Origin of the sequence: Shinella sedimenti (assembly GCF_022601905.1) — a bacterium.
Lineage (GTDB): Bacteria > Pseudomonadota > Alphaproteobacteria > Rhizobiales > Rhizobiaceae > Shinella > Shinella sedimenti.
In genome coordinates this window covers 503,657-561,327 of the sequence record NZ_JAKVIN010000003.1, presented here as the reverse complement: position 1 = coordinate 561,327, position 57,671 = coordinate 503,657, and the positions used below count along the sequence as shown (strand labels likewise).

The 57,671-nt window shown below is 61.2% G+C and carries 49 protein-coding genes and 1 tRNA gene (2 of these 50 running past the window's edge); 14 read left to right on the top strand and 36 right to left on the bottom strand.

All coding sequences use genetic code 11. The annotated features are described in order from the left end of the window. The 4 genes in view from MKI86_RS10095 to MKI86_RS10080 are tightly spaced (at most 27 nt apart) and all read right to left on the bottom strand, a layout consistent with a single transcriptional unit that may run on beyond the window. Positions 1-582: the 5' portion of an abortive infection family protein gene (locus tag MKI86_RS10095; RefSeq protein WP_241600570.1), read on the bottom strand. 108 nt of this gene lie to the left of the window's left edge; only the first 582 of its 690 coding nucleotides appear in the window; it begins with the start codon at positions 580-582; the stop codon falls past the left edge of the window. A gap of 8 nt (positions 583-590) precedes the next feature. Continuing rightward, positions 591-1,862, bottom strand: coding sequence for a restriction endonuclease subunit S (locus MKI86_RS10090; RefSeq protein WP_241600568.1), 1,272 nt, complete (start codon positions 1,860-1,862; stop codon positions 591-593). Next, positions 1,862-3,451, bottom strand: coding sequence for a type I restriction-modification system subunit M (locus MKI86_RS10085; RefSeq protein WP_241600566.1), 1,590 nt, complete (start codon positions 3,449-3,451; stop codon positions 1,862-1,864). Before MKI86_RS10085 ends, MKI86_RS10090 begins: the two co-directional genes overlap by 1 nt. A 27-nt stretch (positions 3,452-3,478) precedes the next feature. Continuing rightward, the gene (locus tag MKI86_RS10080) at positions 3,479-3,973 is read right to left on the bottom strand and encodes a hypothetical protein (RefSeq protein ID WP_241600564.1); all 495 of its coding nucleotides are present in this window, start codon (positions 3,971-3,973) and stop codon (positions 3,479-3,481) included. 63 nt (positions 3,974-4,036) lie between these two features. Here MKI86_RS10080 and MKI86_RS10075 point away from each other — a divergent pair, with 63 nt between their 5' ends. Next, on the top strand, positions 4,037-5,563 hold the full coding sequence (locus tag MKI86_RS10075) for a relaxase/mobilization nuclease domain-containing protein (RefSeq protein WP_241600562.1): 1,527 nt from the start codon (positions 4,037-4,039) through the stop codon (positions 5,561-5,563). 268 nt (positions 5,564-5,831) lie between these two features. Here MKI86_RS10075 and MKI86_RS10070 read toward each other — a convergent pair. Both MKI86_RS10070 and MKI86_RS10065 read right to left on the bottom strand, forming a co-directional pair. Then, positions 5,832-5,908 (bottom strand) — tRNA-His (locus MKI86_RS10070). Between the two features lie 145 nt (positions 5,909-6,053). Further along, positions 6,054-6,503 carry a phasin gene (locus tag MKI86_RS10065; protein ID WP_241600560.1) on the bottom strand — a complete coding sequence of 150 codons (450 nt, stop codon included), beginning with the start codon at positions 6,501-6,503 and terminating at the stop codon, positions 6,054-6,056. Positions 6,504-6,746: 243 nt separating this feature from the next. Between MKI86_RS10065 and MKI86_RS10060 the strand changes: the two genes are divergently transcribed. Further along, positions 6,747-10,259 (top strand): ATP-binding protein, encoded by a 3,513-nt coding sequence (locus MKI86_RS10060; protein ID WP_241600558.1) that lies wholly within the window; start codon positions 6,747-6,749, stop codon positions 10,257-10,259. Between the two features lie 190 nt (positions 10,260-10,449). Then, positions 10,450-12,027 carry an ABC transporter permease gene (locus tag MKI86_RS10055; RefSeq protein WP_241600733.1) on the top strand — a complete coding sequence of 526 codons (1,578 nt, stop codon included), beginning with the start codon at positions 10,450-10,452 and terminating at the stop codon, positions 12,025-12,027. 248 nt (positions 12,028-12,275) lie between these two features. On the opposite strand, the gene MKI86_RS10050 is transcribed toward MKI86_RS10055, so the two are convergent. Next, positions 12,276-14,228: an acetoacetate--CoA ligase gene (locus MKI86_RS10050; protein ID WP_241600557.1), complete on the bottom strand. Its 1,953-nt coding sequence runs from the start codon at positions 14,226-14,228 to the stop codon at positions 12,276-12,278. A gap of 180 nt (positions 14,229-14,408) precedes the next feature. Between MKI86_RS10050 and MKI86_RS10045 the strand changes: the two genes are divergently transcribed. Beyond that, entirely contained in the window at positions 14,409-16,238 is a 1,830-nt protein-coding gene (locus MKI86_RS10045; RefSeq protein WP_241600555.1) for an AsmA family protein, read from the top strand. Positions 16,239-16,254: 16 nt separating this feature from the next. Here the strand turns inward: MKI86_RS10045 and MKI86_RS10040 are convergent, their stop codons facing one another. The 5 genes from MKI86_RS10040 to MKI86_RS10020 all read right to left on the bottom strand — a co-directional run bounded on the left by MKI86_RS10040 (position 16,255) and on the right by MKI86_RS10020 (position 21,905). After that, positions 16,255-17,073 (bottom strand): ABC transporter permease, encoded by an 819-nt coding sequence (locus MKI86_RS10040; RefSeq protein WP_160870011.1) that lies wholly within the window; start codon positions 17,071-17,073, stop codon positions 16,255-16,257. A 3-nt stretch (positions 17,074-17,076) separates the two neighbouring features. Next, positions 17,077-17,988 (bottom strand): ABC transporter permease subunit, encoded by a 912-nt coding sequence (locus tag MKI86_RS10035; protein WP_241600553.1) that lies wholly within the window; start codon positions 17,986-17,988, stop codon positions 17,077-17,079. A gap of 4 nt (positions 17,989-17,992) precedes the next feature. Then, positions 17,993-19,135 (bottom strand): ABC transporter ATP-binding protein, encoded by a 1,143-nt coding sequence (locus MKI86_RS10030; protein ID WP_241600550.1) that lies wholly within the window; start codon positions 19,133-19,135, stop codon positions 17,993-17,995. 77 nt (positions 19,136-19,212) lie between these two features. Beyond that, a complete protein-coding gene (locus MKI86_RS10025) occupies positions 19,213-20,322 on the bottom strand; it encodes a polyamine ABC transporter substrate-binding protein (protein WP_269470864.1) in 1,110 nt (369 codons plus the stop codon). A gap of 167 nt (positions 20,323-20,489) precedes the next feature. Next, positions 20,490-21,905 (bottom strand): helix-turn-helix domain-containing protein, encoded by a 1,416-nt coding sequence (locus MKI86_RS10020; RefSeq protein ID WP_241600546.1) that lies wholly within the window; start codon positions 21,903-21,905, stop codon positions 20,490-20,492. A 219-nt stretch (positions 21,906-22,124) separates the two neighbouring features. Here MKI86_RS10020 and aceA point away from each other — a divergent pair, with 219 nt between their 5' ends. After that, complete coding sequence (aceA, locus tag MKI86_RS10015; RefSeq protein WP_241600545.1) at positions 22,125-23,414, top strand: isocitrate lyase; 1,290 nt, start codon at positions 22,125-22,127, stop codon at positions 23,412-23,414. 49 nt (positions 23,415-23,463) lie between these two features. After that, positions 23,464-23,703 (top strand): SMc00767 family acetate metabolism repressor, encoded by a 240-nt coding sequence (locus tag MKI86_RS10010; protein WP_069059911.1) that lies wholly within the window; start codon positions 23,464-23,466, stop codon positions 23,701-23,703. 123 nt (positions 23,704-23,826) lie between these two features. Here the strand turns inward: MKI86_RS10010 and MKI86_RS10005 are convergent, their stop codons facing one another. From MKI86_RS10005 to MKI86_RS09990, 4 genes are all read right to left on the bottom strand, one after another. Beyond that, positions 23,827-25,674: a methyl-accepting chemotaxis protein gene (locus tag MKI86_RS10005; RefSeq protein ID WP_241600543.1), complete on the bottom strand. Its 1,848-nt coding sequence runs from the start codon at positions 25,672-25,674 to the stop codon at positions 23,827-23,829. Positions 25,675-25,818: 144 nt separating this feature from the next. Beyond that, positions 25,819-28,347 carry a methyl-accepting chemotaxis protein gene (locus tag MKI86_RS10000; RefSeq protein WP_241600540.1) on the bottom strand — a complete coding sequence of 843 codons (2,529 nt, stop codon included), beginning with the start codon at positions 28,345-28,347 and terminating at the stop codon, positions 25,819-25,821. 236 nt (positions 28,348-28,583) lie between these two features. Next, positions 28,584-28,721, bottom strand: coding sequence for a hypothetical protein (locus MKI86_RS09995; protein ID WP_241600538.1), 138 nt, complete (start codon positions 28,719-28,721; stop codon positions 28,584-28,586). Between the two features lie 157 nt (positions 28,722-28,878). Next, entirely contained in the window at positions 28,879-30,060 is a 1,182-nt protein-coding gene (locus tag MKI86_RS09990; protein WP_241600536.1) for a BaiN/RdsA family NAD(P)/FAD-dependent oxidoreductase, read from the bottom strand. Positions 30,061-30,226: 166 nt separating this feature from the next. On the opposite strand from MKI86_RS09990, the gene MKI86_RS09985 reads away from it, so the two are divergent. From MKI86_RS09985 to edd, 5 genes are all read left to right on the top strand, one after another. Next, a complete protein-coding gene (locus MKI86_RS09985) occupies positions 30,227-31,666 on the top strand; it encodes a glutamine synthetase family protein (RefSeq protein ID WP_241600534.1) in 1,440 nt (479 codons plus the stop codon). A 91-nt stretch (positions 31,667-31,757) separates the two neighbouring features. Next, the gene (locus tag MKI86_RS09980; protein ID WP_241600525.1) at positions 31,758-33,044 is read left to right on the top strand and encodes an NAD(P)/FAD-dependent oxidoreductase; all 1,287 of its coding nucleotides are present in this window, start codon (positions 31,758-31,760) and stop codon (positions 33,042-33,044) included. Between the two features lie 94 nt (positions 33,045-33,138). Further along, positions 33,139-34,611 (top strand): glucose-6-phosphate dehydrogenase, encoded by a 1,473-nt coding sequence (gene zwf, locus MKI86_RS09975; protein WP_241600523.1) that lies wholly within the window; start codon positions 33,139-33,141, stop codon positions 34,609-34,611. A 9-nt stretch (positions 34,612-34,620) separates the two neighbouring features. After that, on the top strand, positions 34,621-35,319 hold the full coding sequence (pgl, locus tag MKI86_RS09970) for a 6-phosphogluconolactonase (RefSeq protein ID WP_241600521.1): 699 nt from the start codon (positions 34,621-34,623) through the stop codon (positions 35,317-35,319). A 168-nt stretch (positions 35,320-35,487) separates the two neighbouring features. Further along, complete coding sequence (gene edd / locus MKI86_RS09965) at positions 35,488-37,308, top strand: phosphogluconate dehydratase (RefSeq protein ID WP_241600519.1); 1,821 nt, start codon at positions 35,488-35,490, stop codon at positions 37,306-37,308. A 55-nt stretch (positions 37,309-37,363) separates the two neighbouring features. Here edd and MKI86_RS09960 read toward each other — a convergent pair whose 3' ends face one another. The 6 genes from MKI86_RS09960 to MKI86_RS09935 all read right to left on the bottom strand — a co-directional run bounded on the left by MKI86_RS09960 (position 37,364) and on the right by MKI86_RS09935 (position 44,395). After that, positions 37,364-37,777: a hypothetical protein gene (locus MKI86_RS09960; protein WP_241600517.1), complete on the bottom strand. Its 414-nt coding sequence runs from the start codon at positions 37,775-37,777 to the stop codon at positions 37,364-37,366. 132 nt (positions 37,778-37,909) lie between these two features. Continuing rightward, on the bottom strand, positions 37,910-39,001 hold the full coding sequence (locus tag MKI86_RS09955; RefSeq protein ID WP_241600515.1) for an ABC transporter ATP-binding protein: 1,092 nt from the start codon (positions 38,999-39,001) through the stop codon (positions 37,910-37,912). Between the two features lie 29 nt (positions 39,002-39,030). Next, positions 39,031-40,683, bottom strand: coding sequence for a beta-galactosidase BglA (gene bglA / locus MKI86_RS09950; protein ID WP_241600513.1), 1,653 nt, complete (start codon positions 40,681-40,683; stop codon positions 39,031-39,033). 79 nt (positions 40,684-40,762) lie between these two features. Then, positions 40,763-41,908: a carbohydrate ABC transporter permease gene (locus MKI86_RS09945; protein ID WP_241600512.1), complete on the bottom strand. Its 1,146-nt coding sequence runs from the start codon at positions 41,906-41,908 to the stop codon at positions 40,763-40,765. Between the two features lies 1 nt (position 41,909). Then, positions 41,910-42,917, bottom strand: a complete 1,008-nt coding sequence (locus MKI86_RS09940; RefSeq protein ID WP_241600510.1) for a carbohydrate ABC transporter permease — start codon at positions 42,915-42,917, stop codon at positions 41,910-41,912. Positions 42,918-43,054: 137 nt separating this feature from the next. Continuing rightward, a complete protein-coding gene (locus MKI86_RS09935; protein WP_370879942.1) occupies positions 43,055-44,395 on the bottom strand; it encodes an ABC transporter substrate-binding protein in 1,341 nt (446 codons plus the stop codon). Between the two features lie 320 nt (positions 44,396-44,715). On the opposite strand from MKI86_RS09935, the gene MKI86_RS09930 reads away from it, so the two are divergent. Then, positions 44,716-45,744, top strand: a complete 1,029-nt coding sequence (locus MKI86_RS09930; RefSeq protein WP_241600505.1) for a substrate-binding domain-containing protein — start codon at positions 44,716-44,718, stop codon at positions 45,742-45,744. 50 nt (positions 45,745-45,794) lie between these two features. Here the strand turns inward: MKI86_RS09930 and folD are convergent, their stop codons facing one another. Beyond that, positions 45,795-46,694: a bifunctional methylenetetrahydrofolate dehydrogenase/methenyltetrahydrofolate cyclohydrolase FolD gene (gene folD, locus MKI86_RS09925; RefSeq protein ID WP_241600503.1), complete on the bottom strand. Its 900-nt coding sequence runs from the start codon at positions 46,692-46,694 to the stop codon at positions 45,795-45,797. A gap of 120 nt (positions 46,695-46,814) precedes the next feature. On the opposite strand from folD, the gene MKI86_RS09920 reads away from it, so the two are divergent. Together MKI86_RS09920 and MKI86_RS09915 are read left to right on the top strand one after the other, a co-directional pair. Then, complete coding sequence (locus tag MKI86_RS09920) at positions 46,815-46,973, top strand: hypothetical protein (protein WP_241600500.1); 159 nt, start codon at positions 46,815-46,817, stop codon at positions 46,971-46,973. A 57-nt stretch (positions 46,974-47,030) separates the two neighbouring features. Next, entirely contained in the window at positions 47,031-47,963 is a 933-nt protein-coding gene (locus MKI86_RS09915; RefSeq protein ID WP_241600498.1) for a WecB/TagA/CpsF family glycosyltransferase, read from the top strand. Between the two features lie 36 nt (positions 47,964-47,999). Here the strand turns inward: MKI86_RS09915 and MKI86_RS09910 are convergent, their stop codons facing one another. From MKI86_RS09910 to MKI86_RS09850, 13 genes are all read right to left on the bottom strand, one after another. Continuing rightward, complete coding sequence (locus MKI86_RS09910; protein ID WP_241600496.1) at positions 48,000-48,530, bottom strand: hypothetical protein; 531 nt, start codon at positions 48,528-48,530, stop codon at positions 48,000-48,002. Further along, on the bottom strand, positions 48,527-48,895 hold the full coding sequence (locus MKI86_RS09905) for a hypothetical protein (protein ID WP_241600494.1): 369 nt from the start codon (positions 48,893-48,895) through the stop codon (positions 48,527-48,529). The genes MKI86_RS09910 and MKI86_RS09905 overlap by 4 nt, the downstream gene beginning before the upstream one ends. A gap of 15 nt (positions 48,896-48,910) precedes the next feature. Beyond that, positions 48,911-49,462 (bottom strand): rod-binding protein, encoded by a 552-nt coding sequence (locus MKI86_RS09900; protein ID WP_241600491.1) that lies wholly within the window; start codon positions 49,460-49,462, stop codon positions 48,911-48,913. Between the two features lie 269 nt (positions 49,463-49,731). Then, entirely contained in the window at positions 49,732-50,130 is a 399-nt protein-coding gene (locus tag MKI86_RS09895) for a hypothetical protein (protein ID WP_241600490.1), read from the bottom strand. After that, positions 50,130-50,882, bottom strand: a complete 753-nt coding sequence (gene fliR, locus MKI86_RS09890; protein ID WP_241600488.1) for a flagellar biosynthetic protein FliR — start codon at positions 50,880-50,882, stop codon at positions 50,130-50,132. The genes MKI86_RS09895 and fliR overlap by 1 nt, the downstream gene beginning before the upstream one ends. Next, a complete protein-coding gene (gene flhA, locus MKI86_RS09885; RefSeq protein WP_241600486.1) occupies positions 50,879-52,966 on the bottom strand; it encodes a flagellar biosynthesis protein FlhA in 2,088 nt (695 codons plus the stop codon). The genes fliR and flhA overlap by 4 nt, the downstream gene beginning before the upstream one ends. 146 nt (positions 52,967-53,112) lie before the next feature. Then, positions 53,113-53,379: a flagellar biosynthesis protein FliQ gene (gene fliQ / locus MKI86_RS09880; RefSeq protein ID WP_241600484.1), complete on the bottom strand. Its 267-nt coding sequence runs from the start codon at positions 53,377-53,379 to the stop codon at positions 53,113-53,115. 9 nt (positions 53,380-53,388) lie between these two features. After that, on the bottom strand, positions 53,389-53,805 hold the full coding sequence (gene flgD / locus MKI86_RS09875) for a flagellar hook assembly protein FlgD (RefSeq protein WP_256465730.1): 417 nt from the start codon (positions 53,803-53,805) through the stop codon (positions 53,389-53,391). Beyond that, positions 53,799-54,245 carry a flagellar biosynthesis repressor FlbT gene (gene flbT / locus MKI86_RS09870; RefSeq protein WP_241600482.1) on the bottom strand — a complete coding sequence of 149 codons (447 nt, stop codon included), beginning with the start codon at positions 54,243-54,245 and terminating at the stop codon, positions 53,799-53,801. The genes flgD and flbT overlap by 7 nt, the downstream gene beginning before the upstream one ends. Further along, the gene (gene flaF / locus MKI86_RS09865) at positions 54,242-54,589 is read right to left on the bottom strand and encodes a flagellar biosynthesis regulator FlaF (protein ID WP_241600480.1); all 348 of its coding nucleotides are present in this window, start codon (positions 54,587-54,589) and stop codon (positions 54,242-54,244) included. Before flaF ends, flbT begins: the two co-directional genes overlap by 4 nt. Before the next feature lie 38 nt (positions 54,590-54,627). Beyond that, positions 54,628-55,683: a flagellar hook-associated family protein gene (locus MKI86_RS09860; protein WP_241600478.1), complete on the bottom strand. Its 1,056-nt coding sequence runs from the start codon at positions 55,681-55,683 to the stop codon at positions 54,628-54,630. 3 nt (positions 55,684-55,686) lie between these two features. Beyond that, positions 55,687-57,132 (bottom strand): flagellar hook-associated protein FlgK, encoded by a 1,446-nt coding sequence (flgK, locus tag MKI86_RS09855; RefSeq protein ID WP_241600476.1) that lies wholly within the window; start codon positions 57,130-57,132, stop codon positions 55,687-55,689. Positions 57,133-57,177: 45 nt separating this feature from the next. Next, positions 57,178-57,671, bottom strand: the 3' portion of a protein-coding gene (locus MKI86_RS09850; RefSeq protein WP_241600474.1) for a flagellar hook protein FlgE. The gene runs 802 nt beyond the window's last position; the window shows 494 of its 1,296 coding nt (coding positions 803-1,296); the start codon falls outside the window, past its right edge; it ends in the stop codon at positions 57,178-57,180.

Below are 57,671 nucleotides of genomic sequence, written 5' to 3'. Positions count from 1 at the left end.
AGGATACTTTTCATCCAGCCAATCGTTGAAGTCGCCGTTATCGTCATACGACACGATGGGAAGATCAGGCTCAACCTCAACGGTTTCATCAATCTCCTGGGAGTGTTCTGAAGGCTCTGGCGGTATGCTGTAGAACGCATCAAGCATGTAGCTCAACACATTCTCAGTCATGGAGAGGCAGAGTGCGGACAGCCGATCATTGCTTGAAGCCGTCTTCGGAACCGCTTTCCCGTGGGAAATGTCGCCGCGTTCATTCCGTAGCGTGCCCAAAGCATGCGCTAGCGACGAGCAACGTGTAACGAAATCATCCTCAATTACATTGTCGGCCTTCTTCAGCAGGCGTGCCGCTTGTTTAATCAACGGCCCGACATCCTTTTTGTCTAATTCCTCCCGTTTCGCAGTCGTGTCGAGCCGTTCGATGATCGACTTCGATACACCTTCAAGCAAAGATTTGCATGTCTCTATGCAGATATCGGGCTGATTAGAAAGGTAACTCTCTGCCTTCTTCATGAGGCTGATATAGTAGCGGAATTCGGGATAGCGGCCCGCGTGATGGACGATGAGTTCAACGGCTTGCCTCATATCCAGCCTCACACAAACATCTGTTGAAGCAGACCTTCTCGGAATTTCCCAATCTGGGTAATTTGGTCGTCGATCCCATCAATCCTCCTATCGAGAGCCGCGAGAAAGTCGGCGATCTTGCGCTGCTCATCGGGATGAGGAAGGTGAAAGTTGAGCCTCTCTAGATTGGCTTTTGAAATACCAAGAACCGAAATGCCTTGGGCCATTCGGACTATTTGTTTGCGCACTGAAGCACTTCGTAGGAGATATCCTGAAAATCCAACGGCCAGCTCCCCCGGTTTTGGGCGTGCGACATGTGTATGCAGTCCAGCGACTAGGGATCGATCACGGACCTCAACAATCTCGATAGCCTTTCCGATATCCGCGTAATCCTCAGATGCATCAGCAATTACGACATCGCCAAGCCGACAAAACTCTTCATCACTAAAGCCATTTATCGGGGCGGTTGAGGTGATAAAAGGAACATCCTCCTTAGATTGACGAAAATTAGCCTTAAACTTTGAATGAATATCGCCGTAGTGAATGTTCTGAATTGTCCCATTTGAATTCGATAAATGTTGACGGGACAGGTTGTTCGTTCGCACCCAAGAGAATACACCACTGAACTTCTTTTCTTCCCAATCCGGATATTTACTTCCGTCTTCACGTTTAAATCGAATTCTCTGGGAAAAAAGATGCTGCATAACGCCACGCTTATAGGCCGCGAGAAGTCCGCGCTTTCTCCCCAACTGCCTCAACTTTACATCGACTGCACCGAGAAATGTCGATACTTTCTTTTGCTCTGAGAGTTTGGGAAATCGGTGCTCCAGTTTGAGAAATTCCTGTTTGCTCAACACCCGGTTTCGACCGGCCCCACCCGGCGAAATTAGCTCCAGCTTCCAACGGAACCTCTTGTTTTCGATTATGTAGCGAAAAAACTCGTGGGTGACGGTCGTCTCGTCGAACCTGTAGGTCGGAAAACGGTGAGAAACGAGTCCACCATGATCCTCGGCGCTGACAAGAGCTATTGCTCCTTCCCACGCAAAGGTAATGTTCACGATGAGGTCGTTTTGATGGACGCGGTACAAACTATCCATCGCGATTGCCTTCGGGTCGGCGTCAGGTTTTTGGAACGTGCCACGCCCGTGGCTTCTCACTCCAATGGCTAAATAGCTTTCTGTCGGCTTCGGCACTTCCCGGAGTTCAGGCTTTAGAAATGTGGAAAACCGTATTTCCTTCCAGTCGTCATCAAACTCGGGGAATCGCAACTTCGGGCTGATAGGTTCTTTATCCGTACTCATCAAACCGGTGCCTTTATACCAAGCTCTGCACAAAAGTTGGTGATAGCTTCATCGGTCTTTATCATGGATTCGTCGAGCGCGGCCAACTCCGCAGTCACTGCGCCGAGGTCAACAAGCTCCTCTTCTTCGAACGTATCAACATATCGGGCGATATTCAGATTGTAGCCGTTTTCGACAGAAATTTCCGATGCGATATCGGCTTTATAACTATATTTAATGTCGACCTTCCGGTCTCTATATGTCGCAATGATGCGCTCCACATCGTCTTCGCGAAGATAGTTCTGGTTTTTAGCTTTGCCGTAGTTACCGCTCGCGTCGATAAACAAGATATCGTCTGGATGCTCCCGGCACTTTTTGAAGACCAGCACGCATGTCGGAATCGAGGTACCATAGAAAATATTGGGCGGAAGACCGATCACGGCATCGAGCCAGTTTTTCTCTCGGATAAGAAACTCACGGATATGCGCTTCTGCGCCGCCTCGGAACAATACGCCATGCGGGAGAATGACAGCCATCACCCCGTTGTCGTCGAGGTAGTGCAACATGTGCTGCACAAAAGCGAAGTCCGCCTTTGACCCAGGGGCCAGCCTTCCATACTGCGAAAACCGGTCGTCTGACTCCAGCGTGACGTTGGCGCTCCAGTTCGCGGAAAAAGGAGGATTGGCAACGACGGCTTCAAAGCGCATGTTCAGCGGGTGTTGCGGGTGCTCCAACGTGTCTTCCTGCCGAATATTGAACCGCGTATAATGAACGCCGTGAAGCAGCATATTCATGCGCGCGAGGTTGTACGTCGTGCGATTACGCTCCTGGCCATAGAACTCAACTTCACCGGGATTCTCTGCCTCTCTCGCAACTCGGAGCAGCAAGGAGCCGGAGCCGCATGTCGGGTCGTAAACCGACTTTAAGCGCTGCTTGCCAGTCGTCACGATACGAGCCAACACCGTGGACACCTCACGCGGTGTATAGAACTCACCGGCTTTCTTGCCCGCACCTGCAGCAAACTTCCCGATCAGATATTCGTATGCATCGCCCAACACGTCCGAGTCGGATTTGTAAAGTTCGAAGTCGATCTCATTGAGATGGGTGAGAACCTTTACGATAACTTCGTTCTTAGCCTTTTCTGTTCGTCCAAGTTTTGTTGAAGTCAGGTCGAGGTCTTCGAACAGCTTGTCGAAGTCGTCCTCGCTTTCCGTGCCCATAGTGGACTTTTCGATATTGCTGAGTATCCGCGCAAGGTCGTCAAGAATGAATGTACTTACACCCTCTTTGCCCTTGGCCGCGCCGCGCTCCGCAATCTGGCTGAAAAGTTCGGACGGTCTCAGGAAATATCCGAGATGCGCGACTGTCTCCTCCTTGACGGCTTCAATGATCTCCTCTCCAGCCTCGGTACCTTCAGGGATATCGAGATAGTCGATTTCATCTTCCGAGAGGATTTCGTTTGCGTAGGCAAGAAGCTTTTCGGACAGATATTTGAAGAAGATAAAACCGAGTATGTAGTCTCGGAACTCATCGGCATCCATCCGCCCGCGCAGGGTGTTGGCGATATTCCAAAGCTGTTGCTCAAGCTGTCTCTTTTGTTCTTCTGTCATTCTCACATCTCCGGCTCTCGACCGAATTCATACGGCCTCAACCTTGCACCACGTTCCCCAAAAAAAGCGGGTCCGGGCGTACATCGCTTCGAAGGCTTGATAGCGCAAAGCAGCTTTCACCTCCAGGCTGGCTGGTTGAAATTCCAAATATGAGGAACAGAGCTTTTGGCCGATGAGAAATTGACGCACCATCTTTGTAGAAACGCTTTGTTTCCAGTGTGTTGTTGCCAGCCATGCGCGTGTCGCCACGCGCAACAGGCCAAGGGGGCGACCGCCCCCTGTGGAACCCCGAAAAGGAGCTAATATGAAGACGTCATCAATCAGGATTAGAATCGCGGAGGGCGATAAAGCGAAGATCGAGGCCTTCTCAAGCAGGACGGGCAAGACGGTCTCTGAAATCCTGCGAGAATCCGCCGCCTCAGCCATATTGGGTGATGTGCCTGGCGCAAAGCAACGGATGACGTGCACCACAATTCGGCGTTCAGCAAACCATCTGCTTGCCATTCTTGCGGAAAAACCCATCCAACTCGAAACCTTGCGCTCTGCCCTCGTCGACATCCGCACAGCAGCTCATGACCTGGTGCAATGTCGATGATCATCAAGGGTATTCGTCTGCGTTCGTCATCCGGCATAAGCCGGACTATTCGCCATCTGGAAAACGGAGACGAAAACGATGCCGTTGACTTTATCGCCGGTACACCCGCCGACATCCGAGACATGCACCGTGACGCCTCTTCTATAGGGTCGCGATACGCTGTGCGACACTGGATCATTGCACCTCATGAAAGCACGACGCGGCAGCAGGCAATGAAAATGGTCGGGGCCATCGCGCAGGAGTTCACCTTCGATCCGGCACGCGCCGTCGTCGTCGAACATCGAAAAAGGCGCTCGATGGATGATGCCACAGACGTTCACTGGCACGTATTGGTCGGCGAAGTCGACCCGACAACAGGCCGCATTCTCGCGACATCATTCGACCGTATCAGGCACGAGTTGATCGCAAGGATGGCCGAATTTGCGTTCGGGCATGCGTTCGTTCCCGGCAAACACACGGATTCCGTTATCAAGGGGCTTCGAAAGCGTGGCTTGGACTGCGTCGCTGACCGGATTGAAGAATTTAATGCACCAATTCAGGCCGTTCCGGCGGAAGCTTTCACACATGCGCGACACCAGCAAGCGAAACGCCATGGGCTTGATCTGCCCGCCTTAAAACAAGCTATCAAACGTTCAGTGCTCAGCGCCCATTGCCAAGAGGATATTATTGCAGCGCTGGCCGCTGTAGGGTTGGAGGCAAAAGCAGGTGACAAACCTGGGACATGGATCGTCGTCGATGCCGAGAACGGCGTCTTGCTGGGAGCCTTGCATCGGCTCGCCGGGCTTCAAAAGTCCGCGATCAACGACCTTATGTTGACTAACGCGCCGCGAGAGTCCCGAAAAAAGCAAGATGCAGTCGACGCCGTATCGCCGAGCGAGAATTTACCGTTGGCAGACCAGCAACCGACCGCATCCGTACGGGAGGCAGTGGGGTCAAAAATGCGGATCAGTGAACGCCTTACCGATCTGGAAAACACGGCGTTGAAGGAATTAGAACTGCTTATCCCAAACTTCCAGCCAACAGCGGCAATGCAAACGGCGAGAGAGGTAGCCCGCGTTGCCGCCGATGATCTATCTCAAGCCGTCATGCGACGCACCGAGCTTGATATTCAGCTCGCCAAAATTCCGCGCGTTCGCTGGTGGTCGTACCTTACGGGAGCAGCCGAGCGACAACGAAAGAAGACTGCTGAGTTGGAACTGTCGCTTGAGGACATCGGCGCAGAAATTCGTCGCAAGGAAATGGCGGCAACAATATCCCGTCGAAAGGAAATCCAGGAGGAAAAGGCGGCGAAAGAAAGCCACGCGGCGACCGTCTTTGACATAGCTCAGCGGCAGAAAAATGCACGCAGTCTGCTGGCCGTCCTGGAGCACGCAAAGATCATTTTGGAAAAGAGACCGGAAGCATCCACGGAAGGCCTGAATTTCATTCTGGCGGCTGCGAACGCCAGGCTCCGCCGCAGCAACGCCATAGCCGATCAATTGCATGATCTCGACGCGGGAAGAAAGAACACTCGCTGAAATTATGACCACTTTCCGGTGGTGACCGGCGGCCTCAGCCCCTAACTTTTCACACAACTTCACTAACCGAGTCCCCTAAATCGTAGGGAACTAAGGTAGTGAGCGAGTTCTGGCAGCGGCAAGCAGACACGATTCGATCAAAATCGGCAGCATGGCAATGATCCGCAGCGGTACGCGTTTCTTGCAAGAGGATCGGTATAGGCCCGGTATAGATTGGAGCTTTAGATTATACCGGTGACTTATTCGTGGCTTAAGTCACTGAAATGAATGGTACGGTTGGGGGGTCTCGAACCTCCGACCTCAGGTGCCACAAACCTGCGCTCTAACCAACTGAGCTACAACCGCACACGGCGCGTGTTCCGCGCTTGGTGCGTCACATACGGGCAGCCGCACCTTTTTTCAAGCTCTTTTTACCCGGTATCAAACGAAAATGACCGGGCGATGGCCCGGTCATTCAAACCTTGCGGGCCGAGGCCGCGCGATATGCGGTTCAGACGGCCTTGAAGGACTTCATGGCCTTTTCGGCAGCCGACTTGCCGGGAGCGGAGACTTTTTCGGCAACCTTCTTGGAGGTTTCCTGAAGGGTCTTGGCCTGCTCGACGGCGACTTCGGCCTGCTTGCGAAGGAAGGCGGTCTGCAGTTCGAACAGTTCAGCGACCGACTTCACGCCGAGCAGGGCTTCCATGTGCGAAAGCGAGTTTTCAGCATTGGTGCGCAAAGCTTCGATGGCCTTGAGGCCGAGTTCGACGGAGCCGGCCTGCGCGCTCTCAAGCGTCGATTCGACGGTCTTGGTGGCGTCTTCGGCGGCTTCCTTCATCTTGGCATAGGCTTCCTTGGTCTGCGCGGCGCCCTTTTCGGCGAAATCACGGAAGCTTTCGGAAAACTTGCTCGGGTCGATGGATGCGATGGAGAATACGTCGTCGATCTTCTTGGTCGCCATTGTCTGCGCTCCTTTGGTGTGGCCCTCTTCAGAGGCGCCATGTTTCGAGTGAGCTTGATATAGGCGATTTTCTTTCGCATTGCAACATAATTGTGCAGTGCACAATTATGACCTGAGCCGTTAACCCTTTCGCCCGAAAGCGCGGGGCTGCCGGCCGCCGCCGCTGGACCCTTTGCCGCCTGACCGCTATTAATAAAGCGTTAATGGAAAGCCGGGGCGCCGGATCGAGATTCAGGCCTGAACATGTCCGCAAAACAGTATCCTTTTATCGACGTCGCCGTCCATGAACGGGTGCGCCTGCCGTTTGCGCGGGGTGAAGCCGTCGTGCTGTTTTCGCAGGATCTCGAACGCGTGCTCTGGTCGAACGGCCGCGGCGCCACGCTTTTCGGCCATGACAATGTCTACGACCTTCTGGATGCCGGCCCGGATCGCACCGATGTCGCCTTTCGCCAGCTTCTCGCCGCCGGCCGGCAGGTCCGCACGCCCGGCGAACGGCGCACGCTTCTCATGCGTATCGGCAGCGGCTTCCGCAGCGCGACCCTGACCGCCACCGTCGAAGGCATCACCCTGCGTCCGGGCGAGACCGCCATCCTGTTCAGCGCGCCGGTTTCCGACAACAGGCAGAGCGCGGCGGAAGCCGCCGCGGCGATGATTGCGGGGCTGGACGATCCGGACACCCACATGGCCGTTCTCGACGGTGACGGCGCAGTGATCGCGGCCTCCGAAAAATTCGAAGCGCTGGCGATCAGCCCTGAAACGCGCCGAACCTTGGTAGAGGCCACGGGCCGCAGCGCCGACCATCTCGTCAAGCGTCCCATTGCCACGGGCCGCGGGCATCTTCCCGCCGCCATCGGCCGTATTTCCAGCGACCCGGCACTGCACCTGCTGTTTGCCGTCGAAACGATCCTCGGCCATCTCGATCCCGATGAGGCCGACGCCGAACCGCATGCGGATGCAGCCGAAGGTGCACCTGTTGAACCCGTTCCGGGCGAAGAAGAGCCGGCGACTGATCACCTGATCACCGAGGATGTCCCGGAGCAACCCGTCGCCTCCGAGGATGATCTTCCGTCGGACGCACCTGTTCCCGAAGACACGGCCGTCGAGCTCGAAAATGCCGAAACAGTGACGGCTGAACCCGTGATCGATGAGACATTGGTGGAGACGGCGGACGAAGAACCGACCGCGCCTGAAAGCGATGACACATCGAACTTGGACGTCGTTCCCTCAGGCTTTGTCTTCAATCGGCAGGGGCGTCCAGTCCGCTTCGTCTGGAAGATCGATGCCGAGGGCCGGTTCAGCGAGATTTCAGACGAATTCGCCGCCGCGGTCGGCCCGCGCGCCGCTGGCATTTCCGGCGAGCGCTTCAGTGATGTGGCCGCGCGTTTCGATCTCGACCCGGATGGCAAGATCGGCGATCTTCTGCGCCGGCGCGACACCTGGTCGGGCAAGACGATCCTCTGGCCGGTCGAGGGCACCAACCTTGTTGTGCCGGTCGATCTGGCCGCGCTGCCGACCTATTCACGCAACCGCGAATTCGACGGCTTCCGGGGTTTCGGCATCGTGCGCATTGCCGATGCCGTGGCCGACGTGCATGCGCGCGGCCTGACACTCGGCGCCGTCACCACGCCCACCGAACAGGACACGCTGGTTGAGGAGGTCCTGACGGAAGAAACCGGGGCGCTGCTGGAGAAGGTGGCGGACGAACTCGACACGGAAGGCGATCCGGCGCCGTCGGACGATACGCAGCCCCCTGCTGAAACCCCTCCGGAATCCAGCGAGGACGTCGACGCCGCTCCCACCGCGACACTGGAACCGGCTCCCGAGGGCGAGGATGCGTTTCGCGGCGAACGCCCGGCGCTTCGCCTGGTCGAAACGCCGGCCCGGCGCCATTCCGACAAGGTCGTACAGTTTGAAAGCCGTCGCACGCGCGGCGGCCTTCTCGATGGTCTCTCCACCGGCGAGCAAGCCGCATTCCGCGAGATTGCCCGCCAGCTTGGCGAGACCTTCGGCAAGCGCAAGGCGGAGGACCGCCCGACGGACGACGCTTCGCTCGATGCGCAGGATGGCGAGACCGCGAACGTCGAAGACACGGCTGGCATCGACGAGACAGCTGAGGCCACCGCTCTCGCCGAAAACGAGACGGAAATGCCCGGCCTCGAAGTCGGTCCGCATGCGGATGACATGCTGCATGAGGAGCCGGCAAGCGAGCGCAGCGGATTCGCCCCCTCGCGGCGGCAGATGGACTACGGCCTTACCGCCGCCGTGGTGGATGCCCTTCCCGTTGCCCTGCTGGTGCATGTCGGCGATCGGCTCATTCACGCCAACCCCGAATTCTTCCGCCTGACCGGCTATGCGGATCTCGCCGATCTGGAGGCCTCTGGCGGCATCGACATCCTGCTCGCGGGCCGGGACGAGGATGCCGAACACCATGACGGCGCCATGATGCTGCGGCACGCCGATGGCGAAAGCACTAGCACCGTTCGCGCACGTCTCCAGTCCATCCGCTGGGAGGACGGCACCGCGCTGATGCTGGCACTGACGCCGATCCAGGAAAAGCCGGTGCTCTCGCTCGTCGAGACCGCGCCTGCACCTTCGGACGCAGAAGCCAGGACCGAGGAACAGGCCGCCGCATCGGCCTTGCGAATCGAGGTCAGCGAGCTTCGCTCCATCTTGGAAACCGCGACCGACGGCGTGGTCGTCGTCGGCCAGGACGGCGATATCCGCTCGATGAACCGCTCGGCCAGCGCGCTTTTCAACTATGACGAGGACGAAACGCGTGGACGGCCCTTCGCCATGCTGTTTGCTCACGAGAGCCAGAAGGCGGTGCTCGATTATCTCACCGGTCTTTCCGGGCATGGCGTGGCAAGCGTGCTGAATGACGGGCGCGAGGTCATTGGCCGCGAGGCATCCGGCGGGTTCATTCCACTGTTCATGACCATGGGGCGCCTCTCCTCCTCGGCCGGCTTCTGCGCCGTGATCCGCGACATCACCCAGTGGAAGCGCACGGAAGAGGAGCTGCGCAACGCCAAGCGCGCCGCCGAGACGGCAAATGCCCACAAAAGCGATTTCCTCGCGCGCGTCAGTCACGAGATCCGCACCCCGCTCAATGCCATCATCGGCTTTTCCGACATGATGGCGACGGAGCGGTTCGGACCGATCGGTCATCCGCGCTACATAGAATATGCCAACGACATCGGCCGCTCCGGCCGCCACGTGCTCGATATCGTCAACGACCTGCTCGACATTTCCAAGATCGAGGCGGGCGAGATGGAAATGGAGTTCACCGCCGTCGGCCTCAACGAGACAATCTCGGAGGCCGTGTCGCTCGTCCAGCCGCAGGCCAATGCCCAGCGCGTCATCATTCGTACCTCGCTGTCGACCAACGTGCCGCAGATCGTCGCGGACCTGCGCTCGATCAAGCAGATCGCGCTCAACATCCTGTCGAATGCCATCCGCTTCACCCCGTCCGGTGGACAGATCGTCGTTTCGACGGCCTATGAGGCGAATGGAAGCGTGGTGCTGCGCATTCGCGACACCGGCGTAGGCATGACGCGCAGCGAGCTTGAGCAGGCGATGAAGCCGTTCCGGCAGGTGACGACCGGCGCGCGCAAGCGCGGCGACGGCACCGGGCTCGGCCTGCCGCTGACCAAGGCTATGGTGGATGCCAACCGGGCGAACTTCGCGATCAACTCCACTCCGAACGAGGGCACGCTGGTCGAAGTGATCTTTCCCTCGCCGCGCGTGTTGGCAGACTGACCGGATTGGTCTAGACCGGCGCAAACGCCTTTCGGCTCTCCCGGTTTTTTCGGGCGGGCCGCATCGTCGAGGTAACGCAGTGCAGGTCCTTTCTGAAAATGTACCGGCGCGCAGCCTGCGCCGCCGTTCCGGCGCCGCCCGACATCCGGTTCTTTCCATCTCCGCCGTCCTGGCAGCAGCCATCGTGCTGATGCCGGCCATCGCCATAGTGGTGATCGCCGCGACCGGCGGCACCGACAACTGGCCGCATCTCCTCAGCAACGTCATTCCCCGCGCCACGCTGCGCACCTTCACCCTGCTGGCCGGCGTCGCCACCATCGCGGCAGTCGTGGGCGTGGTCACGGCCTGGCTGGTGGCGAGTTGCGAGTTTCCCGGGCGCCGGATCCTGTCGGGCCTGCTCGTGCTGCCGCTTGCCATTCCCGCCTATCTCGGCGCCTATGCATTTGCAGAGTTCTTCTCCTTCACCGGGCCGATCCAGAGCGCCTATCGCGCGCTGTTCGGCTTCCAGACCAGCCGAGACTACTGGTTCCCGGAAGTGCGCACGACCGGCGGCGCGATGCTGGTGCTGTCGAGCGTGCTCTATCCCTATGTCTATCTCTCGGCCCGCTCGATGTTCTTGATGCAGGGCCGGGCGGCGGCGGATGTTGCGCGCACGCTCGGTGCTGGGCCGCTGAAGGTCTTTGCGCGCATCCAGATTCCCATGGCGCGGCCGGCGATCATGGTCGGGCTGACGCTCGTGGCCATGGAAACGCTGAACGATATCGGCGCGGTCGAATATCTGGGTGTCCAGACGCTGACCTTCTCGATCTTCGACACCTGGCTCAATCGCGGCAGCCTTGCGGGCGCCGCGCAGATCGCCTGCATCATGCTCGTCTTCGTCGTCTGCCTGATGATGGTGGAGCGCGCCGCGCGCCGGCGGCAACGCTTCGCCAGCCAGAAGACGACAGCGGCGGTGCATGATTCCGTCCGCCTCAGGCTCGCGGGCTGGAAGCGCTGGGCGGCCAGCCTCACCTGCCTGCTGCCGCCCGTCATCGGCTTTGCCATTCCAGTCTTCGTGCTGGGCGGCTATGCGCTGCGCCGGGTGGAGCAATTCGCATCGCCACGTCTTCTTTCGGCGCTCTGGCACAGTGTGCTGGTCTCCGGGTCGACCGCCATCATCGCCGTGCTTCTCGCCTTCCTGCTGGCCTATGCGGCGCGCACCACGCGTTCCCGGCTAAACGCCGCTGCAGGCCGCTTCGCCTCGTTCGGCTACGGCGTGCCCGGGACGGTGCTGGCTATCGGCGTGCTCATTCCGCTCGCCAATTTCGACAATGCGCTGGACGCTTTCCTGCGGGCGAATTTCGGCATTTCGACCGGACTTCTGCTGTCCGGCACCGGCTTTGCGATCATCTACGCCTGCACCGTGCGCTTCCTCACCATGGCCGAGGGCACGATCGATGCGGGGTTCCACAAGCTTTCGCCGCATCTCGACATGGCGGCGCGCACGCTTGGGCGCACCAGCAGCCAGACGCTCTGGAGCGTGCTGGTGCCGATGATGCGGCCGGCGACGCTGACGGCGGCATTGCTCGTCTTCATCGAATCGATGAAGGAGCTTTCGGCCACGATCATGCTGCGGCCGTTCAACTTCAATACGCTCGCGACCCTGGTCTACGAGGACGCCTCACGGGCGAAGGTGGAGGATGCGGGCGTACCGGCCATGATCATCGTCGCGGTCGGGCTCATTCCGGTGTTTCTGGTGTCGCGCTCGCTCGACAAGGCAAACGGATAAAAAAAGGGCGACCCTAAGGCCGCCCCGATAGTTTGCATGCTGTCCAACGAAAGCCAGTGTGAACGGCATCATGCCATCGGGGTCGGTCGACCGATACGCCCGTCATCGGGCGCGCTCAAGTTGGGACGACCTTGTGCCAGCCCACCTTAAAAAATCCTTACCTGACCGGTTGCGGCACAAACCTTTCGTTCACAACTTCGCAATCTTGGTTAATTTGACAGGCGTCAAATCGTTAACGCTGGCGCCGGTCACGACTTGAGCGCGTCCAGATCGGCAAACAGGTCCAGCGCTTCAGGATTGGCCAGCGCCTCCTTGTTCTTGACGGGCCTGCCATGCACGACCTCGCGCACCGCAAGCTCGACGATCTTGCCGGATTTGGTGCGCGGAATGTCTGCGACCTGGATGATCTTCGCCGGCACGTGGCGCGGGGATGCGCCTGTGCGGATCTTCGTGCGGATGGTCTTTTCCAGTGCCTCATCCAGCACCCTGCCCGGCACGAGGCGCACGAAGAGAACGACGCGCACGTCGTCATCCCAATCCTGCCCGATGCAGAGCGCCTCGACGATCTCCTCGAGCTGCTCGACCTGATTGTAGATCTCCGCCGTGCCGATGCGCACGCCGCCCGGATTGAGCGTGGCGTCGGAGCGCCCATGGATGACGATGCCGCCATGGCTCGTCCATTCGGCAAAATCTCCGTGGCACCAGATATTGTCGAAGCGCTCGAAATAGGCAGCCTTGTATTTCGCCCCATCGGGATCGTTCCAGAACATAACCGGCATGGAAGGGAACGCCTTGGTGCAGACGAGCTCGCCCTTCTCGCCCCGCACCGGCTGACCGTCCTCGTTCCAGACATCCATTGCAAGGCCAAGGCCGGGACCCTGGATCTCACCACGCCAGACCGGCTTCAGCGGGATGCCCAGCACGAAGCAGGAGACGATATCCGTACCGCCGGAAATGGAGGCGAGCTGCACATCCGGCTTGATGCCCTCATAGACAAACGAGAACCCTTCCGGCGAAAGCGGGGAGCCGGTCGAGGTGAGAAGCCGCAGGCTCGAAAGATCATGCGTCGTGCGTGGCGTGAAGCCGCCCTTGCGCACGGCGTCGATATATTTCGCCGAGGTGCCGAAGACTGCGAAACCCTCGTCCTGCGCATAGTCGAAGAGCACGTTGCCGTCGGGGTGGAAGGGTGAGCCGTCGAAAAGGCAGAGCGTGGCGCCCACGGCAAGGCCGGACACCAGCCAGTTCCACATCATCCAGCCGCAGGTGGTGAAGTAGAACAGCCGATCGTCCTCCACGAGGCCGCAATGCAGGTGATGCTCCTTAAGGTGCTGGAGCAGGGTGCCGCCGGCCGAATGCACGATGCATTTGGGAACACCCGTCGTGCCGGAGGAAAACAGGATGTAGAGCGGGTGGCGAAAGGGAAGCGCGGCGAATTCGAGCGGCTTCGCCTCGAAAGGTGCCATGAGGGCTTCGAGGGTGCGGCCATCCGGCAGGGCGGCCGCAAGCCCGTCGGCATCGCCGGCATAATGCACGACGACAACGGGTGCGCCGAGCCTGGCGGCAACGGCCTTCACCTTGGCGGAAACGTCCTGCAGTTTACCGGCGTACCAGTAGGCATCGCAGGCGATGAACAGCTTCGGCTCGATCTGGCCGAAACGGTCCAGCACGCCCTGCTCGCCAAAATCGGGCGAACAGGACGACCAGATGGCGCCAAGCGATGCAGCCGCCAGCATCGTCGCGATGGTTTCCGGCATGTTCGGCATCATGGCCGCCACGCGGTCGCCTTCACCGATGCCCATCGCGGCAAAGGCCTGCTGGAGCCTGGAGACATGGGCGCGCAAATCATCCCACGACCAACGGTAGGACACCTTGTCCTCGCCGCGAAAGATAATCGCGTCCCCCGCCCCGGTCTTCCTCAGCAGGTTCTCAGCGAAATTCAGCCGGCCCTGGGGGAAGAAGCGGGCGGCAAGCATGTCGTCGCCATTCTCAAGCGCCACCTGCCCCTTGTCGCCGATGACACCGCACTTGTCCCATATCGCCGTCCAGAACGCGCCACGGTCCGTCACGGACCATGTGTGCAGATCGTCATAGGTCTCGAAATCACGTCCGGCGGTGGCGCCGGCGGCCTTCATGAAGAGCGCCATGGGGCTCTTGGTAAGAATGTCTTGCGAGGGTTTCCAAAGGGGCAGTTCCGACGTCATGCTTATCCTCCACTCCACGGCCTTGGTATATCATGGTGCGTCGCAATATAAAGTGGCGGCCGCCGGATCGCGCCGTCTCCGAACGCAATTCCGCCATGGCGGGATTTGATTTCTTTCGCACGAGAGCCTATCCCGATTTCGCTTGAGATGAGAATGCCGCGGGCAGAGGAGCCGCGCCCTATGATCCTTCCCCGTCTGGTGCGATCGAAATTCTGGGTATGGTCGATCCTCGTCGTGCTCGTCGTGGTCACGGCACTGCGCATCGGCTTCTCCTTTCTCATCCAGCCGGAGACGGTGGAGCGCGGCCTGGAACAGGCGATGGAGAACTGGACGGGTGCGCAGGTTCATATCGGCAAGGAAACGCATTTCAGCTTCTGGCCCTATCCACGCGTCACGCTGCGCGACGTGCGCGTCGTGCCGGATGGCAGCGGCGAGCTAATCTCCGCCGAGACCGTCTCGGCGACGTTCGACCTTCTCGGCGCGCTGCGCGGTCACCCGTCGTTCAGCGATTTCGAGCTTGTGCGGCCCATCGTGCGCCTGCGCCGGGAGGCGGACGGAACGTTCAACTGGCGGCACAGCGGCTGGCTCGTCGAAGCTATCGAAGCGACGAAGGCCACCGGGAGCAAGCCGGCCTCCGACCCATCCGAAGAACGCATCGGCACGATCACGCTCGTGGACGGCGTGCTGGAAATCGTCTCCGGTGAGAGCCGTCCCTACCGCATCTCTGATATAGACGGCACGGTCACCTGGCCGACCCTGCGGCAACGCTTGTCCATGACGCTTTCCGGTGTCAGCAACGGCGAGATGACGCGCCTGTCTTTCGACACCGATCAGCCGCTCGCTCTGTTTGCGGGCCGCGACGCAACCGTTCGCGCGAGCGTGACCGCCGACCCCGGCGCCATCAGCTTCGAAGGCGCCGCCAATCTTTCCGGCAGCGGCTTCGTCAACGGCGCCGTGCAGCTTTCAACGCCGTCCCTCAGCCGTCTTCTTTCATGGCAGGGCCGGGACATTCCGGCAGTCAGCACTATCGGCCAGATGACCGTCGAAGCGAATGTCGCGACATCCGGCTACGTCGCCAGACTTGAGAACGTCAAGCTGGCGCTCGACGGCACGAAGGCGACCGGCGTGCTCGACCTCAACATGCCGCCGGAGAGCGTGCCGCGGATCGGGGGAACACTTGCCTTCGACCGCATCGACCTGCGCGCCTTTCTCTCGGCATTTTCGCCGCTTCCCGGCGCCGACCAGAACGCACCGACGATCGACACCACGTTCATCCATCAGTTCGGCATGGATCTGCGTCTTTCGGCGGGGACGGCCACGTTCTCGCCCTTTGCCCTGAAGGACCTTGCCGCCGGCATGCGCATCGAGAACGGGCGCGCATCCTTCGATATCGGCGACAGCACCCTGCTGGACGGTCGCCTGACGGGCCGCATCGCGCTTGCGGAGGAAGGCTTCCGCGGCGGCGGCAAGCTGCAATTCTCGCTCAGCAATGTCGACATGGGCAGCATCGCCAGCACACTAGCACTTCCGGGGCCACTGCCGTCGGGCATCGGATCGGCGGATTTCGAGCTCTCGACGAAGCTGCCGCTCTGGGCAACCACGCCCTCCGACATGTCCGGCAAGTTCCGCCTGCGGATGGGTTCCGGCACGCTCACACATTTCAACCGCCAATCCTTCGAAAAACTCGCAGCGCAGGGCGATTTCTTCAGCATGTCTGCGGCGGGAGACGGGTCGTTCGACTTCACCAGGGCCGATGTGGAAGCGCGCCTCGATCGAGGGCTGGCCGAGCTGACAAAAGCGGAGATCGAAGGCAGCGATACGCTGCTCACCTTGTCCGGCATGGTGCCATACCGTACAGGCAGTCTGGCGCTGGCCGGCCTGTTGAAGGACCGAACGACAGCGGATGCCACGAACGGCAAACCGGGCATCAGCTTTTTCGTCGGCGGCTCGTGGCCGGATCCGGTCATCTCGCCGGCTTCCATACTGACAGGGCGTCAGCCCCGCCAGTAACCGGTTCTTCGTTGTATCAGCGGCCGGCAATCGCCGCCTGCTCGTCACGCTGGCGCTGCACTTCGCGCCTTTTCGTCATGATCGATGCGATGATGACGCCGATCGCGACGAGGCCGATGAGAATGGTGCAGGCTGCGTTGATCTCGGGCGTGACGCCCAGGCGGACCTGACTGTAGATCTTCATCGGCAGCGTGGTGGCGCCCGGGCCAGAGGTGAAGCTGGCGATAACGAGGTCGTCCAGCGAGAGCGTCAGGGCCAGCATCCAGCCGGACAGCACGGCGGGCGCGATGACCGGCAGCGTCACTTCCAGGAAGGTGCGGACCGGCGTGGCGCCGAGATCCATTGCCGCCTCCTCGATCGAGCGATCGAAGGAGAGAAGGCGCGACTGCACCACCACGGTCACGAAGCACATGCTGAAGGTGATGTGCGCAAGCGTCACCGTGACGAAGCCGCGGTCGAGGCCGATGGCAACGAAGAGCAGGAGCAGCGACAGGCCGGTGATGACTTCCGGCATGACGAGCGGCGCATAGACCATGCCCGAGAAGAGCAGCCGGCCGCGAAAGCGCGTGTAGCGCGTCAGCGCCAGCGCCGCCATGGTGCCGAGCACTGTGGCGATGGTAGCGGACAACAGCGCCACACGGATCGTCACCCACGCCGCATCCATCAGGCCGCGGTTGTTGAACAGCGAGACGTACCATTTTGTCGAGAAGCCGGCCCAGACCGTCACGAGCTTGGACTCGTTGAAGGAGAAGATGACCAGCAGCACAATGGGCAGATAGAGAAACGCAAAGCCGAGAACGACCGAGACGATGTTGAAACGGGACCAGGTGTTCATGGCTTATCTCCCCTGCTCTTCGGCCTTGGCCTGCGCGTTCTGGAAGAACACGATGGGCACGACGAGAATGAGCAGCAGGATCGTCGCCACGGCAGCCGATACCGGCCAGTCACGGTTTGCGTTGAACTCGTTCCACAGCGTCTTGCCGATCATGAGCGTCTGCGATCCGCCGAGCAGGTCGGGAATGACGAATTCGCCGACGGCCGGGATGAAGACGAGCATGCAGCCTGCCACCACGCCGGGCAGCGACAGCGGGAAGGTGATCTTCCAGAAGGCGGTGATCTGCGGGCAGCCGAGATCCTGTGCCGCCTCGATCAGGGTGTTGTCCATCTTCTCCAGCGCGGAATAGAGCGGCAGCACCATGAAGGGCAGGTAGGAATAGACGATGCCGATATAGATCGCCCAGTTCGTGCCCAGGATGATCAGCGGGGAATCGATGATCCCCGTGCCGATCAGAAACTGGTTGAGCAGCCCTTCCGGTTTCAGGATCGCGATCCACGCATAGACGCGGATGAGGAAGCTCGTCCAGAACGGCAGGATGACGAGCATCAGAAGCGTCGGACGCAGCGAACGGGGCGCCTGCGCCATGCCATAGGCGATGGGATAGCCGATCAGCAGGGTGGCAAGCGTCGAAACGCCGGCGATCCACACGCTCGACAGATAGGCATTGAGATAGAGCGCGTCTTCGGTCAGCCAGACGAAATTGTCGAAGCTGAACTGCCCAACCTTTGCCCAGAGACCGGAAAGGCCGTCCGCCAGGGCAAAAACCGGCTCATAGGGCGGCTGGGCGATGGCGGTGGTGGACAGCGAAATGCGGAAGACGATCAGGAAGGGGACAAGAAAGAAGAACAGCAGCCAGGCATAGGGAATGATGATGACAAGGCGGCTGAAGATGGCGGAGCCGAGCTTGCTCATGCGCTCAATCCTTCAACACGACGCCGGCTGTCTCGCCGAAGGAAACCCAGACCTTCTCATCATAGGCGATGGGGTTCTCCACCTCGCGCTGGGCATTCAGCATCGAGGCCTTGACCACCTTGCCACTGCCGAGCTTGACGTAGAAGACCGTCATGTCGCCGAGATAGCCAATATCCCAGACCTCGCCCTCGGCCGCGTTGACGGTTGCGTCGGCGGGTGCGTTTCGCGAGACCTTCAGCTTTTCCGGCCGGATGGCGAAGCCGGCGGCGCTGCCGCTCGCCGGCGCCCCGGCCGAAGCGGTGCGCACGGTGAAGCCGTCATTGGTCACCAGCTCGATCTTGCCGTTGCCGCTTGCGGAGACCTTGCCGTCGAGAATGTTCACGTCGCCAATGAAATCTGCGACGAAGCGCGAATTGGGCGCCTCGTAGATTTCGGCGGGGGTGGCGACCTGGATGACCTTGCCGTGGCTCATGACCGCGATGCGGTCGGCCATGGTCATCGCCTCCTCCTGGTCGTGCGTGACGACGACGAAGGTAAGGCCGAGATCCTGCTGGAGATCCATCAGTTCGAACTGGGTTTCCTCGCGCAGCTTCTTGTCGAGCGCGCCGAGCGGTTCGTCGAGCAGAAGCACCTTTGGTCGCTTGGCCAGCGAACGGGCGAGCGCCACACGCTGACGCTGGCCGCCGGACAGTTGATGGGGCTTGCGCTTGGCGAACTGCTCCAGCTTCACCAGCTTGAGCATCTGGGCGACGCGTTCGGCGATCTCGTTCTTGGGCATACCGTCCTGGCGCAGACCGAAGCCGATATTGCTCTCCACGGTCATGTGCGGAAAGAGCGCGTAGGACTGAAACATCATGTTGACGGGCCGCTTGTAGGGCGGAATGCTCGCAATATCCTGGCCATCGAGAATGATCTCGCCGGATGTCGGCCGCTCGAAACCCGCCAACATGCGCAGGAGCGTCGACTTTCCGCAGCCCGAGGCGCCCAACAGGGCGAAGAACTCGCGATGGTAGATGTCGAGCGTGAGATTATCGACAGCTGTGAAATCGCCGAACTTCTTCGTGACATTGCGGAAGGTGATGAACGGCTTTGCGTCAGGGTCTGTCCACGGCGCAAAGGAACGACGGATATTGCCGAGAGATTTCATGCCTGTCCCCATCTCTTTATTGGCAGCGCAAATGAAATTGCCCGGAAGGCTCTTCCGGGCAATTTGCACTGGACCGATTACTGGCCGGTCACGACTTTTGTCCACGTCCGCGTGAACAGACGCTGCGTTTTGGAATCGAGCGCCGTGTTGGTGAAGAGCTTCTTCAGCGTTTCCTCATCCGGGTAGATCGTCGGGTCCTTGATGATGTCTTCAGGCAGGAGTTCCTGCGAAGCCTTGTTGCCATTGGCGTAGTGGATGTAGGTCGATGCCTTGGCGATCACGTCCGGACGCATGATGTAATCGAGAAAGGCGTGTGCTTCCTCGACATGAGGCGCATCCGCGGGGATTGCCATCTGGTCGAACCACATCTGGGTGCCTTCCTTCGGGATGGCATAACCAATCTCGACGCCGTTGTTGGCCTCTTCGGCGCGGTCACGGCCCTGGAAGATATCACCCGACCAGCCGATCGCGATGCAGATGTCGCCATTGGCAAGGCCGTTGATGAATTCGGACGAGTGGAACTTGCGCACGAAGGGGCGAACCTTCAGAAGCGCTTCCTCTGCCTTGGCGATATCAGCAGGATCATGGCTGTCGGGGTTGAGCCCGAGAGATGCGAGCGTAACCGGGATCATGTCGGTCGGGGAATCCAGCATGTTGATGCCGCAATTCTTGAGCTTCTCGGCATTGGCCGGATCGAAGATCGCGCTCCAGCTGTCGATTTCGTCGACGCCGAGAGCTTCCTTGATCTTAGCCTTGTTGTAGCCGATGCCGATCGTGCCCCACATGTAGTTGATCGAGTATTCGTTGCCGGGGTCGAACGGCTGCATGCGCTCGGCCACCATGTCCCACATGTTCTTGAGGTTCGGCAGCTTGGACTTGTCAAGTTTCTGATAGACGCCCGCTGCGATCTGGCGCTGCAGGAAGGTGTTGGTGGGTACGACGACGTCGTAGCCGGTGCCACCGGCCAGCAGCTTCGTTTCAAGGATCTCGTTGGAGTCATAGACGTCGTAGACGACCTTGATGCCGGTTTCCTTGGTGAAATCGTCGATGATCGAGCTATCGATGTAATCGGACCAGTTGTAGACGTTCACAACCTTCTCTTGCGCGAAAGCGCTGCTGGCCGCCATGAGCGCCGCGAGAGCGGCCGTCGCAAAAAGAGTACGTCTTACCATTGATTTTTCTCCCAGTTTTTTAACTGACCGATGCGTTCGCACGAACGTCTGTCGCCGATTATGGAGTTTTTTCAGGAGGCGACAAGCCGCATTCTACGTAAAGGCCCGACGAATTTTTATATCACATTGTTCCCATTTCTATCATATCTCACCCACATATCCGCAGGAAATCAAGTTAAAACTTACTGGAAGTCGAAAAGGCTGAGGCCCGCCACCATTTCGTCGAGCCCGAGCGGGCGCGTGACCGGCGGCTCGGCGCGCGCGAGACAGCCCTGCCGCTCGCACAGCCGGCAGGCGGCGCCGACAGGCACGGCACCCTCCCGCCGCACCGCTTCCGCATACACCGTCTCGTCCGCATGGGCCGCCTCGCAGCCAATGAGCAGCGCCGTGCGGCGTACACGCTCTGCAAACGCGCCCTGCGGCCCTTCCAACGTGCGGGAGACGGCGAGGAATGCGGCACCATCAGGCATTTCCACGCGATCGACGAGTATTTGGCCCGGCTGCGCGAAGGCCGCGTGCACGCCTAGCTTGGGACAGTGCCCGCCGAAACGGGCCTGGGGAAAGCCCTGTGCGCCGGCACGGCGGAACCGATGGCCGGCATTGTCGATCTCCAGCATGAAGAATGGCACCCCGGCCCTGCCCGGCCGCTGGAGCATGGTCAGGCGGTTTGCCGCCTGCTCGTAGGACACGCCGAAGCGCGACCGCAGCATGTCTATGTCATAACGCACGCGCTGTGCCGCGGCGTGAAAGGCCTCATAGGGCATCATCAGGGCATGGGCCGCGTAGCGCGCCAGCTCGAAGCGCGCGATGCGTTTCGCCTCCGCCGTGGAGAAGGCAAGTAGATCGAGTTCGGCGAAGATTTCGTCCTGAAGCGCCAGCTGCACCGTTTCCATGGCGATCTCGCGCAGCTGGTCGAAAGGCGAGAGGCGCTCCGACAGGAAGAGGCGCATGGAGTGTCGGTCGAAGCGGCGGCGCAGCGTCGGCATGGCATGGACAGGCAGAAGACGCACCACGACGCCGTGCTCCTTACGCAGCCATCCTTTAAGGGCGGCGGTCAGCTCGTCCCCAGGTGCGAGTGCGGCATGGAACCGCTCGGCTGCCTCATCTATCGCGCCAAAATAATTCGGGCGATTTTCCAGCTTGTCGCGCACCTCGTCCATCGGCAGCAGAGTGCCGGCGAGCATGGTGGCGCGCCCCTCGCGGGCGAGCATGTCCGCGAGATCCGTGAGGCGCGCGGCCTGCTCGCGATAGGCGCGGTAGAGCTTGAGGATGCCGCTCGCCACATTCGGCGCCGCGTCCGCGATCTCCAGAAGCTCCTGGTCTCCGGGCAGTTCGCCGGCCAGCAGCGGATCGGCGAAGACCTCGCGCAACTGGCGCGCATTGCCTGCGCTTTCGCCCTGGAGTTCATCGAGATCGACCTTGTAGATGGAGGCAAGACGCAGGAGAAGCTGCACCGTCAGCGGACGCTGGTTGCGCTCGATAAGGTTGAGATAGGACGGCGAGATCGAGAGCCCTTCGGCCATCGCCGTCTGGGTTAGGCAGAGCGTATTGCGGATACGCCGGACCTTGGGGCCTGCAAAGATCTTGTTCTCTGCCATATGTCAAATCCTTTACATGCACACCTACGTTTTAGGTTTTACAATCTTTACTTTTTTACAGCGCCCCTTTGTCAAAGACAACACATCATTACTCGATTTGCAGGCTGATTTATCGGATTTTCCTCGCCGGATTGTGCACTGCGATGTAAACACTGTCACATGAAATCGGGCATCAAGGAGCCGCCGCCCGATCCTGACAACATCGCATTGGAGGATACTATGACCGATTTTTACAACCTTGTTCCCAGCGCCCCCAAGGGCCGGTTCGATGGCATCGAACGCCCCTATACGGCCGAGACGGCCGAGAAGCTGCGCGGCTCCGTCCAGATCCGCCATACGCTGGCTGAAAACGGTGCGAACCGCTTGTGGAAGCTCATTCACGAGGAAGATTTCGTCAACGCACTTGGTGCGCTCTCGGGCAATCAGGCCATGCAGATGGTCCGCGCCGGGCTGAAGGCGATCTATCTCTCCGGCTGGCAGGTCGCTGCCGACGCCAATACCGCGTCCGCCATGTATCCCGACCAGTCGCTCTACCCGGCCAATGCGGCACCGGAGCTTGCCAAGCGCATCAATCGCACCTTGCAGCGCGCCGACCAGATCGAGACCGCCGAGGGCAATGGCCTTTCGGTCGACACTTGGTTCGCCCCGATCGTTGCCGATGCGGAAGCTGGTTTCGGCGGCCCGCTCAACGCCTTCGAGATCATGAAGGCCTTCATCGAGGCGGGTGCCGCCGGCGTTCACTTTGAGGACCAGCTGGCGTCGGAAAAGAAGTGCGGCCATCTCGGCGGCAAGGTTTTGATCCCGACCGCCGCGCATATCCGCAACCTCGATGCCGCGCGCCTTGCCGCCGACGTTATGGGCGTGCCGACGCTGATCGTCGCCCGCACCGACGCAGAGGCCGCCAAGCTTCTCACCTCCGACATCGACGAGCGCGACCAACCTTTCGTCGACAAGGACAAGGGGCGTACGGTCGAAGGTTTCTACCAGGTCAAGAACGGCATCGAACCCTGCATCGCGCGCGCCATTTCCTACGCGCCGCACTGCGACCTGATCTGGATGGAGACAGGCAAGCCGGACCTCGACCAGGCCCGCAAGTTCGCCGAAGCCGTGCACAAGGCGCATCCGGGCAAGCTGCTTGCCTACAATTGCTCGCCCTCGTTCAACTGGAAGAAGAATCTGGACGACGCGACGATCGCCAAGTTCCAGCGCGAGCTGGGCGCGATGGGCTACAAGTTCCAGTTCATCACGCTCGCGGGCTTCCACCAGTTGAACTACGGCATGTTCGAACTGGCCCGCGGCTACAAGGAGCGCCAGATGGCGGCCTATTCCGAGCTGCAGGAAGCGGAATTCGCGGCCGAGATCAACGGCTACACCGCAACCAAGCACCAGCGCGAAGTCGGCACCGGCTACTTCGATGCCGTCTCCATGGCCATCACCGGCGGCCAGTCCTCGACCACCGCCATGCATGAATCGACCGAGCACGAGCAATTCCGCCCGGCCGCCGAGTAAGCCAGACCACCACCTTTCAAGAACCCCTGATTACAAGAGGAGAAATGCCATGACAGTCCAGACCCGCGTCAAGGAACGTGCTGAAGAACAGGCGTCCGCCATGACATCCGATCAGCAGGCCATGATCCGCATGGTCGCCAACGACCTGCACCGCCTCAACCAGTCCGTCATGAAGGCGGTCGAGGCCGGCGTGTCGGTGGAGCTCGTCCGCTCCGCCCGTCACCATGGTGGCGAGGGCAACTGGGGCGACCTGCTGATCCCTGTCATCGTGACGCAGGGTCGCGGCTGACAGGCATAATCCAGTCAAGGAAAATCCCCGGCGTTCCCTGCGCCGGGGATTTTCGTTTCAGGGCGGGATTGGATGAGGGAGGCAAGGGGTTGGCGTTCCCTTCAGAAACGTGGCCCGGCATGCTCAGGCCGCGCGGGCTGTCCGCCCCCCGGAATCGCGCTCTCCCGCCTCAAAACGAAACTGGCCGATCAGTGCCATCAGCTCGTCCGCCTGACCTGCAAGATGACGGCTTGCGCTCGTCGTCGATTCCACCATGGACGCGTTCTGCTGGGTCATCTGGTCCATCTGGTTGACGGAACCGTTGACCTCCTGCAGAGCTGCGGACTGATCCCGGCTGGCCGTCGCAATCAGCGCGACGTGGTCGCTGATGCCGACGATCTGGCGGCTGATCGCAGCAAGGACCGCGCCTGTTTCCTGCACCAGGCTTGCTCCCGTGCTGACTTCCTGTGTCGACTTGTCGATGAGGCCTTTGATTTCCTTGGCCGCCTCTGCCGAGCGCTGCGCCAGTTCGCGCACCTCCTGTGCGACGACCGCAAAGCCCTTGCCGGCTTCACCCGCCCGTGCAGCCTCGATGCCGGCATTGAGGGCAAGCAGGTTCGTCTGGAAGGCGATGTCATCGATCACTTCGATGATCTGCTCGATCTTCCGCGAGGCCTCTTCGATCCGCCCCATCGCTTCGATCGCGCTGGTGACCACGGCACTGGAGCTGTCGGCGCTCGCTTTGGTTTCAGCGACCCGGCTGTTGGCCTCCTGCGCGCGTTCGGCGGAGGAGCGGACGGTGACGGTGATCTCGTCCACGGCCGCAGCAGTCTGCTCGAGCGAGGCAGCCTGCGATTCCGTGCGACGCGACAGATCGTCGGCGGACCGGCGCATCTCGGCACCGCTGGACTGGATCGCAATCGCGTTGGCGCGAATGCTGCCGAGTGTGCCTTGCAGGCGCGACAGGGAATCGTTGAAGTCCTGCCGCAGCTGTTCAAGCCGGCCGGCAAACGGCACGTCGATCGTCTCGGAAAGATCGCCCTGTGCGAGACGACCGAGGCCTGCTGCCAGCTGGTTGACGGCGAAATCGATCTGCCGGTCCGTGTCGCGCTTTTCCGTATCCACCTTTTCGCGCTCGGCTGCCGCCTCTTCGTTCTGACGCTGGGCGACAGCCTCCATCTCGATCCGGCGCTGCGCATTTTCGCGGAAAACTTCCAGCGCACGCGCGATCTGGCCGAACTCATTGGCCTTGTTCCGGCAGGGAATATCCGTGTCGAGGCGCCCCTGCGCAATCGCGCCGACCGCACCGATCAGCGACCGCAGCGGGCGGGTCGCCCGGCGCACGGCGACATAGGCGAGACAGCCGAAGAGCAGCATGGAAACGCCGCCCGCGATGATCGCGCGAAGCTGCAGGTCGTGGATCTTCTGGAAATAGACCTCCATCGGAATGCCGATGAAAAGCAATCCGACATTGGCACCGGCTGCATTCTTGACCGGGAAGTACCCGGTCATGAAGTCGCGACCAAAAAGCTGCGCGGGGCCGAAATATGGCGCGCCCTTGGCAAGCGCGGCCTGAGCCGGATGCTCGGCAGCCAGTTTCGTGCCCGTCGCTCGGCTGCCGTCTTCCTTCTTCACGTTTGTCGAGATGCGGACATAGTCCGTTCCCTGCTTGGCAAAAACGGTCGCAACTCCGGCGATGGAACTGGCGGTGCGATCGACGAGATCGTGGTTCGCAAGCTCCGGCATCGCCTCGCTCTTCACGGCCGCAAGCGCGCCGTCCTTCAGCTCCATGGAAGCCCCTTCGACAACGGCATCGTAGAGAACGGCCATGTTGCGGGTGGCGTCATGGGCGTCGTTAGCCGCATCCTGAAGCACATAGTTTCTGAGATTGTAGTGCATGACGCCAACGATGACGGCGGCACTGAGAAAGATGAAGGCGAAGGTCATCGCCGCATACTGATAGGCGATCGAAGATCGGAATACCTTGCTCATTGTCGGGCTCCTGTTGTCCCGAAATGATAAAAATCAAACGTATAAGAAAAACTGAAAATCCGCCGCAACATCCTGCAAATCGGGACGTCTACGCATAAAAAAGGCCTGGAAACCCAGGCCTTTTCTTGGTTAACGGCGGAAGTATCAGGCCGCGCGGTAGGCGTTCTGATCGTGCTCTTCCGCTTCGAGGCGGAATTGCTCGACCAGCATCATCAGCGTGTCGGCTTCACCCGCGAGCTTTCGGCTTGCCGCCGTCGTGACGTCGACCATCGAGGCGTTCTGCTGGGTCATCTGGTCCATCTGGTTGACGGAGCCGTTGACCTCCTGGAGTGCGGCGGCTTGATCGCGGCTTGCCGTCGCCATCATGTCCACATGGTGGCTAACGGTGACGATCTGCTGGCTGATCGCGGCAAGCACGGCGCCGGTCTCCTGCACGAGATGCGAGCCCGCATTCACCTCGCTCGTCGATTTCTCGATGAGCACCTTGATTTCGCGCGCGGCACTCGCCGAACGCTGCGCCAGCTCCCGCACCTCCTGCGCGACAACGGCGAAGCCCTTGCCCGCCTCGCCCGCACGCGCAGCCTCGATACCGGCATTGAGGGCCAGAAGGTTGGTCTGGAACGCGATATCGTCGATGACCTCGATGATCTGCTCGATCTGGCGCGAAGCCCCCTCGATACGTCCCATCGCGTCTATGGCGTTGCTGACGACGCCGGCGGAATTGTCGGCGCTGCGCTTGGTGGCGCCGACGACGAGGTTCGCCTCATGCGCCCGCTCGGCGGAGGACCGCACGGTCGCGGTGATCTGCTCGACGGCGGCCGCGGTCTCTTCCAGCGATGAAGCCTGCGATTCGGTACGCTTGGAAAGCGCATCGGCCGAATGCAGCATGTCGGCGCCGCTGCGCTGGATCGACAGGGCATTGTTGCGGATCTGGCCGAGCGTATCCTGAAGGCGCACGAGCGAGACGTTGAAGTCCTGGCGCAGCTGCTCGAGGCGACCGGAGAACGGCGTCTCGATCTGGCGCGACAGGTCGCCCTGCGCCAGGCGGCCAAGGCCGGCGGCGAGCGCGTTGACCGCGAAGTCGATCTGTTGATCCATGGCCTGCTTATCGGCGTCATTGCGCCGGCGCTCGGCCTCAGCCTCGGCGCGCTGCTGCTCGCTTTCGGCCTCGACACGGATCTTGGACAGGGCGTTTTCCTTGAAGACACCGAGGGCACGGGCCATGTCGCCGATTTCGTCGGCGCGGCTCTGGCCGGATATTCCAGTATCGAGGAAACCGTCGGCCAGTCGGCGCATGGCGCCGGTGATCTGCCCGATCGGCCCCTTCAGCGTCAGCACCAGCGCGATGCCGGCGAGCACGGCGATGGCCGCGCCGACGACGGTCGCCAGAACCGACACCTGATTGGCCTTCTCGCGCTCCGAGCCGGCGCTGGTCTTCTGCTCCTCGGCAAACTGGCTGAGCAGGTTCCAGATGCTGTCGATGGACTGGCCGGCCACATCGAAATCGGTCGTGCGCTGGGTACTGATCTTGACCAGCGTGGCGCTGTCGGCAGCGATCTTGTCTATGACGGGTGTCACCGCTTCCCCGACAGCGTCGAAGAAGGCCAGGCCGTTGGCGCTGCCGCGCAGGGTGGCGATCTCGCTCGTCACGATGGAGAGCGAGGCCAGAAGTTTGGTGCGGTTTTCCTCGGAGGTGTCGCCGAGGAAACGGGCGGCGATGATTTCGACGTCATAGATCGAGTTGACCAGCTTGCGCGTAGCGGACAGCACCGCTTCCGACTTGATGATCGGCTCGTCGAGCTCGCCGAAAATGCGGGTCGCTTCGCGCATCTTCTCAACCGCGCCGCCCTGAAGCTGGATGGCGATCTGGCGGAAGCGGTTGATGCGGCGCCCGATCTCGGGAATCGTGACATCGGCCGGATCGCTCGAGGTCAGGTAGCCGCCCAGTTCGTCGATTGTCGTGCGGATGGTAGTGGACACGACTTTCTGATTCTTCGGCAGGATGGCCGCAATCGAGCGCTCGGTCTTGGAAATGAGCGGGTAACGCTCCTTGACGATCTTCAGCTTGTCATCCGGCGTTGCGGCCTTGGTGACATCGCTGAGGAAATCGGCAAAGAACCGGCTTGCATTCGTCAGGCGGTCCGCCTCGCGCAGCATGCTCTTTGCGCTATTCTCGTCCTGACGGACAGACCGCTGCAGCTTGGTCGCCTCCTCGAGAATCTTGATCTGTTCGGCGGCAAGGTAATTGAGGCTCTTGCCCATTGCATCATGCAGACGGGTCTCGCGGGTATAGAGAAGCCACAGACCCTCCATGCGCGCCTCGATGTCCTTGGTCTGCTTCTGGGCGTCGAGCAGTTTGGAGGCATCGACATCGGGTGTCAGGCCGTCCATGGTCTGGCGCAGCAGCGTAACCTGCGCCTTCAGGCGCTGATTGACCTCATCACGGGTCTCCTTGCTGGTATCCTGCAGGAAGCGGTTCATGCTGGCATAGACATCCTTGAAGCCGCTGAGCGACTGGAGGACGCTGTTGGAAATCTCCATGCGGCCCTGAAGCAGGCCGGTGGCATAAAGGCCGGTGAAGCCGACGGCGCAAATGCTCAGTACGAACGGCAGGATAAAGACCAGAACCTTGGTCTGGATTTTGAAACGGGCAAGAATGCGATCAATAAACATGGCGGAACATCCATTGTCGGCGTGCTCCACCCCTGCTCGCTTTCAGAGCCTCCCCAGGATTCGGACGCCGGATTACCGACTTCATGCGGCTGCAATGCCGCGTATCCGGGGGAGCATTCATTGCCAGCCGCGTACATCCATCATGGGACGCGGCTTCCGGAACCCTATCCAGAGATCATCGACGGCAATCTTTAAAATTCCCTGACTTTTTAAACCGATTTATCCCGGCTTGAACGTCAAAGGGCGATGAGCGCGAGTGCGATGACCAGAATGGCAGCGAGCGCGCAATTGACGCTGATCGCCAGAAGACGGCGGCGGGTTTCTTCCGTTGCGGCAATGGCGATGGCGCGGGCGGGGCGGCGTCTGGCAGGCATGAGGCGATACTCCGTTAAGTGGAAACAACAGGCAACGCGGATGATCCGGTCTGCCGGCCCACATCATGTTGTCTCCCATCCCGAAAGGCGGGAAACGCCGACATTTCGAGAGCATTCGCCCCGAGGTCTTAACGGACGGTAAAAGACCGAACGGGAATCACGCTTCCTGCCCCGCGGCGTGGCCGGAGGCCCAGGCCCATTGGAAATTGTAACCGCCCAGCCAGCCGGTGACATCCACCGCCTCGCCGATGAAATAGAGCCCCGGCACCGCCTTTGCCGCCATGCTGCGGGAATCGAGTGCGGCCGTATCGACGCCGCCGAGCGTGACCTCCGCCGTGCGATAGCCTTCCGACGCCGGCGGCCGGAACCGCCAGTCGCGCAGCCTTTGCACCAGCGCATCGATCCGCTTCCCGGAGAGTTCGGCGAGCGGGCCGTCGATGCCCAGATCGGTGACGACCAACTGCGCCAGCTTCTTCGGGATATGCTCGGCGAGAACGGTCTGCACCGCCTGCCGGCCGTTCTGCCTGCGGGCGGCAGCGATGATGGCGGCAAAGTCGAGATCGGGGCGGATATGCAGGCCGATCTCCTCGCCCTCACGCCAATAGGAGGAGATTTGCAGGATGGCCGGACCGCTCAGCCCGCGGTGGGTGAAGAGCGCTGCCTCCCAGAACGCCGTCTTGCCGTGGCGTGCCGCCACGTCCACCGCGATGCCGGGCAGGCCCTCATGCGCGGCAAGTGTGGCGGGATCGAGCATCAACGGCACGAGACCCGCACGGGTTTCGATAACGGGCAGCCCGAACTGCTCGGCGATACGATAGGCAAATCCCGTGGCGCCCATCTTGGGAATGGACTTTCCGCCGGTGGCAACGACCAGCGAGGCGGCCTCGATTGCACCCTGCTCCGTCGAGATGCGGAAGGACGTCCCGTCATGGTCGATGTCGCCGATCGCAGTGGAAAGCCTGAGTTCGACGCCCGCGGCCTTCATCTCGGCCAGCAGCATGGCAATGATGTCCTTCGCCGAATTGTCGCAGAAGAGCTGGCCCAGCGTCTTCTCATGCCAGGCGATACGGTGGCGCTCCACGAGATCGAGGAAATCACGCGGCGTATAGCGGGCAAGCGCCGACTTTGCGAAATGCGGATTGGCGGACAGGAAGTTCTTCGGGCCGGCATGGATATTGGTGAAGTTGCAGCGGCCGCCGCCGGAAATGCGGATCTTTTCGCCCGGCGCCTTCGCATGGTCGAGAACGAGCACACGACGTCCTCGCCTGCCCGCTTCGATGGCGCACATCATGCCTGCAGCGCCCGCTCCGATAATGACGACGTCCCGCCGCTCTGCCACGTTGAAATCCTCTTTTTCCCTCTCTTTCGGCCATCGCAGCGGAATGTCAATCCGGGCATGAAAACAGGAAATAGAACGGAAATCCCCGTTTTGATGCGCTGGGGGGAGCTAGCCAAGCATCATTCTGTGTCTATGATGGCGCATCATCAACCAACCCCGGTGTCTCATGCCGTCCAGGAAGAAAGTCGTTACGCCTACCATAGAGAAAGCAGCACGCTCCACCAAAATCCCTCCCGCCATCAGCGTGCCACGCGGAGTAAAGACCTGGAAAGACGCCGCAGACTGGCTTCGTGCCCGCGGCATTGAAGACATCGAATGCATCACGCCGGATCTCGCGGGCGTACCGCGCGGCAAGATGATGCCGTCATCGAAGTTTACCTCGAACACGTCGCTGGCGCTGCCGTCGGCGCTGTATCGCCACACGATCTCCGGCGACTATCCCGAGGAAACCGGCAATTTCCGTTACGAGCCGCGCGACAGCGACCTCAAGCTGGTGCCGGATCTTTCCACCCTTTCCGTGGTGCCTTGGGAAAGCGATCCGACCGCGCAGGTGATCTGCGACATCGTCGGATCGACGGGCGAGAACGTGCCCTATACGCCGCGCAACGTTTTGAAGAACGTCGTGCAGATGTACCGCGAGCGCGGCTGGAAGCCGGTCGTCGCGCCCGAGATCGAGTTCTATCTCGTTGCCGTCAACGATGACCCGGATTATCCGCTGCATCCGCCGAAGGGCCGCTCCGGCCGCGCCATCCAGGGCGGACAGGGCTATTCGATCGCCGGCATCAACGAATTCGACGAACTGATCGACGACATCTATCACTTCTCGGAAAAGCAAGGCCTCGAGATCGACACGCTGATCCACGAGGAAGGCCCCGCGCAGCTTGAAATCAACCTGCGCCACGGCGACCCGATCGAACTGGCCGACCAGGTTTTCCTGTTCAAGCGCACGATCCGCGAGGCGGCGCTGAAGCACGGCATCTACGCCACCTTCATGGCCAAGCCCATGCAGGGTCAGGCCGGGTCGGCCATGCACATCCACCAGTCGGTGGTGGAGCTCGACACGGGCAGGAACGTCTTCTCCAATACGGATGGATCGCCCTCGAAGGAGTTCTTCCATTTCATTGGCGGCATGCAGGCCTATGTGCCGAAAACACTTGTCATGATGGCGCCCTATGTGAATTCCTATCGCCGGCTGACGCCCGACATGTCTGCACCGGTCAACAATGCCTGGGGGTACGACAACCGCACGACAGCCTTCCGCGTGCCTGTTTCGGATGCGGCCGCCCGCCGTATCGAAAACCGCCTGCCGGGATCGGATGCCAATCCGTATCTCGCGCTCGCGGCATCACTCGGCTGCGGCCTGCTCGGCATCATGAATGAGATCGAACCGAGCCCTCCCACGGAGGATACCGCCAACGAGGGTACGATCGATCTGCCGCGCGGCCTGCTTGAGGCCGTGTCGCTGCTCGAATCCGATCCCGCACTGGCGGATGTTCTCAGCGCGGAGTTCATCGGGCTCTATGCGGGCGTCAAGCGCGGCGAGTTCGAGACCTTCATGCAGGTGATCAGCCCCTGGGAACGCGAGTTCCTGCTGCTCAACGTCTGAGCGGCCGGCGGTCCGGGCCGCCTGAAACCTTCCGAGAAGCGGCCGGCGCCCGGGTGCGCCGCCGCAGCCTCCTGCCCCATGAGTGTGCGTTATGCCCTGGCAAAGCCCGATTTCACCCGGCGTCTCCTGGTATGAAGCAAGCGTTGGAGACCGCCCCGAATATAAGCCCCTCGACGGCTCGGTGGAGACAGATGTCGCCATTGTCGGCGGCGGCTTCACCGGCCTCCAGGCCGCCTATAACCTCGCCCTCAAGGGCGTGCGCGTAACGCTTATCGAGGCGCACCGCTTCGGCGACGGTGCGTCCGGCCGCAACGGCGGCCAGCTCGGCACCGGCCAGCGTGCCGAGGCGGAGGAACTGGAAGCCGAACTCGGCTACGAGCGCGCCAGAGCGCTGTTCGATCTTGCGGAAAACGCCAAGAAGCACATCCGCGATTTCGCCGCCGCGCGGAATCTCGATATTGAGTACATGCCCGGTCAGCTCAATGTGAGCCACAAGGCGAGCTACGAAAAGGACTTCCGCGATCATATCGAGATCGCTGCGACCCGCTTCGGCTATCCGCACATGCACTTCATGGACCGCGCCGAAACCGAGGAGCGCGTCGGCTCGAAGCGCTTCTTCTTCGGCATCCGCGACACCGGCACCGGCCATATTCATCCCATGAAGCTCATCGTCGGCATCGGGCGGGCAGCACATGAGGCGGGTGCCAATCTTCATGAAAGTACCCCTGCCCTCAAGATCGAGCGGGCCGGAGGAAAAGCGGTGATCACGACGGCGCGCGGCATCATCCGGGCCGACAGGGCCCTGATCGCCTGCAATGCCTATATCGGCAATCTGGAGCCGAAGACGGCGGCGCATGTCATGCCGATCCGCTCCTTCATCGGCGCAACCGTACCGCTCGATAAATTTCCGTCGATTATTCCGGGCGGCGAATCCATCGCCGACACACGCTTCGTCGTCCGTTACTTCCGCAAGACGCGCGACGGTCGCCTGCTCTTCGGCGGACGCGAGGCCTATACCTCCGACAACCCGGACGACATGACACCGCCCATCCGCCGGCAGATCGAGGAGGTCTATCCCGAACTCAAGGGCATAGAGCTTACCCACGCTTGGGGCGGATCCGTCGGCATCACCATGCCGCGCAAACCCTATGTGCGCGATGTCATGCCCGGCATCACCACGATCGGCGGCTATTCGGGCCATGGCGTCATGCTGTCAAACTACTGTGGCAAGCTCTACGCGGAGGACGTGACCGGCGGCAGCGCGGAGCTCGACCAGTTGAAGGCCCTGAAAATCCCGGCCTTTCCCGGAGGCTCGCGGTTTCGCTCGCCGCTTCTGTTCCTCGCCATGACGTGGTACGCGCTACGCGACAAGCTCTGATCGAGTCGAAGCGTCGATTTTGTTGCGTGGTACGCTGGCGTTTTTAAATCGATTAGATTATAACACCCGCCAACTGAACAAATCGAGATATCCGATGAGCAGCCAGATCATTCCCGTTGAGCCCTTTGACTATGTCGTCTTCGGCGGAACCGGCGATCTTGCGGAACGCAAGCTTCTACCGGCCCTCTATCACCGGCAGCTTGCCGGCCAGCTTTCCGACCCGACACGCATCATCGGCGCGTCGCGGACGGCCTTCACGGATGCGGAGTACCGCAAATTTGCCGTGGATGCGCTGAAGGAGCATCTGAAGCCCGGCGAATTCGAGGATGAGCAGGTCAAGATCTTCTGCGATCGCCTGTTCTACGTATCGGTCGACGCCAAGTCCGATGCAGGCTGGGACAAGCTGAAGGAGCTGCTCGACGAGGGCAAGGAGCGTGTGCGCGCTTTCTACCTGGCCGTCGCTCCGGGGATCTTCGGTGACATCTCCGAGAAGATCCGCGACCACAAGCTCATCACCAAGCAGACGCGGATCGTCGTCGAGAAGCCGATCGGCCGCGACCTCGCGTCGGCGGACGAGCTGAACAACACAATCGGCAAGGTGTTCCGCGAAGAGCAGATCTTCCGCATCGACCACTATCTTGGCAAGGAGACGGTGCAGAACCTGATGGCACTGCGCTTCGCCAACGCGCTCTACGAGCCGCTGTGGAACTCCGCGCATATCGACCATGTGCAGATCACGGTTGCCGAATCCGTCGGGCTGGAAAGCCGCGCCGGCTACTATGACAAGGCTGGTGCGCTACGCGATATGGTGCAGAACCATATCCTTCAGCTGCTCTGCCTCGTGGCCATGGAAGTGCCCTCTTCAATGGATGCGGAGGCCGTGCGCGACGAGAAGCTCAAGGTTCTGCGAGCCCTCAAGCCCATCGATCAGTACAATGTCGAACGCCTCACGGTGCGTGGCCAGTACCGCGCCGGCGCGTCCGCCGGCGGCCCGGTCAAGGGCTATCTCGAGGAGCTCGACGGCGGCGTTTCCAACACGGAAACCTTCGTCGCCATCAAGGCCGAGATCGGCAACTGGCGCTGGGCGGGCGTTCCCTTCTATATCCGCACGGGCAAGCGTCTTGCCGCGCGCATGTCCGAGATCGTCATCACCTTCAAGCCGATCCCGCACTCGATCTTCGACCCCTCGGCCGGCCGTATCGAGGCGAACCAGCTCATCATCCGTCTGCAGCCCGACGAGGGCGTCAAGCAGTCGCTGATGATCAAGGATCCGGGCCCGGGCGGCATGCGCCTGCGCAACGTCTCGCTCGACATGAGCTTCGCCCAGGCCTTCGACGCCCGCAATGCGGACGCCTATGAGCGCCTGCTGCTCGACGTGATCAGGAACAACCAGACGCTCTTCATGCGCCGCGACGAAGTCGAGGCCGCATGGCGCTGGGTCGATCCGATCCTCAAGGCCTGGGAAGCGACCGGCCAGCAGGTTCAGGGCTACACGGCCGGCACATGGGGCCCCAGCCAGGCCATCGCCCTCATCGAGCGCGACGGCCGCACCTGGCATGAAACGTAAGGAAGGCCGATGAGCGCGAGACTGCATGAATTCAAGGACGGTGCGGCGCTGGGCGAAGGTCTGGCGGATCGCGTATCTGCAGCCCTTGCCGATGCCGTGACCGCCCGTGGAAAGGCCACCATCGCGGTATCGGGCGGCTCCACGCCGAAGGCCTTCTTCAAATCGCTTTCGACGCGCGACATCGATTGGGCGAAGGTGACGATCACGCTTGTCGACGAGCGGTTCGTACCGGCCGACAATCCGCGCTCAAACCATCTGCTCGTCGCCGAGAACCTGCTTCAGGGCAAGGCACAAGCAGCGAATTTCCTGCCGCTGTACCGTGCGGCCGACAGCGCCGACGAGGCCGCCAAGATCGTCTCGCGAGACGCCGAAGCGCTTGGCGTGCCGTTCGATGTTGTCATTCTCGGCATGGGAACGGATGGTCATACCGCGTCGTTCTTCCCCGGCGGCAACAATCTCGCCAACGCGATCTCGGCCGAAACGCCACGCGGCGTCATCACGATGGAAGCGGAAGGTGCCGGCGAAACCCGCCTCACCTTCACCTTCGCCAGCCTTCAGGATGCCCGTCTTCTGGTGCTTCATATCGAGGGCCAGGGCAAGATGGACGTCCTTGCCGCGGCCGAAAATGACGGGCCGGAAACCGACATGCCGATCCGCGCCGTTCTACGGCGCGCGGCAACGCCGGTCGATATCTACTGGGCGCCCTAGAGCATTGCCCCACGCCGGAGATTTCTTCGGCTTTCAATGCTCTGGAGCGCACTCAGCCGGCTGAAGCCGAACATGCCCGGCGCATGGCGCCATTGAACCGCGGATCGTGGCAGCTTTCGCGCTCGCCCAGCCGTGTAAAAATGCAATCGAGGAAGTCAGGATAATCCCATGTCCGCCGACAAGCGCATTGAAGCCATCACCGCCCGTATCGTCGAACGCTCTAAGCCGCACCGCGAACCTTATCTTGGCCGCGTGCGTGCTGCAGCTGCCAGCGGCGTGCACCGCTCGGCGCTCTCCTGCGGCAACCTTGCGCACGGCTTCGCCGTCTGTTCCCCCGCCGAGAAGGACGCGCTCGCAGGCGACCGCGTTCCCAACCTCGGCATCATCACCTCCTACAACGACATGCTCTCGGCGCACCAGCCGTTCGAGACCTACCCGGCACTGATCCGCGAGGCTGCTCGGGAAGCGGGCGGCGTGGCGCAGGTGGCCGGCGGCGTGCCGGCCATGTGCGACGGTGTCACCCAGGGCCAGCCGGGCATGGAACTCTCGCTGTTCTCGCGCGATCTCATCGCGATGGCGGCGGGCGTGGGCCTGTCGCACAACATGTTCGATTCGGTCGTCTATCTCGGCGTGTGCGACAAGATCGTGCCGGGTCTCACCATTGCCGCGCTGACCTTCGGCCACCTGCCCGCGGTCTTTATTCCCGCCGGGCCCATGACCTCCGGCCTGCCGAACGACGAGAAGGCGCGGGTGCGCCAGCTCTTTGCCGAGGGCAAGGCCGGCCGCGCGGAACTGCTGGAGGCCGAATCCAAATCCTATCACGGTCCCGGCACCTGCACCTTCTACGGCACGGCAAACTCCAACCAGATGCTGATGGAGATCATGGGCTTCCACATGCCGGGCGCCTCCTTTATCAACCCGGGCACGCCGCTGCGCGACGCCCTGACCAAGGAAGCCGCCAAGCGGGCGCTGGCGATTACCGCGCAGGGCAACGAATTCACGCCGGCAGGCGAGATGATCGACGAGCGCTCCATCGTCAACGGCGTTGTCGGGCTGCATGCCACGGGCGGTTCGACCAACCATACGCTGCACCTCCTCGCCATGGCGCGCGCCGCCGGCATCCTCTTGACCTGGGAAGATATTTCAGAGCTGTCGGATGTCGTTCCGCTGCTCGCCCGCGTCTATCCGAACGGCCTTGCGGACGTGAACCATTTCCACGCAGCCGGCGGCATGGGCTTCCTGATCCAGGAACTCCTGAAGCACGGCCTGCTGCATGACGATGTGCGCACCGTCTACGGTCAGGGCCTCAACGCCTATACGGTCGATGCCCGGCTCGGCGCCAACGGCACCGTCCTGCGCGAGCCCTCGCCGAAGGTCAGCCACGACCCGAAGGTGCTTGCCAGTATCGAGACACCCTTCCAGCCGACCGGCGGCCTGAAGATGCTCACCGGCAATATCGGCAATGCCGTCATCAAGATCTCCGCTGTAAAGCCAGAGCGTCACGTCATCGAGGCGCCGGCCAAGGTCTTCCACGACCAGCTGGACCTGAACGCAGCCTTCAAGGCCGGCGAACTCACGGGCGATTTCATCGCCGTCGTGCGCTTTCAGGGCCCGAAGGCAAACGGCATGCCGGAACTTCACAAGCTGACGACGGTGCTCGGCATCCTGCAGGACCGTGGCCAGCGCGTCGCACTGCTCACCGACGGACGCATGTCCGGCGCATCCGGCAAGGTCCCGGCCGCCATCCATGTGACCCCTGAGGCCGTGGACAACGGCGCGATCGGCCGCATCCGCGATGGCGACCTCATCCGTCTCGATGCCGCACACGGCACGATCGAGGTTCTCGTGGATGCCGCCGAATTCGCCGCCCGCCCGCAGGCGGCGGCCGATCTTTCCGGCAACGAATTCGGCATGGGTCGCGAACTCTTCGCTCCGTTCCGCGCGATTGCCGGCCCGGCGGACCATGGAGCGAGTGTGCTGTTCGCGTAAGGCGAGGAAGCGGCCCCTCATCCTGCTGCCCGATGAGGGGCGAACGCCCATAAAGTCAGCCGTAGATATCCAGCGTCCGGTTCTGGTGGTTGCGGTGTGTGGAATAGACGAAGATGCGCTGCAGGTCTTTGTCGGAGAGCAGTCGCAGGAAGCGGGCTTCCACGACATCATTCGGGTAGACGCGCTGCGTGAGGCAGCCGATCATCGGGATGCGGGCGCTGACGATATCAAGGTAGAAATTGCGCGGGAGCTGGAACTTCGTCGTCATCGTGATCACGGCGCCGCTGCGCGACAGCTTGATGATCACACCACGGCGGGAGACGAGGTTGACGAGGCCGCCGGTCTCCGTGAATTCGATGCGGGCCTCGTTGCAGGTGTCCTCCATCGGGAACGTTTTTTCCCGATCATACATGAAGGACTCTTCCTTGTTCAGGTAGCTTCCCCGCGATACGTCACCGTAAAATCCCATCAGACTGCTAGCCCCGGCCCTGCATTACCGGGAAATGCTACGATCGCAAGGCTTAACATCGTATTGAACGGCAGGCCTAAATCCTGCCATTCCACACGGTGTCCGACGCCTTTTTTCAGCAGACGCCGTCTCTCAAAGAGACCTGTAGCTCTGCCCCGCGGCATTGAAGAGATGCAGCTTCGTCCTGTCTGCCGTGAAGCGGATCGTATCGCCGCGCTTGACGTCGAGGATGCCGGGGATCTTGGCGATGATCGGCTCGCCCTGCACCAGGCCCTCGATATAGAGCAACGTGACCTCGCCGAGCGCTTCGACGATCGACACCGTGCCGGCGAACAGGAAATCGTCGCCGGTCGAGATCTGAAGGTCTTCCGGACGCACGCCGAAGCTCGCGGACGTCCCCACCTCGGATGCTGCCGTCGCGATATCGACGGTGACGGTACGCCCGCCGGTCAGCTCCAGCGCGGTGGCTGCGCCGGCAGAGGTGATCTTCGCAGGAATGACGTTCATGGCAGGCGAGCCGATGAAACGGGCGACGAAGAGATTGGCGGGGCGCTCGTATAGTTCGAGCGGCGGCCCGACCTGCTCGATACGCCCGGCGGACAGTACGACGATGCGGTCGGCGAGCGTCATGGCCTCCACCTGATCGTGCGTCACATAGATCATGGTCGTATCGGCCATCTGCTCGTTGAGCTTGGCGATCTCGATGCGGGTCGCGACACGCAGCGCCGCATCGAGGTTGGACAGCGGCTCGTCGAAGAGGAAGACCTTCGGGTTGCGGCATATGGCGCGACCGATGGCGACGCGCTGGCGCTGGCCGCCCGAAAGCGCCTTGGGCAGGCGGTCGAGATAGGTGGTGAGCTGGAGGATATCTGCAGCCTCACGCACGCGGCGATCGATCTCCTCCTTGCTTTCGCCTGCGATCCGCATGCCGAAGGCCATGTTGTCGTAGACGGTCATATGGGGGTAGAGCGCGTAGGACTGGAACACCATGGCGATGCCGCGCTTGGAGGGCGGCACATCGTTGACGCGCTCGCCGTCGATCATCATGTCGCCGCCGGTAATTTCCTCCAGACCGGCGATCATGCGCAGCAGGGTCGACTTTCCGCAGCCGGACGGGCCGACGAAGACGATGAACTCGCCCTGCTTGATGTCGAGATCGATGCCATGGATCACGTCCACGGCACCATAGGATTTGCGGATATCCTTGAGCACCAGCCCTGTCATGTCTCTACCTCCCCTGGTTTTCTGACCGGTTACAAAAAGCGGGCAAAGAACCCGCTCCAGGCCGGAAGTTCGATATAGTCTTCATGCATGAGGCTGGCGAAGCCATGCCCCTCTAGCGCCTCGAGCGTGCCGGCGGGAATATCCGCCATGCGCGCGACCGGGCTCATGTTGAAAGTGCAGAAAATCTTCTCATTGCCGTGCGAGCGCACGAAAGAGAGGATCGCCCCTTCCGCCACCTGAAACTCGATCTCGCCCTTGACGAGCGGCACGTGCTCCTTGCGGAAAGTCAGGAAGCGGCGGTAATGCGCAAGCACCGAGGCATCGTCGCCCGCCTGCAGGTTGACCGCACGCTCCAGATGCGCTGGCGGCACGGGCAGCCATGGCTTGCCGGCGCTGAAGCCGCCCGTCGGGTCATTGCTCTCCCAGACCATCGGCGTCCGGCAACCGTCGCGCCCCTTGAAGTCGGGCCAGAACTGGATGCCGTAGGGATCCTGAAGATCCTCGTAGGCGATCTCCGCTTCCGGCAGCGCCAGTTCCTCGCCCTGATAGATGCAGACGGAGCCACGCAGCGAAAGCAGCAGGCTCGACAGCAGCTTGGCATGCGCCTCATGGTCGTTCACGCCCGCGCCCCAGCGGCTGACGTGGCGCACGACGTCGTGATTGGAGAAGGCCCAGCAGACCCATCCTTCGGGGGCCGCCTTTTCCAGCGCATGCTGCGTGTCGGCCACGAAGGCCGGGGTCAGCGGCTCCGGCGCCAGAAACTCGAAGGCGTAGCACATGTGCATCTTGTCGCCGCCCGACGTATATTCACCGGCGATCTCCAGACCGCGCTGGCTGTCGCCCACCTCGCCGACGGCGGCAATCGCGGGGAATTCCTCCATCAGCGCGCGGAAGCGCTTGAGGAATTCCAGGTTCTCCGGCTGGTTCTTGTCGTAGATGTGTTCCTGGTAATTGTAGGGGTTCACGGCCGGCGCGGTCTGCGCATTGCGCCGCTCGGGCGCGAGCGCCGGGTTATCGCGCAGTTCCTTGTCGTGGAAGTAGAAGTTGATCGTGTCGAGACGGAAACCATCGACACCGCGTTGCAGCCAGAAGCGGGCGACCGAAAGCAGCGCGTCCTGAACCTCGGGATTGTGCAGGTTCAGGTCCGGCTGCGAGGTCAGGAAGTTGTGCATGTAATATTGCAGGCGCGTGGGGTCCCACTGCCAGGCTGAACCGCCGAAGATCGACAGCCAGTTGTTCGGCGGCGTGCCGTCAGGCCGGGAGTCCGCCCAGACATACCAGTCCGCCTTGGGGTTCGTGCGCCGCGAGCGGCTTTCGACGAACCACGGATGCCTGTCGGAAGTGTGCGACAGCACGAGGTCGATCATGACGCGGATATCGAGACGATGCGCTTCTTCGATCAGCGCATCGAAATCCGAGAGTACGCCGAAGATGGGATCCACATCCTGGTAATCGGAAACGTCGTAACCGAAATCGCGCATGGGCGAAGTGAAGAACGGCGATATCCAGATCGCATCGACGCCAAGCGATGCGACATGGGAAAGCCGCTCGGTGATGCCCCGAAGATCGCCGATCCCGTCACCATTGGTATCCTGAAAGGAACGCGGATAGATCTGGTAGATCACCGCACCGCGCCACCAGTCCTTGTCCGGCTGGAGAAGCGTTGAACCCGACGTCGTCATTCTCATATGTCCTGTCTGGGCGCGCCGGCCTGACGCTGTGACAGCGCCCGGCCGGTTCGCATATTGCTGGAAATGGTTGTCAGCCCCCCTTCACCGATCCCGCCAGCAGGCCGCGCACGAGGTAGCGCTGCAAGCTGAAGAACACGATGAGAGGAACGATGATGGTGATGAAGGCCGAGGCCGTGAGGATTTCCCAATTACCGCCGCGCGAGCCGAGCAGATTCACCAGTCGGCCGGTCAGCACCAGCTCGTTGTTGCCGGTACCGAGGAAGACCATGGCGACCAGCAGGTCGTTCCAGGTCCACAGGAACTGGAAGATGGCGAAAGAGGCGAGTGCCGGGAAGGACAGCGGCAGGATGATCTTCACGAAGATGTCGAAGTCGCTGGCCCCGTCAACTCGGGCCGACTCCATGATCTCGCGCGGCAGGCCGGCCATGTAGTTGCGCAGCAGATAGACCGCGAGCGGCAGGCCGAAGCCCATATGGGCGAGCCATATGCCGACATAGGTCTTTGCAGGCACCCCGAGGAAGGCGCCGACGCCATTGTAGAGCTTCAGTAGCGGGATCAGCGACATCTGTAAGGGCACAACGAGCAGGCCGACGATGACGGCGATGAGGATCGCGCGCCCCGGGAAGGGCATCCAGGCCAGTGCATAGGCACAGAAGGCCGCGACGAGGATCGGGATGATCGTTGCCGGGATCGCCACCGTCAGCGAATTGATGAAGGAGGCGCCGATGCCTTCGGCATTGAGCACTTCGCGATAGTTGTCGAGGGTGAAGCGCGGCGGCACCGCGGCCGTAAAGAAGATGCGCTGGCCGCGGGTGCCTTCCATCCGCGTGGGCGAAACGATCTCGTAGCTGCCGTCCTCATTCACGGTCAGGGTCTGGCCATCGCCGATATCGGCGGATGTGCCGGCCTCGAACGCCGCGGGCTGCATGGGCCGGACGCCGAAGGCGGACACCTTGCTCGTTCCCCCTTCGATGAGATTGCCCGTGATCACGAACTTGCCATCCTTCTCGACCTGCGCTTCGGGCGAGGCCGCGCGGCCGGTCAGGTTCTGCGAGGAGGTGGAAAGCGCCGTCCACCAGCCGGAGACGGCAAGCTGGTCCTTATCCCGCAAGGACGAGATCAGCAGGCCCGCGGTCGGCAGCGTCCAGAGCGCGACGAGCAGCAAAACGGAAAGGTGAACGACGATGATGAGGGGCGAACGGGACGTGGCAATCATCTCAGCGCTCCATTTCCTTAGTGGCGTTGCGGATGTTCCAGATCATGATCGGGATGACGAGGACCATGATCACGACGGCGATGGACGCACCGCGGCCGAAATCGCCACCGCCGCGGAACATCCAGTCGAACATCAGGTTCGCGAGAACCTGCGTCTGCCACTGGCCGTTTGTCATCGCCAGCACGATATCGAAGACCTTCAGGACGAGGATGGTGATCGTCGTCCAGACGACCGCGATCGTGCCCCAGATCTGCGGAACCATGATCTTGAAGAAGATCTGGAAACCGTTCGCGCCGTCGATGACGGCAGCTTCGATCGTTTCCTCCGGGATGCCGCGCAGCGCCGCCGAGAGAATGACCATGGCAAAGCCGGTCTGGATCCAGATCAGGATCACCATCAGGAAGAAGTTGTTCCAGAAGGGGATGGTCATCCACGCCTCGGGCTGGCCGCCCATGGCGACGACGATGGCGTTGAGGATGCCGATCTGCTCGGACCCTTCCGAGCGATAGTCGTAGACGAATTTCCAGATGACGGCCGCGCCGACGAAGGAGATCGCCATCGGCATGAAGATCAGAGTCTTTGCGATATTACCCCACCAGATGCGGTCGGTCAGCGCGGCAATCACCAGGCCGAAGAAGGTGGAGAGCGCCGGCACGACGAGCAGCCACAGGAAATTGTTGAAGATCGACTGGCGGAACTCGCCGTCACCCAGCATCCAGCGGAAATTGCTGAGACCGACGAACTGCTGGCCGGAACGGTCGTGGAGGGAGAGGCGTACCGATTCGAAGACGGGATAGACCAGATATATGCCGAGCGCGAAGAGCGCGGGCGCCATGAAAAGCCATGGCCGGATGGCATTGGTGATCCGGAGGTTCTTGGAGGCCTGCGGGCCTGTCAGCCCCTTGGAGGGGAAGATCTTGTCGAGAAGCCAGTTCGTTCCGAAAAAATAGACGACGCAGGCCAAAACGCCCGCCACCATCGTGAGAATGGCGAATAACAACTGCTGCATGGCAACCCCTCCCCAGGAACCTTCCCCAGACGTTCACTTCGGTCCCCACGGGCGCTTTCGCGAAGCACCCGCAGGTCCGGCTGCACTTTCCATGCTTTTGAAAACCGGCCGGCGGATGCCGACCGGTTCACCGGGATTTACTTGATGGCGTCCCAGGCCTTCTGGATGCCTTCGGCAACGTCGGGGGCCGACTTGCCGCCAACGAAATCGACCATGCCGGTCCAGAACGCGCCGGCACCGATCTTGCCCGGCATGAGGTCCGATCCGTCGAAGCGGAAGGTCGTCGAATCCAAGAGGATTTCACCCTGCTTCTTCATGGGGCCATTGGCATAGGCTTCCTTGTTGGCCCCCTTGAACGGCGTGAGGAAGCTCGACTGCGCCATCCAGACCTCATGGGCGATCGGCGTCTTGAGGAATTCGATGAAGGCGCGCGAGGCCGGCGTGTCCCGGGTGATCATGGCGAGCGTTCCCGCGCCGAGGACGGGATTGCCGAGTTCCGGCTTGCTGGCATAGGGCGGCATGTAGAAGAAATCCGCATCCTCGCCGACGACGGTACCTTCCGGGAAGAAGGACGGGATGAACGATGCCTGGTGGTGCAGGTAGCATTTCGGCGGCGAGGCGAAGAGGCCCTTCGGGCTGTCGCGGAAGTCGGTGGAGGCTACGGCGGCAGCACCGCCGTCGACAAACTTGTCGTTCTTGGCGAACCAGCCAAATTCATCGATCGCGCCGACAACCGCGGCGTCATTGAACGGGATCTCGTTCTTCACCCACTTGTCGTAGGTTTCCGGGCTCTGCGTGCGCAGCATCAGGTCCTCGACCCAGTCGGTCGCCGGCCAGCCGGTGGCCCCGCCCGAACCGAGACCGATGCACCAGGGCGTGCCGCCGTCGGCGACGATCTTTTCCGTCAGCGCCTTCAGGTCTTCCATGGTCTTGGGCACTTCGTAGTCGGCATCCTCGAAATTCTCGGGCACGTACCAGACGAGCGACTTCACGTCGATCTTGTAGGGGAAGGCATAAAGCGCGGTGTTGCCGTCCTTGCCCTTGTAGGTCGAAAGATCGACCCAGGACTGGCCGGCGGCATAGTTATCGAGAAGCCATTTCTGCGTTTCGTCGCCGAGCGGCGTCAGATAGCCCTTGGAGGCAAGGTCGGCGATCAGACCCGGCTGCGGGAGGATCGCAACGTCAGGCGGGCTGCCGGCCTGCGTATCGATGACGATCTGCTGCTCGTAGTTCTCGGACGAGGAATACTTGACCTCGACGCCCGTCGCCTCGCTGAAATATGCGTAGACGGCCTTGAAGAGCGTCTCGTCCTCACCGCGCCAAGGGCCGAAGATCGTGAGCGTCTGCCCTTTGAGGTCGTGGCCCTTCTCGAAGTCCTCAAAGCTCTGCCAGTTGAACTTGGCGTCCTCGCCGGGCTTGAACTTCAAATCGGCCGCGACGGCGCTGCCTGCCAGCACGAGAGCGAGTGCAGCCGTCATCAACAATGTCTTTTTCACCTGATTTGCCTCCCAAAACAGAACCGCCCTCTCCCAGGGCTGGCATTTCCTAAAATAGCCCAAAATTCAAAGCGCTTTGGATTTCCTTTCATCCCACTTCGCCGCCGCTTTCGTCAAGCCCCCCGAAAAGCGACGCATGAAAACTGAGGTTGATGCAGCGCAGCGTCATTTTGCGCCGCAAAATGACCGAAACCGCTTTTTCCATTTGTTCTTCTGATGTTAGATGCGGCCCACGACGACGCAAGGCATGAGGACGCCGGCGGCATCCAAAGCGCTTCGAATTATTCTAGAAAGCTAAGCATGTGAATCTCAAGCAATTGTCGCAATTGCTGGGCCTCTCCCAGACAACCGTGAGCCGCGCGCTGAACGGTTATCCGGAGGTCAATGCGGAAACCCGCCAACGGGTGCTGGATGCGGTCAGGGACACGGGATACCGTCCCAACCGCGCCGCCCAGCGCCTTGCCACCGGTCGTGCCGGCTCGATCGGCCTTGTCATGCCGACCGCCGACGGTATCGAATCCGACGTACATTTCGGCGAATTCCTGGCCGGCCTCGGTGACGAGGCGGTCAAGCACGATTTCCATTTCGTCATCAATCCGAGCCATCCGGAGGACGAGGTCGCCACCTGCCGCAGGCTGGTGGCGAGCGGCAATGTAGATGCGTTGTTCCTGGCCTATATGCGCGAGAAAGATCCGCGCATCGCCATGATGAAGTCGCTAAAAACGCCCTTCATCGTGCATGGGCGATCCATCGGCATACCGGATGACTATCCCTATCTGGACATCGAGAATACGGGCGCGTTTTACGATGCCGCCCGCCTGCTTACGCAACTTGGCCATCGGCGCTTCGCGCTCATCAATGGCCCGGACTATCTGGCGTTTTCCGTCAGGCGCAGGAAAGGCGTGGTGCGGGCGCTTGCCGAGCATGACCTTACCCTGCGCGACGAATGCGTGAACCATGCGCAGATGACCGACGAACACGGTTTTCGCGCCATGCGGGCTTTCCTCCGGCTCGAGGGACCGCCAACGGCCGTGCTCTGTTCCAGTACGGTTCTGGCGCTCGGCGCCGTCAGGGCCATCAACCAGGCGGGACTCAAGATCGGCTCGGATATCTCCCTGGTCGCCCATGACGACGTGCTACCCATGCTGAAACCGGAGAACTTCATGGTGCCGCTGACGACGACGCGCTCATCGCTGCGCGCCGCAGGCCAGCGCATCGCCCGCCGGCTGATCGCCCAGATCCTCCAGCTGGAAACACTGCCCCAGCAGGAACTTTGGAAGACGGATCTCATCGTGCGCGCCTCGACCGGCCCTGCGCCAGCCGAGAGATAAAGCAGCAGAAATGAAAAAGGCGCCCGCGGGCGCCTGTCTTCGTTGCCGGATCAGAATTTCGGCGGGGTCCTGCCTGCCTTGCGATAGGCGGCGATGACGGTATTGGCCATCAGCATCGCGATGGTCATCGGACCGACGCCACCCGGGACCGGCGTGATAACGCCTGCCACCTTGGCGCATTCCTCGAACGCGACATCGCCGACCAGGCGGGACTTGCCTTCGCCCTTCTCGGGTGCGGCGACGCGGTTGATGCCGACGTCGATGACGGTCGCACCCGGCTTCACCCAGTCCGCCTTCACCATCTCCGGCCGGCCGACGGCGGCAACCAGGATATCGGCATTGCGGCAGACGCCGGCGAGATCCTTCGTGCGCGAATGCGCCGTCGTGACCGTCGCATTGGCGGCGAGCAACAGTGCCGACATGGGCTTGCCGAACAGATTGGAGCGACCGATCACGACCGCATTCAGGCCAGACAGGTCGTCGCCATGGACGCGCCGCACGAAAACCATCGCGCCCGCGGGTGTACAGGAAACCAGACCGCCATCGAGATCGCCCGTCGCAACCTTACCGGCATTGACGACATGCAGGCCGTCGACATCTTTTTCCGGCCGGATCGACTGGATGATCGGATCGGAATTAAGGTGCCGGGGCAACGGCAATTGTACGAGGATGCCGTGGATGCTTTCGTCCGCATTCAGCGTCTCGACGAGACGAGCAAGCTCTTCCTGCGTCGTTTCTTCCGGCAGCGTGTGCTGGATCGAATTGAAGCCGCACTCCTTGGCCATGCGGCTTTTGGAAGAGACATAGGCATGGCTTGCCGGGTCGTCGCCGACGATGATGACGGCAAGGCCAGGCTTGATGCCCGCTTCCGCCTGAAGAGCAGCGGTCGCCGACTTCACGGCGTCAATCACGGAAGCGGCAACCTGCTTCCCATCGATAATGGTTGTCACGTTTCTCTCCCTGCAATGATGCACGCACCCTAACGGCGCGCCGGCACCGTGCGATGGCCTTTTAACGCCCTATGCTGTCGAAAACACATAAATTCAAGCGCCGCGTGCCGGAAAGCGGAGATGACAGACAAGGAAATGCATTTTCCCGGCGTGCAGAATGTCGCATTCCGTCCTGTCATTCTGACCGAGAAACGGGAGACGACGATGATAGAGAAGACGGACCATCGACCAATCTGCTTATTTATCAAGGCATTAAGAAAAGGGTTTATGAAGCGTTAAAAAGCGAGACGGCCTTTTCACGAATTCCTTAAACGGCCTTTCAAGCAGAGTTGCTACATGACGGAGATCAATGCGAGCCCCGAGACAAGCATGACGCCCGACCGTATCCGTTCCGCTGACCGCCAAAGCCCGGCGAGCCGCAAGGCTTCTGTCGCGCGCGCATCCCGGCAAGGCCGCGTTCGCAGCAACCCGGTTCCCGGCACCGTCGTTCCAGCGCGCCGCGATATTCTCGGCCTCGACATCTGCGATTTCGGATGGGCCGATGCTCTCGCTTTTGCCGAGGAGCGGGCCACGATGCCGTTCGGGCAAAGCATCATTGTCTTCGCCAATACCGACAACGCCAATCTCATGATGCGCGACGCGGATTATCGCGCGGCGCTCTCGCGCCAGACCGTGCTGCCGGAGGACCGGGGGATCGATCTCGCCGCCCGGCTGCTGCATGGCCAGCGCTTTCGCGCACGGCTGACCGGCGCGGATTTCGTACCGGCCCTGCTCACCTATATCGGAAAGCCCATGCGTATCGCGCTGGTGGGTGGGCATGCGGCCTCCTTGAAGAAGGCGGCCGAAATGCTCAGCCGCCATGCGCCGTGGCATAGCATCCTGCCGATCGCCGACGATACCTTCGATCTCGGACAATCGGACGCGATCATGGCGCGCGTGGGCGTCGCGAACGTCGACATCCTGCTCGTTTCGATGGATAGTCCGGCGCAGGAAAAGTGGATCGACCGGCATGTCGGCCCCGGTCATGCCAGGCTTGTTCTGGGTGTCGGGCACCTCTTCGAGACACTGTGTGGTGAAACGCAATCCGCGCGGCCATCGACACGAAAGTTCGGGCTCGGCTGGCTCTCCCTTCCCTTGCGGAGTGCTTCACGCATGCGGGATAGCGGACCGGTCAATCCGCTGTTCCTCTATCATCTGCTGCGCTACAAGTTCTCCGGCGCGAAGACCGGACGCACGAGGCAGGAAATGGCAAAGGCCGGCTCGCTCTGAGCGGCCGGCCATATAGAAGCACTTTCCAAGGTCGGTTCAGTGACCGCCGCTCTTTTCCGCCGGCGCGACGACGGGGACCTCGCCCTTGACCAGGGTTTCGCCTCGCTTGGGCGTGGGATCCTGCACTGCGGCGGTCGTCAGATAATCGATCTGCTCGACATAGACCTCCTCAATGACGTCAGCGCCAAAACGGCGATTGAGCCCCTCCTTGACGACGCCGCGGAAAGCGTCGAGATCAAAGCGCCCGGCATCCGCCACGTCGATCATCTTCTTGCCGACAAGCAGCGTGTAGAGTTCGTCCGTGATCATCTCGGGCAGCGGCACGACCTGCTTGGCCGCCAGATCCTTGTTTGCTTTGTAGGCAAGTTTCGTCAGGAAATAGCCACTCACGCCGCCCTCGCCGATCACCGGAATGGTGGTCGTATAACCAGTGACGAATTCCATCGCCGCTTCGTGCTCCGCCGCGGCCGTATCGACCTTGGGGGCCGATGCCATCTTCAGCGAGAAATAGACCGAGGCGAGTGTGATGAGAAGCACCCAGACGCCTGTGCCGACGAGCTTGATCATGTACCGTAACCCAGGCGGAACTGTTCCTGCGAGTAGGTGCCGTCGGCCTCGAGATCCTGCACGGCATTCTTCAGGATACTGACGACCTCACGCACGGCCTCGAGATGGGCTGAAACGCGCTGCGCATTGGTGGCGAGCTTCTCGCGCATGCGGCCAAGTTCGCGCGAGAAGGTTTGCGGCACCTCGTCGGGCCGGACGTCGCGCGACAGCATGGCCAGTTCGTAGAGGCAGCGGCTCTTGTGCGCATTCGAGGTCGACAGGTCGAAATGGGGATCGGTGCCGATATTGTCGTTCTCGTTGTCGATGATCGTCTCGAGCCTACCGAGAACGGTGCGGATGCGCAGTTCGTTGTTCGCCTGTTCCATTGTCTTGCTCTCCGCTTATGCTTTCTTGTCGTCTTCCTTGATGCCGGGCGTCAGGTCGGCAAACGCCTGACGCTGCATGGACTGCACCATGCTTGCGGCTATCCGGTCGGTATCGTTCGTGTCCCTGGGATGCGAGGTAACCCCGCTTTTGCGGGCAAGGCTTTCGGCCAACCCGATGCCGCCGCCCTTGGCGAGCGCTTCGCCGAGCTGGTCGGCCATCATGCCGCGCCACATCTCGCCGGCCGTACCCTTGCCGTAAATCTCTTCACTTTCTTCGGGCATCATCGACTTCACGAAGTTCTGCAGCACCATCGTCTCGAACTTGCGCAGATGCTCCGGAACGGCCTTGCCACCGACCGCATCGACACCCTTCGCCGCCTGGCTCGCAACCGAATCGCGGTTGAGAATGCCGACGGCGGCCTGGAAGCCGGCTCCGGCTTCGGCAAGGCTCGTCGCCTCGAAGGCGGCGCGGTTGGACTTCAGCTTGGCCTGCGCTTCCTGGACCTGCGTCGGATCGGCCGCGCGCACGACATCGAGCACCAGATCACTGGGGGGTGAAATTGCCACGTCTCAGAACCTTTCGGGTGATCCTCAACTGCCGATCCCGTCCTCATGGCGGTTCACCGGCTTCTTGACCATACCGGACAGGCGCCCGCGCCGTATCACGGCAGCATCGGCGAACCTCTTCATCGTCCTGATGCGACTATCGCTGCTCAACCTTACGGGAGGCTGGTGCCGGATGACGAAGCCGTGACGTCGACGCCTGCGCCCTCCACTTTCGCGCAAGCTTGATGAGACGGCGGTAAATCATTCTTATTTACAGTGACTTGTGAGCGTCAGCTCTGCTCGCCTTTATAGGCAAGGTGCTGGTCGATGAGATCGTAGATCGAATCGTCGGCCGCCACGCGATCCTCGGCCTCGCGCGCCTCCTTCATGCGGTCTTCCATCCGGTCGCCCTTGGTGCGCTCGCGCACCACCCGCATTTCGTGCATCTGCTGCACGTTCGACAGCATCTGGTCCTGCTGCTGGAGCTTGTTGTAGTGGCCGGAATAGTGACGCGAGAAGGTGCGGTGCACCGGATTGAGCGAGTTTATCGCATCGACCACCGCATCCATCGTCTCGGCGATCTCACGGCGCTGGCTGGTCGTGGTGGCAAGGTCGATCTCCGCCATCTTCTCGAGATGGCGCTGCACGGTCACCAGACGCTTCAGCTTGTCGGAGCGGTTCTGCGCCATCACCCCCCCTGAAAGACCGGCATGAAACCGGCCACGAAGATCTGCAGCAGCGAGGAGACGCCGAAATAGAGGAGAAGCATGCCGCCGATGATGAGATAGGGCAGCGAGATGAAGTAGATCGGAATCTGCGGCGCCAGCTTGTTGATGAGGCCGATCGAGACGTTGAAGACCAGGCCATACAGAATGAAGGGGCTCGCGAGCCGCAGCATGATCATGAAAGTCTGCGACAGCGTATCGGTGAGCGTGATCAGCGCGCTCTGCGGATTGAAGCCAGCGCCAAGCGGCATGACGTTATAGGAATCGACCAGCGCCCGTACCACGACGTGATGGAAATCAAGCAGGAACAGGATGAGCAGGCCCGCGAAGGAGAGCAGGTTGGTCAGCTGGTTTTCGGCTGCGTCTTCCAGCACGTCCTGCGTCGGCGGCGCATTGAAGCCTATCATCATCGTCAGCACCGTGCCGGCGAACTGCAGGCCGAGCACGTAGTATCGGGCGATGAGGCCGATCACCACGCCTGTCAGCGTCTCGAAAACGATGAGTTTCAGATAGGCGTCGAGCGATCCTGAGGCGCGCGGGTAGATCGTGTCCCACATGATCGGCAGGATCGCCATGGAAACGGCCACCGCAATGAAGAGGCGGATCTGCATGGAGATACGCGCCGAGGAAAACCCCGGCAGCAGCATGAAGCACCCGCCGACACGGCAGAAGGCGGCGAACAGCGCCAGCACCGTGCCCTGCGGGTCCGTGATCATGAAATGGAGCCGAGAATCTTGATCTCGATGCCCTTGGCAAGCTCGACATGCGAGAGAACCGGCAATGTGGCGAAGAGGCGCTCGATGATCATGCGCACATAAGAGCGGGATTCGGGCGACGTGACCAGTACAAAGGGCGTTCCGCGGTCGAGAAACTCGCGGATAACCCGGGTGGCCTGCTCGGAAAACTCCTCGAGCTGGCGCGGGTCGATGTCGAATTCGACGATTTCGCCCTTCGTGTCGCGCTTGAGCGCCTGATGGAAGACCATGTCCCACTTGTTGCCGAGGCGCAGCACCGGCAGAACACCGTTCTCGGCAAGGTCCCCGCAGATCTGCTGCGACATACGGATGCGCACATGCTCGACGATCTGCTCGGTCTTGCGGACATGCGGGGCAAGCTCCGCCACGGCTTCCAGAATGAGATGCAGGTTGCGAATGGAAACGCGTTCTGCCAGCAGCAGCTTCAGCACGGCCTGGAGGCCGGAATAGGACATGTGCGAGGAGCAGATCTCGTCGGCGAGCTTGCGATATTCCGGATCAAGCCGTTCGATCAGCACCTTCACGTCCTTATAGGAGAGAAGCTGCGGCAGGTTGTTGCGGATGACCTCGGAAAGGTGCGTGAGAACGACCGACACGTTGTCGATGGGATGGAAGCCCTCGCGGCGCAAGTCATCGGCAAAGGTCTCGAGGATCGATACCGCCGGCATGCCGAACGCGGGCTCGCGGATATCGTCGCCCGGCACGCTCGGCTTGCGGCCGCCGCCGGTGACGACAAGCACTTCGCCGACGCGCACGATGTTGGAGGCGATCGTCGTGCCGTGGATGCGGATCTGATAGGACTTGTCGGGAATGGCGATGTCGTCCGAAACCTTGATCTCGGGCACCACGAAACCGTACTGACCGGCGAACTTCTTTCGCATCTTGCCCACGCGGAAAGCCAGTTCCTGGTGCGCGCCGAGAAGGCGCGTGGAAACCTGCTTGCCGAGAAGCAGCTCGATTTCGGCGGTCTTCAGCACAGACTTGACCGAATCCTTTTCCTGGTCGCGCGTCGCCTGAACCTGCTGGGCCTCCGCTTCGCGCTTGACCCGGTTCTCTTCCTCGATACGGCGCGGGATGACCCAGCTGCCGAAGGCCATAACACCGCCCAGCGCCGTGAAAGGAAGGAAGGGCAGACCGGGAATGATTGCGAGCAGGAACATGAGCGAGGAAGCGACGAGCAGCGCGCGTGGATAGCCGGACAGCTGGTTGATGACCGCCTGGTCCGTGGAACCTGCGGTGCCTCCGCGCGACACGATGAGACCGGCTGCGAGCGATACGATCAGGGCGGGGATCTGCGAGACGAGACCGTCGCCGACCGAAAGCTTCACGAAAACGTCGGCCGCTTCGGAAAGCTCCATTCCGTGGCGAAAATAGCCGATGATGATGCCACCGAAGACGTTGATGGACGTAATCAGAAGGCCGGCGATGGCGTCGCCGCGCACGAATTTCGACGCACCGTCCATCGAACCGAAGAAGGAGCTTTCCTCTTCCAGTTCCCGCCGTCGCAGCTGCGCCTGCTTCTCGTCGATCAGGCCTGCCGACAGGTCGGCGTCGATCGACATCTGCTTGCCGGGAATGGCATCGAGGGTGAAGCGGGCGCCGACTTCGGCGATACGCGTCGCACCCTTGGTGATGACGATGAAGTTCACCACGATCAGGATCATGAAGACGATGAGACCGATGACGAAGTCGCCGGACATGACGAGGCTGGCAAAGCCCGCGATCACGCCGCCGGCGGCGTCATGGCCTTCATTGCCATGGGAAAGAATGACACGAGTCGTGGCGATATTGAGCGCCAGACGGATCATCGTCGCGATCAGCAGGACCGTCGGGAAGGACGAGAAATCGAGCGGGCGCTGAATCCACAGCGAGACCATGAGGATCAGCACGGAAAAGGCGATGGAGAAGGCCAGCCCGACATCGATCATGAAGACCGGGATGGGCAGGAAGAGAATCGACAGGATCGTCAGGATGCCGACGGCGAAGGCGATATCGCGGCCTCTGGGGCTGACCTTCGGAATGCTGATTGCCGGTACTTGCGCCATCTGAAAGAATCCCGTCTCGTCATGAGAGGCTGCGCCGCGTCACACGCGTCGCCCATTTTCGCCGTCAGACGTACAGGTCGAAGCTTGCGCGAGGGTGGCAGGAGACGCGGAAACGCGCGAACCGGACGCGGCGGGGCAAAGCCGCGCTAGAACCCGGTCTGGATCCGGGAAAACACGAGATCGGTAAAGATGGAAATCTGGGCACCTATGAAGGGCGCCGAAATGGCGAGCGTGACCATGATCGCCAGGATTTTTGGCACGAAGGTCAGGGTCATTTCCTGTACCTGCGTCAACGCCTGAATGAAGGCAATGACAACGCCCACGAGCATGGCGGCAAGAACCGCCGGACCGGACGCCACGATGACCGTCCAGATGGCTGCCTGCGCGATATCGAGGGCGTCTGCCTCATTCACGGATGGGTTTCACTTTACGGTTACGCCGGGCCCGATGACAATCTTCGCGCCCGAATCAAGCATCGCGACAATACCGTCATTGTATAGCGTGACTTCCTTGACGACGCCAGAAATCGTGCCGTCATTGCTCGTGACCGTGCGCCCGATGACGGAGTTGGCTTCCTGCAGGGAGGTGCGCTGCAGCATGCTTTCCAGGTTCTTGTTCGTTTTGATGGTCTGCTCGACCTGCGAGAAGGTCGCGAGCTGCGCCATCTGCTGGGTCGCGTCCATCGGTTCGGTCGGGTCCTGGTTCTTCATCTGCGCCACGAGCAGCTTCAGGAAGCTCTCGTAGTTCAGCGTTGCCGTCTTGGTGTCCTTCGCCGATTCAGCGCCGGTCACCGTCGGCATGTAACCGGAGGACGTGTTGTTGTTGACAGCGTCTACCATGGTGCGATCTCCCTGCGGATCTGCTCGATCGTGGCCGGCGTCATCTCCTGGGTATTCAGGATGCGGTCCTCGATCGGATAAAGGCCGCGGATTGCCTTGAGGGCCTCGAAAGCACGGCCCTGCGTGACGAGGGCATCGACCCGCTTCAGCTCGGCGAGCACTTCCTCGTTCTTGAAGCACGACAGGAGCATGATCACCGATTTACGGAACATGGCGATCGACTGCTCGGCGCCTTCCGGATTGATAAGCGACATCTGCGCTATGAAATAGAGCTGGCGGAGCGGCGTGGTCGCCTGTTCCGGCTGCAGGACGTGGTTTTCCAGCAGGAAGGTCACATCGTTGAGGAACTCGATCGCGACCTTGCGATCAACCCTCAGAACCGCGCCGTTGACAAAAATGCGCTCACCCGACTTCAGCGATATACGCAGCGTACTTTTCATTTGAGGCCATCCTTGATGATGGTGGTAATATCGATAATGCCCTGGAAATTCGCGGACTCGCGTTTGCGGATCTTTTCGATTTCCTTGAGAATCCAGATGGCTATGGAAATGAGGTTGGCCCTGAGCTCGTCTTCCAGCTCGTTCTCCGGGTTGCCGAGATCCTCGATAAAGCGGATCCAGACGCGTCTGGTGAAATAGACGGCTTCCACCGCCTCCTTGCCGTAAGTACCGGCGGCCACCGCGGCTTTTAGAAGCGCAATCGACCGCTCGAGCACCTGCCGTTCCCGATCCTTCGAGACGGCAACGCCCTCCTCCATGATCTCGGCATATGAAAACTGGTACATTCAGACATCCTTCATGTGTGTCCGTACCCTCTGATTCATCAGAGGTAGTTCAGCAGACTGAGATTCTGGATTCTCGACGTCAGCGTGTATGCAAGGGAAAGCTGCGACTCGAGCGTTGTGACGCGTGTCGCGGCGGCATAGGTATCGATGCCCTCCATGTCCTTGATGCTTGTGGTCAGGATGGTGATTTGCGCGTCGAGCGAGGTATTGGCCTGGGTCACCCGCGACTGCGAGATGCCGAGCTTGGACCTTTCGCCGTCCACGCCGGAGATAGCGCGGCCCATGTAATCGATGGCGGAATCACTGACGACCTTGCGCGAGGCTTCGCTAAGGCCGATCGACAGCAGTTCCTGGCCAATGACCAGTCCAAGCGCCAGATGCCGCATGCCCGTGGCATTGACGTTGGTCGAGCTCTGGACGGTCTCTGCCGCGCTGATACGGCTCTGCATGTTCTCGTCGGCGGCGTTCGACCAGTCGGCCTGCCAGTCGGGCCCCATGAAGGTCGTTTCAAGATCGGCGATAAAGTCCTGCATGTCGGCAGGCGTGATGGTGGAAACGCCTGGGTCGGTCTGCGTAAAGCCGAAATGCGTCAGGAAAGCCTGGTCGAAGGCGACCTTCGCGTCGCTCGGCGGCGTATCCTGGAGATAGTCCTTGAGCGGCACGACGTCGGAATTGATGCCAGCGAAGAGATATTCGCCGCTGAACGAGGTGTTCGCCGCCGCCGTAAAGGTGGAAAGCGCATTTCCCATGTTCTGCTGCGCCAGTTCCAGCTGATCGGAAGAAGTCATACCGGAGAGCGCGATCAGCACTTCCATTGCGTCGTTGGCCGCGGACGACATCAGACCGAGCGCCTCCTGCGAGGCGGCGAGGCGCTGGGTGGTCAGGGCGTTGGTGCTCTTCAGCGATTCCATGCGCTGGAGGTCGCGGTGCAGGTCGAGGGTGCGCGAGGTCTTGGCGCCGAGAACCGCGCCGACATCCGCATGACGGCCGGTGACCGTCTCCTCCTGCAGCTGCAACATCTCCTTTTGCGCGCTTGCGACCGTGATTCGCATCGCATTCTGCAGGGACATGTTGGAAACGAAAGAAGTCTTCATAACTTAGCCCGCCGCTTGGAGAAGCGCGGTGATCATTTCATCGACCGCCGCAACCAGTTTCGCCGATGCCTTGTAGGACTGCTCAAGGTCGAGAAGCAGCGCAAGTTCCTCGTCAAGGCTGACGGATGTCACACTCTGCAAGGCTTCCTGCGTGCGGGCCAGCAGCGCGTTCTTGTCGTCGGCGGCCGTCGTCGCCGCGCTGCGCAGCTGCTCCAGCCAGCCGACCGAACCGGTCGCGAAAGCCAGCAGCGATGCGTTCGTGTCGATGGCCGCGGCCGGATCGAACGTGACCGGTGTCTCGAACGCTGCCGCATAGTTGTTCAGCAGCACCGAGAAGCTGGCATTGTTGTCGATATTGAAGGTCTCGTTGATGCCATCACGCAGCAGCTTGGCGTTGCCGCCCTGGTTGGTGATGACAGCCGGATTGACCTTGATGACCGTCGAAAGGCCGGGGACCACCGCATCGACGCTGAGATCGTCGCCAACGGCAACGCCATTGCGGATGAACAGGCCGTCCATGACGCCGCCGGCCGTGTTCTCGGAGAACATCGTGATCAGGCTGCGAGCGGTTTCGTCGAGTTGGGCCTGGAAGGTCGGAGCGGCATGGTCGCGGATCTGCAACAGGCCGGCGATGGTGCCGCGTGCGCTGGTGTTGCCTGCTGCACCCATCTGCACCGGCACGCCGTCGATGAGGACCTGGTTACCCGTCACGGTGGCGGTGTAGGTTGTCGTCGGAACGAAGCTGACGGCTCGCGCCTCGGTCTCGAACAGCACCGTTCCGTCACTGGTGTAGAGCGCCAGATCGTTGTTGGTGCGGTTGACCGTATTGACGCCGACGATGCCGGAAATCTGCGTCAGAAGCTTGTCGCGCTGATCCAGCGCGTCATTGACGTCTGTGCCAGCCGCCGTGCCCTGGCGGACCTGATCGTTATAGGTCTTGAATTCCTTGAGAAGCCGGTTGAGTTCCTTGACCGCCGTATCGATGTCGGCATCAGCTTCCGAACGCAGCTTCTGGAGCGCTTCGGACGTGCTGTTCAGCGACGTCGCGACATCGACCGCATCCGCCACAACCGTTTCGGCGAGCGAGACTTCGTTCGGCTTGTCCGCGAAGGTCTGGAGATTGTCACGCAGCTTGGCGAGATAGGTGGAGGGGGCGAGCTCGTAGTCCTCGCCGCCCAACATCATCTTCATGCGCGAGAGGCCGGCGAGAACCGTATCCTGAGCCGAAGCCTTCGAGATACTGAGCAGGTTCTGCTTCAGGAGCGCTTCGTTCTGCGCCCGCTGCGTTTCGACGACGGTGGCACCGGAGGTTGCCGTGGCGAGGACCGCCGCACGGCGCGCATAGGCCGGGTCGCTTGCATTGGCAATGTTCTTCGAAACGACGGCCGATTGCAGGCCTACGTTGGAAAAACTTGACTGAGCAGTCTTCATAGCTGCTGTAAGCGACATCAGTTCTACCTAACTTTCGAGTGCACGCCGAACCGTCATGCCACCTTATCTCTTGAGGTTGACGAGGACTTCCATGAGTTCGGAACCGGTCTGGAAGACCTTCGAATTGGCCGTGTAGTTGCGCTGCGATTCGATCATGCTCGTCAGCTCTTCGGCGATATCGACGTTCGAATCTTCCAGCGCGCCGGACAGGATCGTTCCGAAGCCGCCGTTGCCGGCATAGCCCATGACGATGACACCCGAATCGTTGCTCTGGGAGTAGACGTTGCCCGCAAGCGGCTTGAGGTTGTCGGGGCTCTGCACGTTCGCCATGGCGATACGGTATTTCGGAGCCAGGTCGCCGTTTTCGTACTTGAGATAGACAATACCGTCGTCGCTGATCTCGTAGCCGGCAACACCGCTGGGGCCAATGCCGTCGATATCGCCCTTGGCCGCGAATGCGGCTGCGAGCTGCGTGCTGCCGCCGGTCGCGCCGCCGATCGAAACCGTGAGCGACTTCAGCACGGCGCCGTCGATCGGAAGCTCGTCCAGAACGAGGT

Excerpts from the sequence above, each read along its gene's own strand:
- MKI86_RS09995 (WP_241600538.1), bottom strand. The coding sequence starts at position 28,721 with ATGCCTGCCAGACGCCGCCCCGCCCGCGCCATCGCCATTGCCGCAACG.
- MKI86_RS09960 (WP_241600517.1), bottom strand. The coding sequence starts at position 37,777 with ATGGGATTTTACGGTGACGTATCGCGGGGAAGCTACCTGAACAAGGAA.
- MKI86_RS10055 (WP_241600733.1), top strand. The coding sequence starts at position 10,450 with ATGCCGGCCATCGCCATAGTGGTGATCGCCGCGACCGGCGGCACCGAC.
- MKI86_RS09895 (WP_241600490.1), bottom strand. The coding sequence starts at position 50,130 with ATGGCGCAGAACCGCTCCGACAAGCTGAAGCGTCTGGTGACCGTGCAG.
- MKI86_RS09985 (WP_241600534.1), top strand. The coding sequence starts at position 30,227 with ATGCCGTCCAGGAAGAAAGTCGTTACGCCTACCATAGAGAAAGCAGCA.
- MKI86_RS09910 (WP_241600496.1), bottom strand. The coding sequence starts at position 48,530 with ATGATCAAGCTCGTCGGCACAGGCGTCTGGGTGCTTCTCATCACACTC.
- zwf (WP_241600523.1), top strand. The coding sequence starts at position 33,139 with ATGAGCAGCCAGATCATTCCCGTTGAGCCCTTTGACTATGTCGTCTTC.
- MKI86_RS10075 (WP_241600562.1), top strand. The coding sequence starts at position 4,037 with ATGTCGATGATCATCAAGGGTATTCGTCTGCGTTCGTCATCCGGCATA.
- MKI86_RS10065 (WP_241600560.1), bottom strand. The coding sequence starts at position 6,503 with ATGGCGACCAAGAAGATCGACGACGTATTCTCCATCGCATCCATCGAC.
- flhA (WP_241600486.1), bottom strand. The coding sequence starts at position 52,966 with ATGGCGCAAGTACCGGCAATCAGCATTCCGAAGGTCAGCCCCAGAGGC.
- flaF (WP_241600480.1), bottom strand. The coding sequence starts at position 54,589 with ATGTACCAGTTTTCATATGCCGAGATCATGGAGGAGGGCGTTGCCGTC.
- MKI86_RS10040 (WP_160870011.1), bottom strand. The coding sequence starts at position 17,073 with ATGAACACCTGGTCCCGTTTCAACATCGTCTCGGTCGTTCTCGGCTTT.
- MKI86_RS09860 (WP_241600478.1), bottom strand. The coding sequence starts at position 55,683 with ATGAAGACTTCTTTCGTTTCCAACATGTCCCTGCAGAATGCGATGCGA.
- MKI86_RS09935 (WP_370879942.1), bottom strand. The coding sequence starts at position 44,395 with ATGACGGCTGCACTCGCTCTCGTGCTGGCAGGCAGCGCCGTCGCGGCC.
- MKI86_RS10000 (WP_241600540.1), bottom strand. The coding sequence starts at position 28,347 with ATGTTTATTGATCGCATTCTTGCCCGTTTCAAAATCCAGACCAAGGTT.
- MKI86_RS10085 (WP_241600566.1), bottom strand. The coding sequence starts at position 3,451 with ATGACAGAAGAACAAAAGAGACAGCTTGAGCAACAGCTTTGGAATATC.
- MKI86_RS10035 (WP_241600553.1), bottom strand. The coding sequence starts at position 17,988 with ATGAGCAAGCTCGGCTCCGCCATCTTCAGCCGCCTTGTCATCATCATT.
- flgK (WP_241600476.1), bottom strand. The coding sequence starts at position 57,132 with ATGTCGCTTACAGCAGCTATGAAGACTGCTCAGTCAAGTTTTTCCAAC.
- MKI86_RS09905 (WP_241600494.1), bottom strand. The coding sequence starts at position 48,895 with ATGGAACAGGCGAACAACGAACTGCGCATCCGCACCGTTCTCGGTAGG.
- MKI86_RS09915 (WP_241600498.1), top strand. The coding sequence starts at position 47,031 with ATGACGGAGATCAATGCGAGCCCCGAGACAAGCATGACGCCCGACCGT.
- flgD (WP_256465730.1), bottom strand. The coding sequence starts at position 53,805 with ATGGTAGACGCTGTCAACAACAACACGTCCTCCGGTTACATGCCGACG.
- fliR (WP_241600488.1), bottom strand. The coding sequence starts at position 50,882 with ATGATCACGGACCCGCAGGGCACGGTGCTGGCGCTGTTCGCCGCCTTC.
- MKI86_RS09920 (WP_241600500.1), top strand. The coding sequence starts at position 46,815 with ATGACAGACAAGGAAATGCATTTTCCCGGCGTGCAGAATGTCGCATTC.
- MKI86_RS10010 (WP_069059911.1), top strand. The coding sequence starts at position 23,464 with ATGACAGTCCAGACCCGCGTCAAGGAACGTGCTGAAGAACAGGCGTCC.
- MKI86_RS10020 (WP_241600546.1), bottom strand. The coding sequence starts at position 21,905 with ATGGCAGAGAACAAGATCTTTGCAGGCCCCAAGGTCCGGCGTATCCGC.
- flbT (WP_241600482.1), bottom strand. The coding sequence starts at position 54,245 with ATGAAAAGTACGCTGCGTATATCGCTGAAGTCGGGTGAGCGCATTTTT.
- MKI86_RS09955 (WP_241600515.1), bottom strand. The coding sequence starts at position 39,001 with ATGACAGGGCTGGTGCTCAAGGATATCCGCAAATCCTATGGTGCCGTG.
- MKI86_RS09980 (WP_241600525.1), top strand. The coding sequence starts at position 31,758 with ATGCCCTGGCAAAGCCCGATTTCACCCGGCGTCTCCTGGTATGAAGCA.
- MKI86_RS10030 (WP_241600550.1), bottom strand. The coding sequence starts at position 19,135 with ATGAAATCTCTCGGCAATATCCGTCGTTCCTTTGCGCCGTGGACAGAC.
- MKI86_RS10080 (WP_241600564.1), bottom strand. The coding sequence starts at position 3,973 with ATGGGTTTTTCCGCAAGAATGGCAAGCAGATGGTTTGCTGAACGCCGA.
- MKI86_RS09945 (WP_241600512.1), bottom strand. The coding sequence starts at position 41,908 with ATGATTGCCACGTCCCGTTCGCCCCTCATCATCGTCGTTCACCTTTCC.
- MKI86_RS10090 (WP_241600568.1), bottom strand. The coding sequence starts at position 1,862 with ATGAGTACGGATAAAGAACCTATCAGCCCGAAGTTGCGATTCCCCGAG.
- MKI86_RS10060 (WP_241600558.1), top strand. The coding sequence starts at position 6,747 with ATGTCCGCAAAACAGTATCCTTTTATCGACGTCGCCGTCCATGAACGG.
- MKI86_RS10050 (WP_241600557.1), bottom strand. The coding sequence starts at position 14,228 with ATGACGTCGGAACTGCCCCTTTGGAAACCCTCGCAAGACATTCTTACC.
- pgl (WP_241600521.1), top strand. The coding sequence starts at position 34,621 with ATGAGCGCGAGACTGCATGAATTCAAGGACGGTGCGGCGCTGGGCGAA.
- MKI86_RS09940 (WP_241600510.1), bottom strand. The coding sequence starts at position 42,917 with ATGCAGCAGTTGTTATTCGCCATTCTCACGATGGTGGCGGGCGTTTTG.
- edd (WP_241600519.1), top strand. The coding sequence starts at position 35,488 with ATGTCCGCCGACAAGCGCATTGAAGCCATCACCGCCCGTATCGTCGAA.
- MKI86_RS10005 (WP_241600543.1), bottom strand. The coding sequence starts at position 25,674 with ATGAGCAAGGTATTCCGATCTTCGATCGCCTATCAGTATGCGGCGATG.
- aceA (WP_241600545.1), top strand. The coding sequence starts at position 22,125 with ATGACCGATTTTTACAACCTTGTTCCCAGCGCCCCCAAGGGCCGGTTC.
- MKI86_RS10045 (WP_241600555.1), top strand. The coding sequence starts at position 14,409 with ATGATCCTTCCCCGTCTGGTGCGATCGAAATTCTGGGTATGGTCGATC.
- bglA (WP_241600513.1), bottom strand. The coding sequence starts at position 40,683 with ATGACGACGTCGGGTTCAACGCTTCTCCAGCCGGACAAGGACTGGTGG.